The sequence below is a fragment of the uncultured Jatrophihabitans sp. genome (assembly GCF_964252635.1).
Taxonomy (GTDB): Bacteria; Actinomycetota; Actinomycetes; order Mycobacteriales; family Jatrophihabitantaceae; genus Jatrophihabitans.
In genome coordinates this window covers 1-50,886 of the sequence record NZ_CAXUNP010000021.1, presented here as the reverse complement: position 1 = coordinate 50,886, position 50,886 = coordinate 1, and the positions used below count along the sequence as shown (strand labels likewise).

At 69.8% G+C, this 50,886-nt stretch carries 54 protein-coding genes, 1 tRNA gene and 1 pseudogene; 27 read left to right on the top strand and 29 right to left on the bottom strand.

Features of this window, described 5'->3' with window-relative positions; genetic code table 11:
- Nucleotides 1-24 precede the first annotated feature (24 nt).
- From ACFFCA_RS11430 to ACFFCA_RS11420, 3 genes are all read right to left on the bottom strand, one after another.
- A complete protein-coding gene (locus ACFFCA_RS11430; RefSeq protein ID WP_375484837.1) occupies nt 25-411 on the bottom strand; it encodes a hypothetical protein in 387 nt (128 codons plus the stop codon).
- A 61-nt stretch (nt 412-472) separates the two neighbouring features.
- Complete coding sequence (locus tag ACFFCA_RS11425) at nt 473-1,681, bottom strand: fatty acid desaturase family protein (protein ID WP_375484835.1); 1,209 nt, start codon at nt 1,679-1,681, stop codon at nt 473-475.
- Nucleotides 1,682-1,708: 27 nt separating this feature from the next.
- Nucleotides 1,709-2,806, bottom strand: a complete 1,098-nt coding sequence (locus tag ACFFCA_RS11420) for a ferredoxin reductase (protein ID WP_375484833.1) — start codon at nt 2,804-2,806, stop codon at nt 1,709-1,711.
- A gap of 160 nt (nt 2,807-2,966) precedes the next feature.
- Between ACFFCA_RS11420 and ppdK the strand changes: the two genes are divergently transcribed.
- A complete protein-coding gene (gene ppdK, locus ACFFCA_RS11415) occupies nt 2,967-5,723 on the top strand; it encodes a pyruvate, phosphate dikinase (protein WP_375484831.1) in 2,757 nt (918 codons plus the stop codon).
- Between the two features lie 9 nt (nt 5,724-5,732).
- On the opposite strand, the gene ACFFCA_RS11410 is transcribed toward ppdK, so the two are convergent.
- Nucleotides 5,733-6,665, bottom strand: a complete 933-nt coding sequence (locus ACFFCA_RS11410) for an NAD(P)-dependent oxidoreductase (protein ID WP_375484829.1) — start codon at nt 6,663-6,665, stop codon at nt 5,733-5,735.
- 16 nt (nt 6,666-6,681) lie between these two features.
- Here ACFFCA_RS11410 and ACFFCA_RS11405 point away from each other — a divergent pair, with 16 nt between their 5' ends.
- The gene (locus ACFFCA_RS11405) at nt 6,682-7,173 is read left to right on the top strand and encodes a YbjN domain-containing protein (RefSeq protein WP_375484827.1); all 492 of its coding nucleotides are present in this window, start codon (nt 6,682-6,684) and stop codon (nt 7,171-7,173) included.
- Between the two features lie 72 nt (nt 7,174-7,245).
- Nucleotides 7,246-8,490, top strand: coding sequence for a deoxyguanosinetriphosphate triphosphohydrolase (locus ACFFCA_RS11400; protein WP_375484825.1), 1,245 nt, complete (start codon nt 7,246-7,248; stop codon nt 8,488-8,490).
- Between the two features lie 69 nt (nt 8,491-8,559).
- Here the strand turns inward: ACFFCA_RS11400 and ACFFCA_RS11395 are convergent, their stop codons facing one another.
- The 3 genes from ACFFCA_RS11395 to ACFFCA_RS11385 all read right to left on the bottom strand — a co-directional run bounded on the left by ACFFCA_RS11395 (nt 8,560) and on the right by ACFFCA_RS11385 (nt 12,780).
- Nucleotides 8,560-10,851 (bottom strand): glycoside hydrolase family 3 N-terminal domain-containing protein, encoded by a 2,292-nt coding sequence (locus ACFFCA_RS11395; protein ID WP_375484823.1) that lies wholly within the window; start codon nt 10,849-10,851, stop codon nt 8,560-8,562.
- Between the two features lie 154 nt (nt 10,852-11,005).
- On the bottom strand, nt 11,006-11,815 hold the full coding sequence (locus ACFFCA_RS11390) for an ABC transporter permease (protein WP_375484821.1): 810 nt from the start codon (nt 11,813-11,815) through the stop codon (nt 11,006-11,008).
- A complete protein-coding gene (locus ACFFCA_RS11385; RefSeq protein WP_375484819.1) occupies nt 11,812-12,780 on the bottom strand; it encodes an ABC transporter ATP-binding protein in 969 nt (322 codons plus the stop codon). Before ACFFCA_RS11385 ends, ACFFCA_RS11390 begins: the two co-directional genes overlap by 4 nt.
- Before the next feature lie 114 nt (nt 12,781-12,894).
- Between ACFFCA_RS11385 and dnaG the strand changes: the two genes are divergently transcribed.
- Both dnaG and ACFFCA_RS11375 read left to right on the top strand, forming a co-directional pair.
- Complete coding sequence (gene dnaG / locus ACFFCA_RS11380; RefSeq protein WP_375484817.1) at nt 12,895-14,772, top strand: DNA primase; 1,878 nt, start codon at nt 12,895-12,897, stop codon at nt 14,770-14,772.
- Nucleotides 14,772-15,299 (top strand): hypothetical protein, encoded by a 528-nt coding sequence (locus tag ACFFCA_RS11375; protein WP_375484815.1) that lies wholly within the window; start codon nt 14,772-14,774, stop codon nt 15,297-15,299. Before dnaG ends, ACFFCA_RS11375 begins: the two co-directional genes overlap by 1 nt.
- A gap of 84 nt (nt 15,300-15,383) precedes the next feature.
- Here the strand turns inward: ACFFCA_RS11375 and ACFFCA_RS11370 are convergent, their stop codons facing one another.
- Nucleotides 15,384-15,584 carry a hypothetical protein gene (locus ACFFCA_RS11370; protein ID WP_375484813.1) on the bottom strand — a complete coding sequence of 67 codons (201 nt, stop codon included), beginning with the start codon at nt 15,582-15,584 and terminating at the stop codon, nt 15,384-15,386.
- Between the two features lie 126 nt (nt 15,585-15,710).
- Here ACFFCA_RS11370 and ACFFCA_RS11365 point away from each other — a divergent pair.
- From ACFFCA_RS11365 to ACFFCA_RS11350, 4 genes are all read left to right on the top strand, one after another.
- A tRNA-Asn gene (locus ACFFCA_RS11365) sits at nt 15,711-15,783 on the top strand.
- A gap of 191 nt (nt 15,784-15,974) precedes the next feature.
- Nucleotides 15,975-17,408: an efflux RND transporter periplasmic adaptor subunit gene (locus ACFFCA_RS11360; protein ID WP_375484811.1), complete on the top strand. Its 1,434-nt coding sequence runs from the start codon at nt 15,975-15,977 to the stop codon at nt 17,406-17,408.
- Entirely contained in the window at nt 17,405-18,109 is a 705-nt protein-coding gene (locus tag ACFFCA_RS11355) for an ABC transporter ATP-binding protein (RefSeq protein WP_375484809.1), read from the top strand. Before ACFFCA_RS11360 ends, ACFFCA_RS11355 begins: the two co-directional genes overlap by 4 nt.
- Nucleotides 18,106-19,341 (top strand): ABC transporter permease, encoded by a 1,236-nt coding sequence (locus ACFFCA_RS11350; RefSeq protein WP_375484807.1) that lies wholly within the window; start codon nt 18,106-18,108, stop codon nt 19,339-19,341. Before ACFFCA_RS11355 ends, ACFFCA_RS11350 begins: the two co-directional genes overlap by 4 nt.
- Here the strand turns inward: ACFFCA_RS11350 and ACFFCA_RS11345 are convergent.
- A complete protein-coding gene (locus tag ACFFCA_RS11345; protein ID WP_375484805.1) occupies nt 19,284-20,234 on the bottom strand; it encodes a hypothetical protein in 951 nt (316 codons plus the stop codon). The genes ACFFCA_RS11350 and ACFFCA_RS11345 overlap by 58 nt on opposite strands.
- An 84-nt stretch (nt 20,235-20,318) precedes the next feature.
- Here ACFFCA_RS11345 and ACFFCA_RS11340 point away from each other — a divergent pair.
- Nucleotides 20,319-20,618, top strand: a pseudogene (locus tag ACFFCA_RS11340) (RND transporter); the annotation flags it as partial.
- A 578-nt stretch (nt 20,619-21,196) separates the two neighbouring features.
- On the opposite strand, the gene ACFFCA_RS11335 reads toward ACFFCA_RS11340, so the two are convergent.
- Nucleotides 21,197-21,775, bottom strand: a complete 579-nt coding sequence (locus tag ACFFCA_RS11335) for a hypothetical protein (RefSeq protein WP_375484880.1) — start codon at nt 21,773-21,775, stop codon at nt 21,197-21,199.
- Here ACFFCA_RS11335 and ACFFCA_RS11330 point away from each other — a divergent pair.
- Entirely contained in the window at nt 21,663-22,313 is a 651-nt protein-coding gene (locus ACFFCA_RS11330; RefSeq protein ID WP_375484876.1) for an efflux RND transporter periplasmic adaptor subunit, read from the top strand. The genes ACFFCA_RS11335 and ACFFCA_RS11330 overlap by 113 nt on opposite strands.
- Before the next feature lie 173 nt (nt 22,314-22,486).
- Here the strand turns inward: ACFFCA_RS11330 and ACFFCA_RS11325 are convergent, their stop codons facing one another.
- The gene (locus tag ACFFCA_RS11325; RefSeq protein ID WP_375484803.1) at nt 22,487-23,044 is read right to left on the bottom strand and encodes a helix-turn-helix domain-containing protein; all 558 of its coding nucleotides are present in this window, start codon (nt 23,042-23,044) and stop codon (nt 22,487-22,489) included.
- A gap of 38 nt (nt 23,045-23,082) precedes the next feature.
- On the opposite strand from ACFFCA_RS11325, the gene ACFFCA_RS11320 reads away from it, so the two are divergent.
- Complete coding sequence (locus ACFFCA_RS11320; RefSeq protein ID WP_375484801.1) at nt 23,083-23,604, top strand: GNAT family N-acetyltransferase; 522 nt, start codon at nt 23,083-23,085, stop codon at nt 23,602-23,604.
- Between the two features lie 225 nt (nt 23,605-23,829).
- On the opposite strand, the gene ACFFCA_RS11315 is transcribed toward ACFFCA_RS11320, so the two are convergent.
- Both ACFFCA_RS11315 and ACFFCA_RS11310 read right to left on the bottom strand, forming a co-directional pair.
- Complete coding sequence (locus tag ACFFCA_RS11315) at nt 23,830-24,054, bottom strand: hypothetical protein (protein ID WP_375484799.1); 225 nt, start codon at nt 24,052-24,054, stop codon at nt 23,830-23,832.
- 125 nt (nt 24,055-24,179) lie between these two features.
- Nucleotides 24,180-24,587, bottom strand: coding sequence for a RidA family protein (locus ACFFCA_RS11310; protein WP_375484797.1), 408 nt, complete (start codon nt 24,585-24,587; stop codon nt 24,180-24,182).
- A gap of 193 nt (nt 24,588-24,780) precedes the next feature.
- Here ACFFCA_RS11310 and ACFFCA_RS11305 point away from each other — a divergent pair, with 193 nt between their 5' ends.
- Nucleotides 24,781-25,149, top strand: a complete 369-nt coding sequence (locus ACFFCA_RS11305; protein ID WP_375484795.1) for a cupin domain-containing protein — start codon at nt 24,781-24,783, stop codon at nt 25,147-25,149.
- Nucleotides 25,150-25,724: 575 nt separating this feature from the next.
- On the opposite strand, the gene ACFFCA_RS11300 is transcribed toward ACFFCA_RS11305, so the two are convergent.
- From ACFFCA_RS11300 to ACFFCA_RS11290, 3 genes are all read right to left on the bottom strand, one after another.
- Nucleotides 25,725-26,906, bottom strand: a complete 1,182-nt coding sequence (locus tag ACFFCA_RS11300) for a PrsW family intramembrane metalloprotease (RefSeq protein WP_375484793.1) — start codon at nt 26,904-26,906, stop codon at nt 25,725-25,727.
- Complete coding sequence (locus ACFFCA_RS11295; protein ID WP_375484791.1) at nt 26,903-27,574, bottom strand: hypothetical protein; 672 nt, start codon at nt 27,572-27,574, stop codon at nt 26,903-26,905. The genes ACFFCA_RS11300 and ACFFCA_RS11295 overlap by 4 nt, the downstream gene beginning before the upstream one ends.
- 221 nt (nt 27,575-27,795) lie before the next feature.
- Entirely contained in the window at nt 27,796-28,269 is a 474-nt protein-coding gene (locus ACFFCA_RS11290) for a DUF4188 domain-containing protein (protein WP_375484789.1), read from the bottom strand.
- A gap of 229 nt (nt 28,270-28,498) precedes the next feature.
- Between ACFFCA_RS11290 and ACFFCA_RS11285 the strand changes: the two genes are divergently transcribed.
- Entirely contained in the window at nt 28,499-30,166 is a 1,668-nt protein-coding gene (locus tag ACFFCA_RS11285; RefSeq protein ID WP_375484787.1) for a GAF domain-containing SpoIIE family protein phosphatase, read from the top strand.
- Between the two features lie 66 nt (nt 30,167-30,232).
- On the opposite strand, the gene ACFFCA_RS11280 is transcribed toward ACFFCA_RS11285, so the two are convergent.
- The 4 genes from ACFFCA_RS11280 to ACFFCA_RS11265 all read right to left on the bottom strand — a co-directional run bounded on the left by ACFFCA_RS11280 (nt 30,233) and on the right by ACFFCA_RS11265 (nt 32,887).
- A complete protein-coding gene (locus ACFFCA_RS11280) occupies nt 30,233-31,015 on the bottom strand; it encodes an alpha/beta fold hydrolase (RefSeq protein WP_375484785.1) in 783 nt (260 codons plus the stop codon).
- Nucleotides 31,016-31,085: 70 nt separating this feature from the next.
- Entirely contained in the window at nt 31,086-31,679 is a 594-nt protein-coding gene (locus tag ACFFCA_RS11275; protein ID WP_375484783.1) for a dihydrofolate reductase family protein, read from the bottom strand.
- A gap of 46 nt (nt 31,680-31,725) precedes the next feature.
- Complete coding sequence (locus tag ACFFCA_RS11270; RefSeq protein ID WP_375484781.1) at nt 31,726-32,364, bottom strand: carboxymuconolactone decarboxylase family protein; 639 nt, start codon at nt 32,362-32,364, stop codon at nt 31,726-31,728.
- A 73-nt stretch (nt 32,365-32,437) separates the two neighbouring features.
- Nucleotides 32,438-32,887, bottom strand: a complete 450-nt coding sequence (locus ACFFCA_RS11265; protein ID WP_375484779.1) for a cupin domain-containing protein — start codon at nt 32,885-32,887, stop codon at nt 32,438-32,440.
- A gap of 35 nt (nt 32,888-32,922) precedes the next feature.
- Between ACFFCA_RS11265 and ACFFCA_RS11260 the strand changes: the two genes are divergently transcribed.
- From ACFFCA_RS11260 to wrbA, 3 genes are all read left to right on the top strand, one after another.
- Entirely contained in the window at nt 32,923-34,143 is a 1,221-nt protein-coding gene (locus ACFFCA_RS11260; protein ID WP_375484777.1) for a winged helix DNA-binding domain-containing protein, read from the top strand.
- A 208-nt stretch (nt 34,144-34,351) separates the two neighbouring features.
- Nucleotides 34,352-35,089, top strand: coding sequence for an SDR family oxidoreductase (locus ACFFCA_RS11255; RefSeq protein ID WP_375484775.1), 738 nt, complete (start codon nt 34,352-34,354; stop codon nt 35,087-35,089).
- 33 nt (nt 35,090-35,122) lie between these two features.
- A complete protein-coding gene (wrbA, locus tag ACFFCA_RS11250) occupies nt 35,123-35,728 on the top strand; it encodes an NAD(P)H:quinone oxidoreductase (RefSeq protein ID WP_375484874.1) in 606 nt (201 codons plus the stop codon).
- Between the two features lie 66 nt (nt 35,729-35,794).
- Here wrbA and ACFFCA_RS11245 read toward each other — a convergent pair whose 3' ends face one another.
- Nucleotides 35,795-36,625, bottom strand: a complete 831-nt coding sequence (locus ACFFCA_RS11245; RefSeq protein ID WP_375484773.1) for a TetR/AcrR family transcriptional regulator — start codon at nt 36,623-36,625, stop codon at nt 35,795-35,797.
- A 298-nt stretch (nt 36,626-36,923) separates the two neighbouring features.
- Between ACFFCA_RS11245 and ACFFCA_RS11240 the strand changes: the two genes are divergently transcribed.
- The 5 genes from ACFFCA_RS11240 to ACFFCA_RS11220 all read left to right on the top strand — a co-directional run bounded on the left by ACFFCA_RS11240 (nt 36,924) and on the right by ACFFCA_RS11220 (nt 40,743).
- Nucleotides 36,924-37,769 (top strand): DUF2382 domain-containing protein, encoded by an 846-nt coding sequence (locus ACFFCA_RS11240; RefSeq protein ID WP_375484771.1) that lies wholly within the window; start codon nt 36,924-36,926, stop codon nt 37,767-37,769.
- A gap of 91 nt (nt 37,770-37,860) precedes the next feature.
- A complete protein-coding gene (locus ACFFCA_RS11235; RefSeq protein WP_375484769.1) occupies nt 37,861-38,538 on the top strand; it encodes a hypothetical protein in 678 nt (225 codons plus the stop codon).
- The gene (locus ACFFCA_RS11230) at nt 38,535-38,966 is read left to right on the top strand and encodes a phage holin family protein (protein ID WP_375484767.1); all 432 of its coding nucleotides are present in this window, start codon (nt 38,535-38,537) and stop codon (nt 38,964-38,966) included. Before ACFFCA_RS11235 ends, ACFFCA_RS11230 begins: the two co-directional genes overlap by 4 nt.
- A 10-nt stretch (nt 38,967-38,976) precedes the next feature.
- A complete protein-coding gene (locus tag ACFFCA_RS11225) occupies nt 38,977-39,633 on the top strand; it encodes a DUF3618 domain-containing protein (RefSeq protein ID WP_375484765.1) in 657 nt (218 codons plus the stop codon).
- An 18-nt stretch (nt 39,634-39,651) separates the two neighbouring features.
- Nucleotides 39,652-40,743 (top strand): YihY/virulence factor BrkB family protein, encoded by a 1,092-nt coding sequence (locus ACFFCA_RS11220; RefSeq protein ID WP_375484763.1) that lies wholly within the window; start codon nt 39,652-39,654, stop codon nt 40,741-40,743.
- Nucleotides 40,744-41,094: 351 nt separating this feature from the next.
- On the opposite strand, the gene ACFFCA_RS11215 is transcribed toward ACFFCA_RS11220, so the two are convergent.
- A complete protein-coding gene (locus ACFFCA_RS11215; protein WP_375484761.1) occupies nt 41,095-41,661 on the bottom strand; it encodes a hypothetical protein in 567 nt (188 codons plus the stop codon).
- Nucleotides 41,662-41,890: 229 nt separating this feature from the next.
- Here ACFFCA_RS11215 and ACFFCA_RS11210 point away from each other — a divergent pair, with 229 nt between their 5' ends.
- Nucleotides 41,891-42,724: an oxygenase MpaB family protein gene (locus ACFFCA_RS11210; protein ID WP_375484759.1), complete on the top strand. Its 834-nt coding sequence runs from the start codon at nt 41,891-41,893 to the stop codon at nt 42,722-42,724.
- 18 nt (nt 42,725-42,742) lie between these two features.
- Here the strand turns inward: ACFFCA_RS11210 and ACFFCA_RS11205 are convergent, their stop codons facing one another.
- Complete coding sequence (locus ACFFCA_RS11205; protein WP_375484757.1) at nt 42,743-43,243, bottom strand: hemerythrin domain-containing protein; 501 nt, start codon at nt 43,241-43,243, stop codon at nt 42,743-42,745.
- Nucleotides 43,244-43,327: 84 nt separating this feature from the next.
- Here ACFFCA_RS11205 and ACFFCA_RS11200 point away from each other — a divergent pair, with 84 nt between their 5' ends.
- Nucleotides 43,328-43,693, top strand: a complete 366-nt coding sequence (locus ACFFCA_RS11200) for a PaaI family thioesterase (protein ID WP_375484755.1) — start codon at nt 43,328-43,330, stop codon at nt 43,691-43,693.
- A 13-nt stretch (nt 43,694-43,706) separates the two neighbouring features.
- Here ACFFCA_RS11200 and ACFFCA_RS11195 read toward each other — a convergent pair whose 3' ends face one another.
- Nucleotides 43,707-44,294, bottom strand: a complete 588-nt coding sequence (locus tag ACFFCA_RS11195; RefSeq protein ID WP_375484753.1) for a hypothetical protein — start codon at nt 44,292-44,294, stop codon at nt 43,707-43,709.
- Nucleotides 44,295-44,354: 60 nt separating this feature from the next.
- A complete protein-coding gene (locus ACFFCA_RS11190) occupies nt 44,355-45,311 on the bottom strand; it encodes a zinc-binding alcohol dehydrogenase family protein (protein WP_375484872.1) in 957 nt (318 codons plus the stop codon).
- 83 nt (nt 45,312-45,394) lie between these two features.
- Here ACFFCA_RS11190 and ACFFCA_RS11185 point away from each other — a divergent pair, with 83 nt between their 5' ends.
- Nucleotides 45,395-45,919, top strand: coding sequence for a MarR family winged helix-turn-helix transcriptional regulator (locus ACFFCA_RS11185; RefSeq protein WP_375484751.1), 525 nt, complete (start codon nt 45,395-45,397; stop codon nt 45,917-45,919).
- Between the two features lie 15 nt (nt 45,920-45,934).
- Here ACFFCA_RS11185 and ACFFCA_RS11180 read toward each other — a convergent pair whose 3' ends face one another.
- Nucleotides 45,935-46,141, bottom strand: a complete 207-nt coding sequence (locus ACFFCA_RS11180; RefSeq protein ID WP_375484749.1) for a hypothetical protein — start codon at nt 46,139-46,141, stop codon at nt 45,935-45,937.
- A gap of 28 nt (nt 46,142-46,169) precedes the next feature.
- Nucleotides 46,170-47,060 carry an alpha/beta fold hydrolase gene (locus tag ACFFCA_RS11175; RefSeq protein ID WP_375484747.1) on the bottom strand — a complete coding sequence of 297 codons (891 nt, stop codon included), beginning with the start codon at nt 47,058-47,060 and terminating at the stop codon, nt 46,170-46,172.
- A gap of 180 nt (nt 47,061-47,240) precedes the next feature.
- Between ACFFCA_RS11175 and ACFFCA_RS11170 the strand changes: the two genes are divergently transcribed.
- Nucleotides 47,241-47,948, top strand: coding sequence for a response regulator transcription factor (locus tag ACFFCA_RS11170; RefSeq protein ID WP_375484745.1), 708 nt, complete (start codon nt 47,241-47,243; stop codon nt 47,946-47,948).
- Nucleotides 47,945-49,396 carry an ATP-binding protein gene (locus tag ACFFCA_RS11165; protein WP_375484743.1) on the top strand — a complete coding sequence of 484 codons (1,452 nt, stop codon included), beginning with the start codon at nt 47,945-47,947 and terminating at the stop codon, nt 49,394-49,396. The genes ACFFCA_RS11170 and ACFFCA_RS11165 overlap by 4 nt, the downstream gene beginning before the upstream one ends.
- Nucleotides 49,397-49,418: 22 nt before the next feature.
- Here the strand turns inward: ACFFCA_RS11165 and ACFFCA_RS11160 are convergent, their stop codons facing one another.
- Both ACFFCA_RS11160 and ACFFCA_RS11155 read right to left on the bottom strand, forming a co-directional pair.
- Nucleotides 49,419-49,682, bottom strand: a complete 264-nt coding sequence (locus tag ACFFCA_RS11160) for a DUF3040 domain-containing protein (protein ID WP_375484741.1) — start codon at nt 49,680-49,682, stop codon at nt 49,419-49,421.
- A 5-nt stretch (nt 49,683-49,687) separates the two neighbouring features.
- Nucleotides 49,688-50,886 (bottom strand): glycosyltransferase 87 family protein (locus tag ACFFCA_RS11155; RefSeq protein WP_375484739.1); only part of this gene is annotated, 1,199 nt, incomplete at its 5' end.

Genomic DNA, 50,886 nt, shown 5'->3' with positions numbered 1-50,886 from the left:
GCCCCCGGGCCGGCCGACGGCGGGTCAGCTCGTGGACTCGGCGGCCGCCTCGGTGTCGTCGGCGGCGTTGCCCGACTGCGCCTCGGTCTCGTTCTCGGCGTTCCCGGCCTTGGGCTCGGCGTGCTCGCCCTCGGGCGACTTCTTCTGCTCGCCGGCCTGGTCGCGCTGCGCCTTGTTCTTCGGGTCGCCCTTGACCTCGTCGACGTCGTCCGCATGCTCCTTGGCCAGGCTGCCGTCAGCGCGCAGCCCGACCTCGGAACCCGAGGTCGCCGCAGACGCGCCCATGCCCAGCAGCGACACCTGAGTGACCCAGAACGTGACCCGGCGGACCTTGCCGAACGTGGTCAGCTCGGCCCACGTCGTCCGCTTGGGCAGATGCAGCTCCCCGATGAGCGGGAGGCTCCTGCTCACGACCTCACCCCGTTCGGCTCGCCCGACACGCAGGGTGTGCGGTTCGCTCCGCGAGCGTTGCTCACGGGAACGCCGGGACGCGCTCGGCCTGCTGGATGCGCTCGGCCTTCACCTCGGCCGGCTCGACGTACGGCACGCCCTTCCTGCGACGCTGCCCGCCCGGGAACGCCAGGCGCAGGATCGTGCGCTGCACGCCGCCCCACTGCTTGCGCATCGGCCCGGTGTTGTACGGCAGGTTGTAGCGCTCGCAGATCTCGCGGACGCGCGGTGCGATCTGCTGGTACCGCGAGCTCGGCATGTCCGGGTACAGGTGGTGCTCGACCTGGTAGGACAGGTTGCCGCTGAGAATGTGGAACGTCGGGCCGCCGTCGATGTTCGCGGCGCCGATCAGCTGGCGGACGTACCACCCGCCGCGGGTCTCGTTCTCGACCTCGTCCTCGGTGAACACGAACGTCTGGTCCGGGAAGTGGCCGCAAAAGATGATCGCGTTGGACCAGACGTTGCGGACGATGTTGGCGGTGAAGTCGGCCCAGAACGCCGACTTGAAGCCCGCCTTGGCGTGCGTCGGGCCGGACGCCGCAGCGGACAGGCCCGGGTACACGAGGTAGTCCTTGACGATCTGGCGCAGGCCCTTGATGCCGATGGACTTGGCCTCGTCGTTGAACTGCTTGCGCGACTTCTGCCCCTTGTTGACGGCGCTGAAGTCGAGGTCGTGGACGGCGACGCCCCACTCGAAGAACGCCATCAGCAGCAGGTTGTAGAACGGCTGCAGCAGGAACGAGGGCTTCCACGGCTGGCGCGGGTCGATCCGCATGATCTCGTAGCCGACGTCCTTGTCCTTGCCGATGACGTTGGTGAAGGTGTGGTGCACGTAGTTATGGGAGTGCTTCCACGCCGCGGCCGGCGACGCCGTGTCCCAGTCCCAGGTGGAGGAGTGGATGTTCGGGTCGTTCATCCAGTCCCACTGGCCGTGCATGACGTTGTGGCCGATCTCCATGTTCTCGAGGATCTTGGCCAGCGACAGCCCGGCGGTGCCGACCACCCACGCCGGCTTGAACCGGGAGAACAGCAGCACGCCGCGCGACGCGGCGATGAGGCGCCGCTGGAAGGTGATCATGTTGCGGATGTAGCGGGCGTCGCTGTCACCCAAGGAGTTGAAGATCTCGTCGTGCAGCTCGTCGAACTCCTTGCCGAGCTCTTCGAGCTGCTCGTCGGTGAGCTTGTACAGCGGGTTCTCGGGGTTGTACGGAAGGTCGAACTTCGCAGGCATGCGGGTCCTCTCGTCTGCGCGGATGGATCAGAGGTCTATCTCGATCTCGCCCTCGGGGGCGTTGATGCAGGTGCGCACCATCTGGCCGTTGGCCTCGGTGATGGAGCCGGTACGTAGGTCGCGGACCGCGCCGTCGCGAAGGCGCCCGACGCAGGTGTGGCAGATGCCCATCCGGCAACCGAAGGGCAGCGTGGCCCCGGCGTTCTCGCCGCCGACCAGGATGGACACGCCGGCGTCGCACTCGGCGTCGAGGTCGGTGACGCGGAACCGGACGCTGCCGCCGTCGCCGGACCCGCCGCCCACGCCGATGACGGGCTGGAAGCGCTCCAGGTGCAGGTGCTCGGCCAGGCCGTCGTCGGCGAACCGCTTCTCGACGTCGTCGATGAGCTCGCGCGGGCCGGACAGGAACGTCTCGCGCTCGCGCCAGTCGGGGCACAGCTCGTCGAGGTCGTCGGGCGTCATGCGCGGGCGCTCGCTGGTGTAGAGCTCGATCAGGCGGTAGCCGTCCTCACGGTCGGCCATCGAGCGCAGCGGGGTGCCGAGGATGACGTCGTCCTTGGTGCGGGCGCTGTGCAGGTGGATGACGTCGTCGAGGGCGTCGCGCCGCTCGAGCTCGCGCAGCATGGCCATGATCGGCGTCACGCCGCTGCCGGCCGAGATGAACAACGCCTTGCGCGGCAGCGGGTCGGGCAGGACGAACTCGCCCTCCACCTCGCCGAGGTAGACGCGCTGGCCGGCCTGGACCCGCTGGTTGAAGACCGGCGACATCCGCCCGCCCTCGGTGTGCTTGACCGTGATGCTGACCAGGCCCTCGGGGTGCCCCGGGTCGGAGGTGATGGAGTAGGCCCGCCAGTGGCGGATGCCGTTGATCTCCATGCCGATGCGCAGGTACTGGCCGGGCTTGTGGGACGGCCACGCGAAGTCGGGCTTGATGACGACCGAGACCGCGTTGCCGTGGTGGCTGATCGTGCGTACGACTGTTCCGGTCGCCTCGCGGGTGGACCAGGTTGGACGAACCAGGGCGAAATAGTCGTCCGGGAGCAGCGGCGTGGTCATGGCCCGCCCGATCCGGGAGACCTGGCGGCGTAGGAAGGACACCTTGGGTGTGGCGCCCATTTCGACCATGGAGTCTCCTTCGTCGCTGACGACCTCGGCCCACCGTGTCAGTTTGAGTGTACGAGTGTCAACTCAAACCGCCAGGTCCGTGCCGCGTGTGATACCCGCCTCGCCGACGGCTTAAGCTCTCCGAACGACCCGACTCAGCGCAGACGGACGGAGACCTCCAGTGCCCGAATCGACCAAGTTCGTCTACAACTTCGCCGAGGGCAACAGGGAGTTGAAGGACCTGCTGGGCGGCAAGGGCGCCAACCTGGCGGAGATGACGAACCTCAAGCTGCCGGTGCCGCCGGGGTTCACGATCACGACCGAGGCCTGCCGGGCCTACCTGAAGAGCGGCCGGGTCCCGGAGGGGTTGGACGAGGAGGTCAGTGAGCATCTGACCGCCCTGGAGTCCGAGATGGGCAAGAAGCTCGGGCAGTCCGACGACCCGTTGCTGGTGTCGGTCCGCTCGGGGGCGGCGTTCTCGATGCCGGGGATGATGGAGACCGTCCTGAACGTGGGGCTCAACGACCAGTCGGTGCGCGGGCTGGCGGCCCAGGCCGGCGACGAGCGGTTCGCCTTCGACTCCTACCGCCGGTTGATCCAGATGTTCGGCAAGACCGTGCTGGGCATCGACGGCGAGCACTTCGAGCAGGCTATCGACGCGGTCAAGGCCGAGAAGTCGGGCGGCGACGGCGCGGGCGGGGACTCGGTGAGCGACCTGGACCTCGACGCCGAGGACCTGCGCAAGCTGGTCGAGACGTTCAAGGACGTGGTCATCGAGCGGGCGGGTCGTCCGTTCCCGCAGGAGCCGCGCGAGCAGCTGGACCTCGCGGTGCGGGCGGTGTTCGAGTCCTGGAACACCAAGCGGGCGGTCATCTACCGGCGCCAGGAACGCATCCCGGGGGATCTGGGCACGGCGGTGAGCATCTGTTCCATGGTGTTCGGGAACCTGGACATGGCCTCGGGTACCGGGGTGGCGTTCACCCGCGACCCGGCCTCCGGTGCGCAGGGTGTCTACGGCGACTACCTGCAGAACGCCCAGGGCGAGGACGTCGTCGCGGGTATCCGCAACACGGTGGGTCTGGCGGAGCTGGAGCAGCTGGACAAGCGCTCCTACGACGAGCTGATGCAGATCATGCAGACCCTCGAGGAGCACTACCGCGACCTGTGCGACATCGAGTTCACCATCGAGCGCGGCAAGCTGTGGATGCTGCAGACCCGCGTCGGCAAGCGCACCGCCGCGGCCGCGTTCCGCATCGCGGTGCAGCTCGTCGACCAGGGCCTGATCGAGATGGACGAGGCCATCGAACGGGTGTCCGGGGCGCAACTGGCCCAGCTGATGTTCCCCCGCTTCGACGCCAAGGCCGGTGCCGGCGGGGCCGACGGCAAGGGCGTCAAGCCGGTCGCGCGCGGGATGAATGCCTCGCCCGGCGCCGCCGTCGGCAAGGTCGTCTTCGACTCCTACACCGCGGTGAAGTGGGCCCGGTCGGGCGAGTCGGTCATCCTGGTGCGCCGCGAGACCAACCCCGACGACCTGGACGGGATGATCGCCGCGGCCGGCATCCTGACCTCGCGCGGCGGCAAGACGAGCCACGCCGCGGTGGTGGCCCGGGGGATGGGCAAGACCTGCGTCTGCGGCGCGGAGGCGCTCAAGGTCGACACCAAGCAGCGCACCGTCACGGTCCCGGGTGGCCGCATCGTCCGCGAGGGTGACGTCATCTCCATCGACGGCACCAGCGGCGACGTGTTCCTCGGCGAGGTGCCGGTGGTCGACTCGCCGGTGGTCCGCTACTTCGAGCAGGGCCTGGACGCCCTGCGCGCAGAAGCCGGCGAGGAGGTCGACGCCGTTGACGATCTGGTGCTGGCCGTCGACCGCATCATGTCCCACGCCGACGGGGTGCGGCGCATGGTGGTCCGCACCAACGCCGACACCCCGGAGGACGCGGCCCGGGCCCGGCGCTTCGGCGCCCAGGGCATCGGGTTGTGCCGCACCGAGCACATGTTCCTGGGCGAACGACGCCACCTGGTGGAACGGCTGATCCTGGCCGACACCGACACCGAGCGTGACCGCGAGCTGGCCGAGTTGTTACCGATGCAGCGCGAGGACTTCGTCGGCATCCTCGAGGCCATGGACGGGCTGCCGGTCACCATTCGCCTGCTGGACCCACCCCTGCACGAGTTCCTGCCGAACATCACCGAGCTGTCGGTACGCGTCGCGGTCGCCGAGGCGCGCGGCGAGGAACGCGAGAACGACCTGCGCATGTTGCAGGCCGTGCACCGGCTGCACGAGCAGAACCCGATGCTCGGGCTGCGCGGCGTACGCCTCGGCGTGGTCATCCCCGGCCTGTTCGAGATGCAGGCCCGCGCGATCCTCGAGGCAGCCGCCGAACGCATCCGCGCCGGCGGCGTGCCGCGCGTCGAGATCATGGTGCCGCTGGTGGCCAACGTGCAGGAGTTCGAGACCATCAAGCACGCCATCATCGAGGTCGCGCGCGAGGTGCGCGCCGAGACCGGCGTGCACCTGGAGTTCCTGGTCGGCACCATGATCGAGCTGCCGCGGGCCGCGCTGACCGCCGAGCAGATCGCCGAAGCCGCCGAGTTCTTCTCCTTCGGCACCAACGACCTCACCCAGACCACCTGGGGCTTCTCTCGCGACGACGTCGAGGCCGCCTTCTTCTCCGCCTACCTCGAGAAGGGCATCTTCGGGGTCAGCCCCTTCGAGTCCATCGACGTCGAGGGCGTCGGCGCACTGATCAACATCGCCGTCGACAAGGGCCGCTCCCGCCGGCCCGGCCTCAAGCTCGGCATCTGCGGCGAGCACGGCGGTGACCCCGACTCCGTCCACTTCTTCGAACGGGCCGGCCTCGACTACGTCTCCTGCTCACCGTTCCGCGTCCCCGTCGCCCGCCTGGAAGCCGGACGGGCGAAGGTCGGCGGCTGACCCGCCGGCTCAGAAGGCGGTGAACACCGCCGCCAGGTCGTCGTCGCCGTGCCCGGCCTCCGACGCCCCGTCGAACAGTGCTCGGACCGCCTCGATCAGCGTCGGGTCGACGTCACCGGCGCGGGCCGCGTCGTCGATCAGACCGAGGTCCTTGCGCCCGCCGTCGAGGCCGAACGAGGGCGTGAAGTCGCCCTTGATCATCGCGCCGCCCTTGAGCTGGGCGTAGGGGCTGTCGGACGCTCCGCCCTCGATGGCCTGCAGGAACAGCGCGGGGTCGACCCCCAGCCCCTTCGCGATGGCCACCGACTGTGCGGTCGCGGCCGTGATCGACAGGATCCACGCGTTGCAGGCCAGCTTCAGGGCGCTGGCCCGGCCGAGGTCGTCACCGGCGACGATCGTCTTGGCGCCGACCGCGTCGAGGACCGGCTGCGCCCGTTCGATCAACGCCGAGGGGCCGGACACGAGCGGTACGAGCTTGCCCTGCTCGGCCGGCTGCTTGGTGCCGAGCATGGGCGCGTCGAGCAGCTGTTGGGAGCCGGCGGCCTGGGCGATGCGGGCGATCCCCTCGGGCCCCACGGTGGCCGACTGCAGCCACACGGCGTCCGGGCCGAGCGCGCCGGTCAGCTCGCGGGTCACGTCGAGCACCGCGTCGGCGTCGAAGAGCATGGTCATGACCACGTCCGCCCCGTCGACGGCTGCGGCCACGGAGTCGGCGACGCCGATGCCGTCGTCGGCCAGCGGCTCGGCCTTGGACCGCGTGCGGTTCCAGGCGGTGACCTCGTGCCCGGCCCGCTGTGCGGAACGGGCCATGCCGGCCCCCATCGTCCCGGTGCCCAGTAGCGCGACTCTCATCTGGTGGTGCCTCTCTGTCGGTGGTGCTGGTCGTGGTGCCGGTCGTAGTAACGGGTCGGTGTTCGGGCCACGACGGCCCGTTCGGGTCAACCGGTACGGTCGGGGAGTGTTCCGCCGCCGGCCCCGCTCCTCCGACACCGGTGCCGTGGCCGCGTTCCCGACGCTCGCCCGTCGCGGGCTGCCGCATGGTGGTACCCACGTCCTGCCCAGCATCGGCCTCGTCCAGCAACTGCTCGACGAATTCGGGCTCCGGCACGCGATCGACTCCGACGGCGACCTGATCGTCCGGTGGGAGAAGTGCTCGGTGTACTTCTTCTTCTACGGCGACCAAAATGAGGTGCTGCAGGCGCGGCTGTACCTCAACCGCAGGTTCAGTGTCGACGACCGTGGTGCGTTGACCGTGCTGCTCGACGAGTGGAACCGCACCCGCCTGTTCGCGAAGGCGTACACGATCCTGCCCGACGACGGCATGGTCAGCGTGTGCGCCGAGCAGTGCCACGACTTCGAGGCCTCGACGCGGGCGCAGATCAAGTACGCCGTCGCGATGTGGATCGACATCCTGTTGCGGTTCAGTGACTGGATCGACGAGCAGATCTGACCCCTCAGCAGTGAGCGACGCTCGCGGAGCGAACCAAAGGATGACGGCTTGGCCGACCCGAACGAAGTGAGGGTGACCGGTTACGACGCCCACGCGCGGGCGCGCTGGGTGGACGAGCCGCCCAAGCGGGCCGGCGCCGAGGCCGGTGCGCGGGGTCGTGAGGACTTCGCCCGTGACCGCGCCCGGGTGCTGCACTCCTACGCGTTCCGCCGGCTCGCCGACAAGACCCAGGTCGTCGTGCCGGGCGAGGACGACTTCCCCCGCACCCGCCTGACCCATTCGCTCGAGGTCGCCCAGATCGGTCGCGAGATCGCCGACTCCCTCGGCTGCTCCGCCGACCTGGTCGACGCCGCCGGCCTCGCCCACGACATCGGGCACCCGCCGTTCGGCCACAACGGCGAGGCGGCGCTGGACGCCGTGTCCGGGTCCTGCGGCGGCTTCGAGGGCAACGCCCAGACGCTGCGGGTGCTGACCCGGCTGGAGGCCAAGGTGCTGCGCGACGGTGGCGCCGCCGGGCTGAACCTCACCCGCGCAGCGCTCGACGCCACGTGCAAGTACCCATGGCCGCGCCGCGAGGGCACCGCGAAGTACGGCGTGTACGCCGCCGACCGCGCCGCCTTCGACTGGCTGCGCGACGGTGCGCCGCCCGGGCGCCGCTGCCTCGAGGCACAGATCATGGACTGGGCCGACGACGTCGCCTACTCGGTGCACGACGTCGAGGACGGCGTGCACGCTGGGCACATCCGGCTCGCAGACCTCGACGCCGACGCCCGGGCGTCGCTGTGTGAGGTTGCCGCGGCGCAGTACTCGCCGCAGGCCGCGGCCGACCTCGCGCCGGTGCTCGACGAGCTGTTGCTGCTGCCGACCCTGCGCGACCTCGCCACCTACGACAGTTCCTACGCCGCGCAGGCCGCGGCCAAGCGGGCCACGAGCGAGCTGACCGGCCGTTTCGTCGGTGCGGCCGTCACCGCGACGCAGGAGGCGTACGGCGTCGCTCCACTGTCGCGCTACGACGCCGACCTAATCGTCCCCGACCGCGTCGCGGCCGAGTGCGCGTTGCTGAAAGCCGTGGCGGTCCTGTTCGTGATGCGCCGGCCCGGCACGCCAGACCTGCAAGCCGGCCAGCGACGGCTGCTCACCGAACTCGTCGAGGCCCTGTCCGACGGTGCCCCGCACACGCTGGACCGCGGGCTGGTGCCCGCTTGGCACGCCGCCGGTTCTGATGCCGATCGACTGCGCGTCGTCGTGGACCAGGTCGCCCAGCTCACCGACTCCTCCGCGGTCCTGCGGCACGCGCGGCTCTTACGCCCCGACTGAACCCCCGCGAACAACAGCGCCGGACCGTCGGCGAGCGACGATCCGGCGCTGGTGACCACCCGGGTGGGATCAGAGGTCGATCGAGTTCGCCGCCCCCGGGGTCACGGCGTCCGTCGCCGTGCCGGTCGAGAACACGTACGTGCCGTGCTCGAGCGTGCGCGGCCCGGAGGCGTTCATGTCGCCCTGGACGACGCCTAGCGTGGTGGTCGGGAAGCTGACCCGCACCGTCCGGGTCTGCCCCGCAGCCAGCGTCACCCGGGTGAACCCGGCCAGCCGCTTCGCCGGCACCAGCACCGCACTCTGCGGTTGCGAGGCGTAGACCGGCACCACGAGGTCACCGGCCTGCGACCCGGTGTTGGCGACGGACACCGTCACCGACACCGTGTTGCCCGACCGCCGGACCTTCGACACCGACGCGGTCGTCGTCGTGTACGACAGCCCGAAGCCGAAGGGGTACGCCGGCTGGTACACCGAGCCGGTGCCGTTGTAGGTGTTCGGCAGCGTGTTGTACAGGTAGTCCGACGGCTGGTCGGTGGCGAGCTTGGGCCAGCTCACCGGCAGCTTGGCGCTCGGGTTCACCTTGCCGTACACCAGATCGGCGACCCCGTTGCCACCCTGCGAGCCCGGCCGCCACGCGGCCAGGATCCCGTCGGCGTCGCCCGCGCTGCCCAGCACGTCCGGGCGGTCGTCGATGAGCACGACGATCACCGGCTTGCCGGTGGCCCGCAGCGCGCTGACCATGGCCTGCTGGTCGCTCGGCAACGTGGGGTCACGCTGGTCGTTCGGACCTTCCGCGCCCGGGCCCCGGCCGAGCACGACAACGGCAGCGTCGGCGCTCTTGGTCTTGCTGACCGCATCGGCCTGCGTTGCGGCGTAGGTGACGTTCGACCCGCCGGCCGTCTCCATACCCTGACGTACGGTGACCGCGGATTCCTTGCTGCCGTCCGGCACGCCCTGCCAGCCGACGCTCCAGCCACCGAGGGTGTCGGCGACAGAATCCGCAGCCGGACCGGTGACGACGACCTTGGCCGACGGCTTGAGCGGCAACGCGCTGTTCTGGTTGCGCAGCAGCACGGTGCTCTCGGCGGCGGCCCGACGGGCCAGTGCCGTGTCCGCGCCCAGGATCGCGTTCGCCTTCGCCGCGTTCACGTAGGGGTTGTCGAACAGGCCCAGCTTGAACTTCATGGTCAGCACCCGCGTCACGGCCTGCAGGATGCGGGATCGCTTGATCAGCTTGTCGCTGATGGCCGCGTGCAGGTTGGTGACGAACGCGTTGGCGTCCAGCGGCTCCATCGTCACGTCCACGCCGGAGTTGATGGCCAGCGCGATGGCGTGCTCGTAGTCGCCGACGACGTGGTACTTCTGCCACAGTGCGGCAACGTCGTTCCAGTCGCTGATGGCCACACCGGTGAAGCCCAGCTGCTTGCGCAGCACCGTCGTCAACAGGTACTTCGACCCGGTGGCCGGCACCCCGTTGATCGACGCCGAGTTGACCATGATCGACAGCGGGTCGGCGTCGATGGCCCGCTCGTAGGACGGCAGCTGGTAGGTCTGGAAGCCACGCAGCGAGGTGTCCAGCGCCGACCGGTCCAGGCCGCTGTTCGAGGCCGCGTAGCCGGCGAAGTGTTTGACACTGGCCGCGACGCGCGGCGATGTCTGCAGGCCCTTCACCGATGCGGCCGCCATGGTGCCCGCGAGTACCGGGTCCTCGCCGAAGGACTCGTAGTAGCGACCCCACCGCGAGTTGGTGTCGACGTCGGCGACCGGCGAGAACGCCCAGCGCACGTTGGTCGCCGCCGCGGCGCGCCCGGCCGACTTCTGCGCCGCCGTCACCAGCGACGGGTCGAAGCTCGAGCCCATCCCGATCTGCTGCGGGAACAGCGTGGTGCCCACGACGTCGTTGTGACCGTGGACGACGTCGGCGCCGTAGACGATGGGGATGTGGTGCGGGGAGTGGTCGATGGAGTACTTCTCGAGGGCGTTGATCTGAGTGGCCCACGTCTGCGGGGTGTTCGGGTAGGCGCCCTCACCCGGGACGTCGCCGCCGCCGGACAGGATCGACCCGACCTTGTCGGTGCTGAGGATCTGCTGGGCCTTGGCGGCGTTCAGGGGCCCGGCGTTGTACCCCGTCCCGTCGCCGTAGAGCTGGCCGACCTGGATCTGCACGAGTTGGCCGATCTGCTCGTCCAGCGACAGCCGATGGGCAAGATCCCGGGCGCGGGCGGCCGGCGTGGCGTTGGGCTGCTTGTAGACCGCGGTGCTCGCGTCGGAGCTGGCCGCGGTGACGAGCCCGGCGGCGACCACCCCCGTGACCGCGAGTCCGGCGAGCGCGATTTTCGGTCGGGACCGTCGATGGTTCATGGGCACCTGTGCCTCCGGTGGGGGATGAGCGTGGCCCGGCCGACCGGCAGTGTGAGCTGGGCCACTACGGCAAACAGGACGAAGCTGACACCCAACCTGTGAGCTAGTCAAGCATTTCCGGCATTTCGGACGCCGGGGTGTCGGAGCGGGTTGCTCAGTCGACCGCACGCCGGCGGAACCCGATCATGCCGAGCACCACGAACAGCGCCGTCGCGGCCAGCATCACCGGCACCGTGATCGCCGCCTGCAGGTGCGGCGAGTCGGGCACGATCGCGCCGCGCATGGTCTCGCTGACGTAGGTGAGCGGGTTGACGAGCGTCAGCACCTGGAACCAGCGCAGGTGCGACAGCGACGGCCACGGGTACTGGGTGCAGCCGGTGAAGATCAGCGGCGTCAGGACCAGCGCGAACATGATGTTGATGCGGGTGGGCGGCACGAAGGTGCCCAGTGTCATGCCGACGGCCGAGCCCAGCACCGACCCGACGACGATGGTGACGACGAGCAGCGGCACGCCGTCGGGGTGGATCGACAGCGACCCCAGGATCCAGTAGCCGAGCGGGAACATGACCGCGGCCGCGACGACGGCCCGGATCGTCGCGAAGGCCATCTTCTCGACCGCGACGGCCATGATCGGCAGCGGCGCGAGCAGCCGGTCCTCGATCTCGCGGCTGAAGGAGAAGTCGAGCACCAACGGCAGGGCGGTCGCCTGCAGGCCGGTCAGGACGGTGGTCAGGGCGATGATGCCCGGGAACAGGAGTCGCGAGTAGCCCGCGTTCGCGGCGCCGATCTCGGTGAGGATCTTGCCGAAGACGAACAGCAGGAACAGCGGCTGCAGCAGTACCTGGGCGAGGAAGACCGGCAGCTCGCGGCCGGTGACGAACAGGTCGCGCCCGAGCACGGCGAGGAACGCCCGCCCGGCCCGGGGCGCGGCGTCGGTGCGGGTCGGTCCGTCGACGGCGGTCACCGCAGGCCCCTTCCGGTCAGTGAGATGAATACGTCCTCGAGGCTGGCGCGGCCGAAGGACAGGTCGTTCACCGTCGCGCCCCGGGCGTTGACGAGCCCGGCCACGTCGGCGACGAGGTGGGCCGGGTCGCCGGCGACGTACAGGCGGGCGGTGTTCGGTTCGCCCGTCTCAACCCGCTCGACGGTGTCGAGCTCGCGCAGCCCGTCCAGCAGGCCGGGGGTGCTCTCGACCGGGTCGGCCAGGGTCACGTCGACGGTGGCGCTGCCGGGCAGGGCGCGGGTCAACCCGTCCGGGGTGTCGAGGGCGAGCAGCGTGCCGTGGTCGACGATGCCGACGCGGTCGCAGAGCTCGGTCGCCTCGTCCATGTCGTGCGTGGTGAGGATGACGGTGACGCCGTCGCGTTGCAGGTCTCGCACGCGATCCCAGACGAACAGCCGGGCCTGCGGGTCGAGACCGGTCGACGGCTCGTCGAGGAAGAGCACGTCCGGGCGGTGCATGAGGGCCCGGGCGATCATCAGCCGCTGCGACTGGCCGCCGGAGAAGCGGTCGACCTTGTCGCCGCCGCGGTCGGCGAGCCCGAACTGCTCGAGCACGTCGTCGGCCCGCTGCGCGCGGGCCCGCTTGGCGACGCCGTGGTAGGCGGCGTGGAAGATCAGGTTCTGCCGGGCCGTCAGCTGGCGGTCGAGGTTGACCCGCTGCGGCACCACGGCCAGCCGGGCACGCGCCGCCACCGGCTGGTGGACGACGTCGATGCCGCTGACCGTCGCGGAGCCGGAGGTCGCCACCACCCGCGTCGTCAGGATGCCGATGGCGGTCGACTTGCCCGCGCCGTTCGGGCCGAGCAGGCCGAACACCTCCCCGGGCGGCACCGCGAAGGACAGCCCGTCCACGGCGTTGACCGTGCTCTTCGGGTAGCGCTTGACGAGATCCCGGACCTCGACGGCGGTCGCCGCCTCACTGTGCACAGTCCCGATTGTGCCCGCACGGCGTCGTCGGACCCGCGGCCTAGACTTCGTGGTGAGCGACGCTTGCGGAGCGAACAATGGGCTCAGCGTCACGAGCCCGAACGGAGTGAGGGCGTGGCAGGTCGGATCCGGGACGAGGACATCGCCGCCGTCCGTGAGCGGTCCCCGATCGACGACGTCATCGGCGAGCACGTGCAGCTGCGCAACGCCGGCGGCGGCAACCTGAAGGGCATCTGCCCCTTCCACGACGAGAAGTCGGCGTCGTTCAACGTCACGCCGGCCAAGGGCCTGTTCCACTGTTTCGGCTGCCAGGCGGGCGGCGACGTCATCAAGTTCGTCCAGGACATCGAGCACATCGACTTCAGCGAGGCCATCGAGAAGCTGGCCGCCCGCGCCGGCGTGCAGCTGCGCTACGTCGAGGGTTCGGGGCCCGGCCCGGGGCGGTCGCACGGCCAGCGCACACGTCTGCTGGAGGCGCACGCCGCGGCCGCCGACTTCTACCGCGAGCAGCTGACCAGCCCCGAGGCCGAGCCGGCCCGCGAGTTCCTGAAGAGCCGCGGTTTCGACGCGATGGCGGCGGCCCGGTTCGGCTGCGGGTACGCGCCGTCCGGGTGGGACGCGCTGACCCGGCACCTGCTGGCCCGCAAGTTCTCCGCCCAGGAGCTGACCCTCGCCGGGTTGTCGCGAGAGGGCGGCCGCAGCGGGCTGATCGACCGGTTCCACCGCCGCCTGCTGTGGCCGATCCGCGAGATCGGCGGCGACGTCGTCGGCTTCGGTGCGCGGCGGATCTTCGACGACGACCGCATCGAGGCGAAGTACCTCAACACCCCCGAGACGCCGATCTACAAGAAGAGCCAGCTGCTCTACAGCGCCGACCTCGCCAAGAAGGACATCGCCCGCAAGCACCAGGCCGTCATCGTCGAGGGCTACACCGACGTCATGGCCTGCCACCTGGCGGGCGTGGGCACCGCGGTCGCCACCTGCGGCACCGCCTTCGGTACCGAGCACGTGTCGGTGCTGCGTCGCCTGCTCATGGACTCCGACTCCACCGGTGAGGTGATCTTCACCTTCGACGGCGACTCGGCAGGCATGAAGGCCGCCGAGCGGGCCTTCGTCGACGACCAGAAGTTCGTGGCCCAGACCTTCGTGGCCATCGAGGACACGGGCATGGACCCGTGCGAGCTGCGGATCGCCAACGGCGACACCGCGGTGCGCGACCTCGTCGCCCGCCGCGTGCCCCTCGTCGAGTTCATGCTCCGCGCGACGACCCGGCGCTTCGATCTCGACACCGCCGAGGGGCAGACGGCCGCCCTGGACCGCGCGATCCCGATGGTGGCCCAGATCAAGGACCATGCGCTGCGCGACGAGTACGCGCGGCGGCTCGCCGGGCTGGTCGGCTTCGACGACCCGATGCGGGTGGTCACGCGCGTCCGCGGCCTGATCCGGTCGACCGACAAGCGGGGCGCGCCTGTGGCCGCGGCGCCTGCGCCGGCCGCCGAGTCCGAGCGCGTCAAGGTCGACGAGTCGGTCGCGGCGGTCGAGCGCGAGGTGCTCAAGATCGCCCTGCAGCTGCCGGCCGTGGCCGGGCCGGAGTTCGACGCGCTGACCCCTGAGGCGTTCCTCGTCGACGCGCACCGGCAGGTCTCGAAGGCCGTCATCGCGGCGGGCGGCACGGCCGCCGGGCTCAGCGGGCCGGCCTGGACGGAGGCCATCGAGGCGCACCTGCCCGACGAGCGCGTCCGCAGCGGCATCCGCGCGCTGACCGTGCAGCCGCTGCGGTCGGGCACCGAGGCCCAGGTGCGGTACGCCGCGTCGATGCTTGCCCGCCTGCACGAGATCGTCGCCGTCCGCCAGATCGCGGCCGTGAAATCCAAGCTGCAGCGCATCAACCCGCAGGAACAGCCGGACCGGCACGCCCAGCTGTTCGGCGAGCTCATCGCCCTGGAGTCCTACCGCCGCAATCTGCTCGAGCGCGCGATCGGAGACAGCTGATGGCGCTGCTGTCCCGCCTGTCCCGTCGCGAGAAGCCACCGGCGTCGGTGCTGTCGACGCTCGACGAGGACGAGCGGGTGCTGGCCTGGGCCGACACCGACCAGGGCTCCGTCGTCGTGGCCACGAACGTCGGGTTGCGCTGGCCGTTCCGCGACGGGCCCCGCCGCGTGCCGTGGCAGCAGGTCGACAAGGTCGTGTGGCGCGACAACGTCCTGGCGCTCACCGAGGCCGACGTCGTCGACGACGACCTGCTCGTCGACCGGCCCACCGTCTACGCCACCATCACCGTGCCGCGCGACCTGCCGCCGACCATCCGCAAGCGGGTCGAGGCCAACATCGTCCGCACCGAGCTGCTGGCCGTGTCCGGGGGAGCAGTGCGCTTCGTGTCGCGCCGTCGTCCGGGGCAGGACGGCGCGTTCTGGTTCGCGCGTCTCGAGCCGGGGACGCGCGCCACCGACGAGGTGCTGGCCGCGGTGCGCGCCCGGTTGGCGCGCCTGCGCGAGGCCGACGCCGAACAGGGCCGCTGAGGCGACCCTTCGTGCGCTCGACGGTATGTCGACGGGCGGGCCAGGGCCCGCGCGTCTGCATACCGTTGGAGGCCGGGCGCGGGGCTAGGAGCCGCGAGGCCCGTTCCGCCGTCCGTGCATGTTCTGCCGGGCGTGCTCCAGCTGTCCCTCGACGACGCCGGCCGTGGCCTGCACCGTCTGGCTGCCGGCGACGCGGCGGGCGATGCGCACGATGTCGTCGTAGCGCTCGCGGCCGGCACGGGCCCCCAGCATGTAGCCGATCGCGGCGTATACGAGGTTGGACATTCTCACCGCGGTTCCTCCTGCCGGCCGGTCATCACACCCTAGCCGGGGCCCGGTATCCCGGCGGCAGCGAGGCGCTGCCGTGCGTTATTCTCGAGCGGTTGCCCGACGCCGGGTGACGAGCGGTGATCCCCCGTAGCTCAATTGGCAGAGCATTCGACTGTTAATCGAAGGGTTACTGGTTCGAGTCCAGTCGGGGGAGCTGAAGGGCCCGGGTTCCGGGCCCTTCATGCTTTCCCGGACCTCGCGAGACATGCCTGGTCATCTATGCGCTTGGCCTGTTCCTAACTGGGCTTAAGTGATCTTTGAGATTCACATGACCCGCGCCTGAGCTGCTCGGGGCGAGGCTGTCTCTGACCGGACCTCCATACCGGCCCAGAACACAGGGGTTCCATGAGCAGCGCCACGCCCGTGCATGGGCAGATGTCGACGTCCGCATCCGACGACCAGGCCGACGAACTGCTGAAACCCGACCCCGCGGCGCACCGTGCGGCCCGGTGGACCAAGCGAGTGGTCGTGGCCCGGCCGTTGGTCAGCGTCGTCGTCCTGGTTGTCGTTGCCGCAGTTGTGTCGGCGTTCGTGTTCACGGGTGGTTCCAGCAGCCCCGCAGCAGGAGGCGCGCGGACTACTACCAGCCTGTCCACGGTGGGCACGGGCACGGTCAAGGCGTCGGTGTCGACGTCCGGCACCTTCGCCGCCGCCGACACCGATGACGTCAGCTTCGGCTCCGACGCGAAGGTCACCTCGGTGAAGGTGGCAATTGGGGACAAGGTCACGAAGGGTGAGGTCCTAGGCACGATCGCGACGGTCACGCTGAAGTCGACGCTGGCGCAAGCCAAGGCGGGGCTGGCCACCGCGAAGTCGACACTGGCGACAGCAGAGGACAGCTCGACGACGACCGCTGCTCAGCTGGCGGCCGACAGAGCGTCGGTGACCAGCGCCAAGAGCGCGGTCACCGACGCCGGGACCGCGCTCGACAATGCCATTCTCACCTCGCCCATCGCGGGAACGGTCGCAGCGGTCAACGTCGAGACAGGGGACGTAGCCTCCGGGTCCAGCTCGTCGGCCACGGACAGCTCGGGCAGCTCCAACACCGGCTCCGGCGGCAGCGGCTCGTCCGGCGGATCCGGCGGCTCGGGCTCCACGGGCGGAACAGGCGGCAGCGGGTCGACCACGGGGGAGGCGGGTGGCACGACAAGCTCATCGACGACGTCCGGTGACTTCGTCATCGTCGGCGGCAGATCCTGGACGGTGTCGGCCAGCGTGGACGACACCGAGGTCGGGCTCATCGCCAAGGGTGACCAGGCCCAGATCACCACCGACAACGTCACCGGCACCGTCTTCGGCACCGTGTCCTCGGTGGCGGTGCTGTCCTCGGGTTCGTCCACCTCATCATCGGCGAGCTACCCGGTGACCATCGCGGTCACGGGGTCGCCCACCGGGTTGCACGACGGCGCCTCGGCGACGGCGTCGATCATCTACAAACAGGTCGTCAACGTGCCGACCGTCCCCACCACCGCAGTCCACACCGCGGGAACGACGAGCTTCGTCTACCTCGACAAGTCGGGTACGAAGACCAAGCAGACCGTGAAGACGGGACTGAGCTCCGGCGGCACGACCCAGATCGTGTCGGGCCTGAGCTCCGGGCAGCGGGTCTACGTCACCACCGTCAGGCGGACCACTGGCGCGGGAACCGGCAACAGGTCGACTACGCGGTTCGGCAGGACGGGCGGCTACTTCGGTGGCGGCACCGGTGGGTTCCCGGGTGGCGGCACCGGGGGATTCCCGGCCGGCGGCGCCGGTGGTGCACCCGGGGGCGGACGGTGACGGGCGAGGCGATCATCTCGCTGCGCGAGGTGTGCAAGCTCTACCGCACCGGCGTCATCGAGTTCGAGGCGCTGCGCGGGGTCTCGCTGGACGTCGAGGCGGGGGAGTACGTCGCCATCGTCGGCCCGTCCGGCTCCGGCAAATCGACGCTGATGAACATCCTGGGCTGCCTCGACGTCGCGTCCAGCGGCTCCTACCGGCTGGCCGGCGACGACGTCGCCGAGATGGACGAGGAGGAGCTCGCCGACATCCGCAACCAGCGCATCGGGTTCGTGTTCCAGCAGTTCAACCTGTTGCCGTCGCTGAGCGCCGTGCGCAACGTCGAGCTCCCGCTCGTCTACGCCGGTGTCGGTCGGGACGAGCGGCGCGAGCGTGCTGCCGCAGCCCTGGCCCGCGTCGGGCTCGCCGATCGCGTCGACCACCGCCCCGGTGAGCTGTCCGGTGGACAGCAGCAGCGCGTCGCGGTGGCCCGGGCGCTGGTGACCGAGCCGGCGATGATCCTGGCCGACGAGCCGACCGGCAACCTGGACTCCCACTCCACCGCCGACGTGCTCGACCTGCTCGACGAGCTGTGCGCCACCGGACGCACGATCGTGCTGATCACGCACGAGAACGCGGTCGCCGACCGGGCCCGGCGCACCGTGCGGGTCTTCGACGGCGCACTCGAGGAAGGCACGCTGTCCGGCGCGGTGACGGCATGAACTGGTCCGACACGGCACGCACCGGGCTGCAGGCCCTGCGCGCGCACCGGCTGCGCTCGGCGCTGACCGTGCTGGGCATCCTCATCGGCATCGCCACCGTCGTGTTGTCGGTCGGGCTCGGGCAAGGCTCCCGATCGTCGGTCAACGCCTCGATCAGCGCGCTGGGCAGCAACCTGCTGGTCGTCTCGCCCGGCAGCACCACCAGCTCGAGCGGCGTCCGCGGTGGGCAAGGATCGGCGTCGACGCTGACCGTCGCCGACGCCGACGCCCTCGAGTCCACGACGGCGGCGCCGGACATCAAGGCCATCGCACCGACCGTGTCGAGCTCGCTCGAGCTGGAGAACGGCAGCACGAACTGGACGACCACCGTGGTCGGATCCACAACGGCCTGGCGCTCGGTGCGGGCGCGGTCACTGTCCAGCGGCACGTTCTTCACCCGCGCCGACGAGTCAGCGGCAGCGACAAAGGTCGTTCTGGGCTCGGAGACCGCGTCGGAGCTGTTCGGAAACCCAAACTTCGCGCTCGGGCAGACCCTGACGATCGACGACACCACCTTCACGGTCCTCGGCGTGCTGAAGTCGGCCGGCTCGGACTCCTCCAGCAACCTCGACGACACCGCCGTCGTGCCGCTCAGTACCTATTCCCAACGGCTGTCGTCCGGAGCCACCCGCAGCATGCTGTCGACGGTCTACGTCAGCGCACGCTCGAACTCGACGATCTCCGCGGCCTACCAAGAGATCGACGCCATCCTCCTGGCGCGACACTCGATCAGCACCCCCAGTAGCGCGGACTTCACCATCGCGACGCAGGCCTCGCTGCTGTCGACCGCCAGCAGCGTCAACGACACCCTCGACGTCCTGCTCATCGGCGTCGCCATCCTGTCGCTGCTCGTCGGCGGCATCGGTGTCATGAACATCATGCTCGTGTCGGTGTCCGAACGGACCCGTGAGATCGGCCTGCGCAAGGCGTTGGGCGCCACGCCGATCCTCATCCGCCGGCAGTTCCTCGTCGAGGCCTCCGTGCTCGGCCTGCTCGGCGGAGTGCTGGGCGCCGCGCTCGGCATCGGCGGCGCCAGAATCATTCCGCACTTCATCTCCAACACCATCACCATCTCCGGCACCGCGGTCGTCGGCTCCATCGCAATCGCCGTGGCCATCGGATTGATCTTCGGCGTCTACCCGGCCACCCGCGCCGCCCGGCTCGCACCGATCGACGCCCTGCGCAGCGACTGACCCGCGCACCGCGCCGATCTCACCTCGTCCGCGCACCTGCTCTGCACCACCAGCGAAATGGGAATCTCGATGAAGCACCTCACCTCGCCCGCCCGCGTAGTCCTGGCCGGAACCGCGGTACTCGCCGCCGCCGCCCTCGCTGCGTGCGGCAGCTCCGGCAGCTCCGGCAGCACGGCAAGCTCTGCCGCCCCCGCCGCCGGGTCTTCGGCCGGAACCGGTGCCGCAGGTGCGCCGACGGGACGCGGGGCAGGATCCGCCGCGTCCGGCGAGATCGCCGCCCGTAGCGGATCCACTCTGCAGGTGCAGAACACCTCGGAACAGACCGCTGTCATGTACGCGGCATCGACGAAGTTCACCCTGACCGCGGCGACCAACGCCGCGGCCGTCAAGGTCGGCTCGTGCGTCTCCGTGACCAGCTCGGCCGCTGGGTCGACACCGGCTTCGGCCTCGGGGTCGGGCGCATCCACCTCGACCACGGCTCCGGTCGCGGCTTCGACCGTTCGGGTGAGCGCGACGAAGAACGGCACCTGTTCTGCCGGGTTCAGCGGCGGTGGACCCCGCACCGGCGGCATCCGACGGAGCGGAGCACCGTCGGGCATGTCGACCAACCGCCCGTCGGGCGCGCCGGGCGGGGCTCGCGGGAACCGGGGTGCCTTCGGAGGATTTGTCTTCGGCAAGGTCACGAAGGTCAGCGGCACCACGGTGACCGTGCAACAGTCGCGCCGCGCCGCCGCAGGCGCGGCGGCCAGTACGGTCTTACGGACCGTCACCTTGAGCTCGAGCACGATGTACACCACTGAGGTGAGCTCAACCAGCTCGGCAGCGAAGGTCGGGCTCTGTGCCGTCGTGCAGGGCAAGACCGCGACCAGCGGCGCCGTGACCGCCACGTCCATCGCGCTCAGTCAGAAGACGAACGGTGCCTGCACGGTCGGTGGCTTCGGCGGCCGTCCGGGTGGGGCGAACCCGGGCGGATCCAAATGACGACGACCCGCGAGGCCGTCCGTGCCCGGCGGCGGCAGCGTCGCCGACGCAAGGCGATCGCGACCGGCGCCGCCGTCGTGGTCGTTGCCGGTGGAGCAGGAACCGCCTACGCCATGAGCGGCTCACACGGGCCCCGTTACCGCCTGGCCACAGTCACCACCGGATCCGTCAGTCAGGTCGTCGGTGCCGACGGAACGCTGGCCGCCTCACGCGTCGCTGACGCATCCTTCGCCGTCTCCGGAACGGTGGGCTCCGTTGCCGTTGCCGTGGGCGACCGGGTGCGGGCAGGCCAGACTCTCGCCACGATGGACAAGACCTCACTGAGCTCCGCAGTGGCGAGTGCCCAGAACGCGCTGGCGCAGGCCAAGGAGACGTTGACGGACGACGAGGACGGCACAAGCACCTCGAACGCATCCGGCACCCCGACCACGACTGGAATCGGATCGGCAACAGGCGGCACGACGAGCACCGGAAGCACGACGGTCACGACGAGGTCCGCGGTGACTCGCGCCGGCGATGCCACCGCCGCGGTATTCACCGCGGCACGCTCGTCGACCACCCCATCGCCCGGGCCGAAGGCCGGCACGGCTGCACCGGCCGGCGGCAGCTCCACGATGTCGTCTGCAGCAGCCAAGGTCACCGCCGCAGCAAAGGCGCTCGCCGGCGCTCTCAACAGCGAGCTGGACACCGTCGCGACCCAGTGCGCAGCCACGACAAGCTCCAGCACCAGCACGGTGAACGCAGCTGCCGATGCCGACGGCACCATCAGTGGCTCGACCGGGGCGGACACCACCTCGGTGTCTGCAGGCGGCCAGCAGGTCACACCTGGGCCGAGTGGCTCGTGGACGCTCACGGGGCTCACCCAGGGCAAGACCTACACCGTGACCATCGCCGCGCAGCGGTCTGCGGTCGACCCCACCACATGCTCGGCTGCCGTCGACGACGCTCGCGACAGCTCCAGCGATGTCGCGGCAGCACTGACCGCGTTCAACTCGGCAGTGACTGCCCTGCAAGAAGCCGCGAGGGCCAGCGGCTCCGGCACGGGCGCCACGGGCACCGGCTCCGGCACCGGCGGCACGGGCACCGGCTCCGGCACGGGCGGCTCGAGGACCGGCTCGGGTTCGAAGACCGGCTCGGGCACCGGTTCCGGGTCCACCTCGGGTGGATCCGGCACCTCCCGGTCGACGCAGCGCGGCACGACGGCGGGATCGGGATCGGCCAGATCCAGCAGCAGCGGCAACTCCGCAACAGGCGCGAGCGGCTCGACCACGGTTGCTGTCACGAGCGAGAAACTTGCGGCAGACGTCGCGGCCGTCGCGGCCGCCAAGGCCGCAGTCGCCGTGGCGCAAAACCAATTGACGAGCGCCGCGCTGACCTCGCCGGTCACCGGCACGGTGGCGTCGGTCGGCTTGAGCAAGGGCTCGACTGTCAGCGCCGGCTCGAGCAACGACACGATCCAGGTCGTGGGTGACGGCCCGCTGTCGGTGCAGCTCGCCATTCCGCTGTCCGCCATTAACCTGATCAAGGTCGGGCAGAGCGCTCACATCACCGTCGACGGGCGCACCTCCGCCCTACCGGCCCGTGTCACGTACGTGGGGCTGCTCAACTCCTCGAGCAGCACCGGCTCGTCGTCGACGTACACCGTCACCGTCGAGCTGGCCAACGCGACGACCGGTCTATACGACGGCGAGGGCGCGCAGGTGTCCGTCGATGTGGGCACAGCCTCCAACGCGCTCGTCGTCCCGCTGTCGGCCCTGCACACGACCGGCACCCGGCACACGGTCAATCTGTACCGTGGCGGCACCTCCGCCCAGACCGCTGTCACGGTCGGCGTTGTCGGCGCGACGAGCGTGCAGGTCAAGACGGGCCTCGCGTCGGGTCAGCAGGTCGTGCTGGCAGATACGTCGGAAGCCACCCCGACCAGCACCACGACCTCGAACCGAGGCGCGTTCGAGGGCGGCAGCTTCGGCACAGGTCCAAGGGGTCGCTGACACGACCGGCCGCATCGCTTGCCCCGGCACCTCCCAACGGTCGCTTCGCAAAGTCGTTCTCGACTACACACGCGACCCGAGGACCTCTGCGTAGGACACAAGAATCTGGCGCTTTTACCGCGGCGAAAGCTTCGAGCGATTGGCGCGAACATGAAAGCGGCGGGTAGTAATGGCTAGCGGCGGGCGAGCACGACCAGGTATCGGCACGGCGCGTCACTGCGGTTGAGGTAGGCGCCGGGTCGCGGCGTGCTGAGTTCCAAGCAGTCGCCGGCCGCCAGCTCGTGCTCAGTGTCGTCGTCGCGAAACACAAGATGTCCGTCCAGCACCCAGATCTGGTGGTGCGCGTGGAGGTAGGACTCCACTGGGAATGCGACCTCGGCGCCGGCGGGCAGTTCGACTTCGACCAGCTCGAGCGGTCCGCCGGTGTTGGGTGACACCGCGCGGCGGACGTAGCCGGTGCCGGGGTCGGTCCAGACGGCCTGGGCGGCGCGCCGCGCGACCCGTCCCGTGTCGCCTTCGGCTCGCGCCAACAGCTGCGACAGCGACCAGCCCAGCGCACCGGACAACCGGCCGAGCAGCACCGCGGTGGGCTGCGCCTCACCCCGTTCGATCTTGCCGATCATGGCTCGCGAGACGCCGGCTCGCTCGGCCAGCGTAGCCACTGACCACCCTTGTGAAGCGCGAGCGTGGTGCAGGGTGGCGGCGATCGCCGAGCCAAGGGTGTCGTCCACGCCTGTCACTATAGTGCTCTTGTGCCTATGATAATGACGTGACGTCGATCCGATCCGCCGTTGAGACGGACGCGGCCGCATGCGCCGCGATCTACGCACCCTACGTCCGCGAGACCGCCATCACCTTCGAGCTGACGCCGCCGGACGCCGCCGAGTTCGCAGAGCGCATCGCAACCGCGCAGCGCACCCACGCCTGGCTCGTGGCCGAGCGCGACGACACTGTGGTCGGTTATGCCTACGGCGGGCCGTACAAGAGCCGCGCGGCGTACCGCTGGGCGTGCGAGGTCAGCGTCTATCTCGAGCCCGGCTTGCGTCGCAGCGGCGTCGGACGTGCGCTGTACCAGGCGCTGTTCGAGCGGCTTGTCGCACGGGGTTATCGAACCGCGGCAGCCGGCATGACGCTGCCCAACCCGGCGAGCGAGGGGCTGCATCGATCGATGGGCTTCGAGCCGGTTGGGGTCTTCCGCGAGATCGGGTGGAAACACGACCGCTGGCACGACGTCGCCTGGACGCAGCGTCGGTTAATGGGCGTACCAGGGACGCCGGCGGAGCCAATCTAGTGCCCATCTATACCAATAGCTGTCGGTTGATGGCCGACCCGCTGCAGGGCGGCCTCGAGCCCTCGACCAGCGCAAGCATTCGGTCCTGCCCACGTCGCCTGCCGTCCCGCAGGGGACACGCTTTCGGCCCGCGGTGATCATCTTGGCCGCCTACGTCAGGTGAGCGCCCATGGCCCCGGGCCTGTCGCCAACACGGCGAGCCAGGAGTTTGCAGCCGGGGGCAGATCAGCCAGTGAGCTTGAGGAGGCGGTCGACGTCAATGGCGGCGCGTCGTCCATTCGCGGTCTCGACCCGGGCCAGAAACGGGTTGAACAGTCCGACGAAAGTGCCCCGTCGCTGGCTGCGCCGCAGCGTCGGCGTCAAAATCTCGACCGTGTCGCCAGGCTCGAAATCGTCCGGCCTCCAAGTCACCCCCTGAGTCTGGGCCAGCTCGCCCAACTGAGCCGTCATGTCCGGCGCGTGTCGCTGGTCTGACCCGCAGATAATGCGGTTCAGCGGCTCGCTAGTCGTTCAGAGTGCTCGCTCTAGACTTCGACCAGACGCAACCACATGCGCAAGATCGGCCCGACATCCGGTTAGCCGACGATCGCGATAGCCTCGATCTCGACCAGGAGTTGGGGGTTGAACAGCGCCTGCACGCCGATGATCGTGATGGGTGGCATGGGTTTGGCAACACCCTCGCACTCCTGGGCCCGACCGACGCCGTCGAGCACGGCATCCCACTTGTCCAGCCGCCAGTCAGGTATGTAGCAGGTGAGTCGCGCGATGTCTTTGGCCTCGCCGCCGCCACCTTGAATGCCGATGACGACGTAGCGAAGTGCGGCGTACACCTGCCCGGCCAGGTCATCAGCCTCCACGATGCCCTCAGGTGACGTGGCGGTCTGCCCGGCAAGGAACAGCAGGCGCGACCCCGTGCCAATCGCGAGCGGCGCATAGTCGGTCTGGCGAAGCAGACCTTCGGGGTGACTGAGCTCGACGGCCATGACTTCTCTTTCCTCGGCGGGCTGACGCGCCAAGTCTGGTCCGGTCGCGTCCCGGATGTCGATAGCAGTGGTTGGGAGGCGCGCAGCCAGGTCAGTCCCGCGAGGCGGTCGACTTGCGGCAACTGAGGGCTCGGATGTCGCGCTGCTGCACCAACCAGTGACGATCGTGGCGCGATTGTGCGAGCATCGAGTCATGGCAAACGAGCCCGTGGACCTCGCCGAGAAGCTGTCGATGTTCTCTGAGCACTGGTCACCCAAGGTGGTAGCCCGGCTCAACGACTACGAGGTCAAGGTGGTCAAAGTCCGGGGTGAGTTCGTGTGGCACACCCATGACGACACCGACGAGCTCTTTCTCGTGATCGGCGGCGAGCTTACGATTCAACTGCGCGACGGCGACGTGAGGCTTTGTCCGGGCCAGTTATTTGTCGTCCCACGTGGGGTCGAGCACTGTCCGATCGCGGACGGCGAGGTGCAGGCGTTGCTGATCGAACCCATCGGAGTCGTGAACACCGGCGATTCCGGCGGCGCTCTCACCGCCGCCTACGACGACTCGCTGGCCTAGCTGTACTGACCGGGGACGATGGTCGAGGTCCGTGGTGGCCGCATTGGGGGTGACTCAGTACTGCTGCTGGGGGAGAACGGCGAGGCCTCGTGCAACGAGTGGTCGCCCAGGACGACGGACGCGGCGTCCGAGTCGGGCTGATCCCCGCCGGGCATCTTTTCGCGACCGCAACGTCCCTCAAGGTCGCCGAGAGCCTCCCGGGCCTCACCGCACCGCTCAACGGCACGCAACGCAATGCACTGCGCATCATCATGGAGGCGATGCTGGCGAGACAACCCAAACCGACGTCGAGTCGAATCTTGATGCCGGCGAGTTACCTGCGGCCCATTAGCCGACCCGTTGACGAGACGTCGACGCCCTAATCCCCGGATTGACGTGCGCCTGTCCCGGCTGGAGTCCCTCAATTCCGTAAGACACGCCCGGGTCGTCGCCGGTCAGGGTCACCCCAATGCGACACCTAGGGAACGATCCGCGCGCCGCATGGGCGTAAGCCAAAGACGCGCCTACCGACGGGTATGGCGCGGATGCCTGAGTCAGGAAGTCCTTGGGGCTGTGTCCGCTCGTCTGTGTCGGCGTCAGCCGCCGCGGATCCGGGCGATCTCGGCGCGAGCGAAGCGGACGCGGCTTGTGTCCTCGTCACCGTCGTGGGCGAGGGCGGCAGCCAGTTCCTCGCCCGCGGCCACCAGGTGCTTTCCCGCGTGCTTGGCGCGGTGACCGTGGAAAGTCTTCCGGTAGGCCTTTCGGTCCTTCCGCCGCCAGGCGGCGATGCCGTCGACTTCGGTGGGGCTGAGGGTGCCGTTGTCGATCTCGGGGCGCAGCACCGCTTCGATCCAGCCGCTGGCCTCACGTTCGACGCTGACGAGCACCCAACGGACGGTGAGCAGCGACAGAGCGATCGAGACGGCGTAGTTGATGAACAGTGCTGCCGCGGCGGGCATGACGGGGTAGAGGTAGGAACCGCCGAGGTCCCACGTGCCGTGAAACACCATGGCCAGCACCATCAGGCTCACGCCGCGCAGGCGGTGGTGCGAGCCGTCCCGATCGAGCAGCCAGATCAGCCCGGCGCAATAGATCGCGCTGTACATGGCGTGGGAGAAGAATCCCGACCCGGCTCGCAGCACGATGATGTGCAGGGCCTGCCCGACCTGGTTGGTGCCGAACTGCGCGGACCCGCTCTGGAACGCGTAGAGGATGTCCTCGCTGATCTGAAAGCCCAGGCCGATGAATGCGCCGAGGATGAAGCCGTCGAAGGGGGTGCGCACGATGTGCGGGGCCAGGCCGATGAGCAGGATCAGGCCCAGCATCTTCGCCGTTTCCTCGGTGAACGGGGCGGCCAGGCCGGGTCCGTAGTTCCTCACGAACGACTGTCCGAACAGCTTCCCGTAGATGCTCAGCAGCGCGTCGTTGGCGCGGATCGCGATCCAGAACGTGGCGGCGGCGAACCCCCAGACGAACGCGGTGAGCGCAGCGCGGTGCGGCACGATCGCCAGCCGGTTCAGGTGGTTCAGGTAGAGCCACCACGGGATCCCGTACAGGGCGCAGCCGACGATGCCGATCGTCAACGCCGTGGAGTACACCGCCGCGGTCGGCTGGATGAAACTGAGGGCCACGCCGACGCCGCCCACCCAACCCAGCAGGAGCACGTACCAGCAGAGGTTGCGTGGCTGCGTGAGGCGGAACGGCATTCCCCACCCCGAGTGGGTCAGCGCCTTGTCGCGTTCACGACGAGCGTCCACCGCCGGGGCCGCCGAGCTCACGACGACGACGTCGCGACGGACCGCAGCATGGTCTGCACGTCGGCGCGTACCGACGACAGCCCGTTGTTCGGGCCGGTGATCTTGAAGGTGAGCCCGATCCGGGTTCTGACATTCATGAGGTCGCCGCTGGGGATGACGAACGCGGCCAGCTGCCCGTCATGCGCCGAGTTCGTGTATTGCTCGGTCACCCCGGTACGCCCGTCGGCGGTCGTGATCGACGCCGGGTCGCCGGTCACCCGGAAACCGGACCCGTCACTCTTGCGCAGGTTGTCGTTCAACCGATCGACCAACGCGTCGGCCGACCCGTCGAACTCACCGGACTGGACCACGATCTGAGCGCCATTGTTCGCGAGGACGGCGTTGCCTTCGGTCGCTGATGGCGGGACACCGGGCCGGTCGCTCGTACGGAAGCCCTGGGTGAGAGCCCAGCCGGTCGGTGGGACGAAGGTGAGCCCGTCGCCCAGGTTGATGACGTCGCCGGCCTTCGTCTCGTCGGTCCACGAGATCGAGTTGTCGATCGCGGGAAGGACGCCGGCCAACAGCACGACAACGGCGAGCACGAACAGCGCCGGCCGCAGCGCGCGCTTGTCCAGCCCCAGCCATCGCGCATCGACCGGCACGCGGTACGGATCCGGTTTCGCGGCCACCAGCGAGGAATCGGTCGTCATCGACAGGCCTTTCGGGTTCGCCCCCGGAATGGGTCGAACTCTAGGGGACTCATACGCCGGCGGCCAGGGTGCTCAACCGGTGTGATCTTCAGGCCACCCGTCCCTGAGTCGGTATCGACGGCGATGGAGAGCTCGTCAGACTGGTCATCGTTTTCGTGGCAGGCAGTCACGGACAACATCGATCACCGCGAAGCGAGACGCAGACGCAGCGGCGCGGCTGGTCAGCCCAGCACGCGCTTGATGCGCCCACGCGACGTGCTGTCCTCGCCGAGCGGGACGAGTTCGGTTGCCTTGCCCAGCCCGAACGGCGGCATGTTGGCGTAGATCGATTCGTACTCCCCGGCGCGAACCAGGTAGGTCTCGTGCCAGATGCCGGTACGGCCGCTCTTCTGCACGCGCCGCCAATACGTCCGCCACGGCGCGAGATGTGGATCGTCCTGGTCGCGGGCGAACACCTCGAGCTGCTCGTAGCTGCGCCAGTACTGCACGATCACCGGCAGCCCCATCTGGAAGCCGAGCAGTCCCTTCTCGGGATGCTCGGTCAGATACGTCAGCATGTGGCCCATGCCGCGCCGGCCGCCGACGTCCCGGGCCGACCGGATCGGATGCCGCCACGAGGGGCGAAACCCGATCAGGAACACCACGAAGTCACCCTCGATCCTTGCGGTGTGCCGTCCCTGCCGAACTGATGTCATGGCGCCAGCGTCCCACTCCAGCCTTGTGAGAGGGTGAGATTCAGTTGATCGTGACGGCGGTGCCGGTGGTCTCGTGCGCGGCCGCGCGGGTTCTCTGGGCTCGAAACAAGAGCCCGTACGCTCTTATGCAACATTGGCGTTCGGACCATCGAGGTTATGAATGGTGCCATCACCGCCCAGCGGGGGCCTGCCGGCGAGCACACCGCTGGGCGCCGTCGCTGACGAGGCCTTGGACCGGATTGCGGCCCTTGTCCGGAAAGTGCTCCACGTTCCGGTAGGGCTGGTCAGCTTGGTGGATCGCGACGGACAGGTGTTTCCCGGCCAAGCTGGTCTGCCGTCGCCGTGGCGCGACACCCGCTGTACTCCCTTGACGCACTCGTTCTGCCAGTACGTCGTGCGAAGCGGTGAGCCGCTGGTGGTCGCCGACGCCAGGCTGGATTCCCGTCTCCGGACGAATCTCGCGATCGTGGACATCAACGTCGTCGCCTATGCCGGCGTCCCGTTGGTGGACCAGAACGACGTGGTCGTCGGCTCGTTGTGCGCGATCGACACGCAACCGCGCGAATGGACCCAGGTCGAGGTGGACCTGCTCAGCGATCTGGCGGCGGCATGCTCGGCCGAGCTGCAGTTGCGCACCGCAGCCGTCATCGCGGCCGAGGCCGAGGTCTTGTCGGGTGCGCTGCTCGAACTGTCGGACACGCTGTCGGACACCCTGACCGTCGCGGAGATCTCGGTCGCGGTGTCGAAGCTGTCGACGGGGCGGTTGGGTGCCGCGTTCGGCGGAATCACCGTGTTCGACCCGTTGCGCAAGACGCTCACCTACGTCGATCTCGGTGCCCTGCCGCCGTCGGCGCATCAGCGGTACGCCGTGCTCGAGCTGACGGACGAGATGCCCTCAGCCGTAGCCGCGCGTACACGGACACCCCTGTTCTTCGAGAGCGCTGCACAGATGGAGCCGCAGTTCCCCGATCCCGCCCGAGCCCTGCGCGATGCGGGCGCTGAAGCAGCTGTCTACCTGCCGCTGGTGGTCGGCGACCGGGTCGTCGGCACGGTCGGGATCCTCTGGTCCGAGGCGCGGACCTTCGGCGACGCCGATCGGTCGTTGTTGCTGGGGCTGACCAGATACACCGCACAGGCCGTCGACAGGGCAATGCTGCTGCGAGACCGTCGCGACGTCGCGGCAACCCTCCAGGCGGCGATGCTGTCCGACCTGCCGGTCGCCCCTGGCGCGACCCTGGCGGCGCGTTATTTGCCGGCCCGCCGCGCTGACGCGGTCGGCGGAGATTGGTACGACGCGTTCGCGCTCGCGGGTCGACCGCTGGTTGTGTCCGTTGGTGACGTCGAAGGGCACGACACCGAAGCGGCGGCTGTCATGGGTCAGATCCGATCGATGCTGCGCGCCCTGACCAGCACCAGCCCGACCGATCCTGCCGCGGTGTTCGAGGCCCTCGATGACGTCATGACGGCTCTACCCCTCGGGCGTCTTGCCACCGGCATTCTCGCCGCCGTGTCGCGTCAAGACAGCGGAGCCGTGCTGTCGTGGACGTCCGCCGGCCACCCTCCACCGCTGATCATCACCCCCGATCGACCAGCCCAGTACTTGTTCGACCCACCTGACCGCCCGCTGGGAGTGGGCCTCAGACCTGTCGGTCGTCACGTCCACGAGCATCTGCTGACGCACGGGTCCACGATGTTGCTCTACACCGACGGCCTGATCGAGCGTCGCGACGCCGATCTGCAGTTCGACGCGCTCCTCGAAGCCGCCGAGCGGCACGCAGACCTCGAACTCGGCGAGATGATCGACGCCGTCATCGCCGACCTGCTTGTCGACGCCAGTGACGACGACGTGGTGCTGTTCGCGCTGCGCGTTTCGACCCGTCACGACCACCCGTCCTAGAGCGTCGCGGCCGGCGACGGGTCCCGTCCTGCGCCGGATGCGGCGTCGACCGGCTGTGCCCAACCCTCAGTTCGTGTTGTCGAGGATCAGTCGAGTCGCTTCGTCCGGCGCGTCCCACTGCGGGAAGTGACCGCACCGCTCGAACCAGTGCAGCACGGCGTCGGGGAACAGCTCCGTTGCGCGTGCGGCCTGTCTCGGCACGGTCACCAGGTCACGACGGCCCCAACCGATCGTGACCCGGCCGGGTGCTGTGCCGGCCGGGGCTCCCTCCTGCTTGGGTCCCTTGGTCAGGGCGTCCATGGCCGCGCCGGTTGCGGGGGAGTCGGCCAGCCCACGAACGTCCGGCAGCACGGTCTCGCCCGACAGCGCCCAGGGCCGTGCCGAGAACTGCGCGAGCAGCGCGGTTCTTCCCACGCGGCTGCCGAGCAGCGCCGGCAGCCTGCCTCGCAGCGCGCGGACCAGAGCGATCGACGGCCGCAGCGTGGCGCCGAAGACGGCGACCTCGAGGTCGGTCCAGAACCCGCCCGGGTCCAACGCCACGGTGTCGCCGCCGATGCCCCGCCGCGCGAGCTCGAGCACGATGCGACCGCCCATGGACTGGCCGGCGGTCGAGACCCTCTCCCAACCCTGTTCGCGGATGAAGTCCTGGACGGAGTCGGTCAGGGTGGCGATGGAGACCTCGCGGGTCAACTTCGGCGTCTCGCCGAATCCCGGCAGGTCGACGGCCCACACCTCACGGTGCTCGGCCAGGGCATCGAGGACCGGGGACCACGACTGCCACCCAGCGCCCAGACCGTGTACGAGCAACAGCGGGCTGCCGCTCCCCCGTCTTACGTAGTTCAACGTCATAGCGGCAGAAGTACCCCGATCGCCACGCGCGCATCCTGCTCCGGACGTCCGAGACGGCGGTAGTGCCTGGTCAGCGGCGCACCGAATAGCGCAGGTGCAGCACGCGGTCACCCTGGATCACGACGTCGGGGTCATCGAGCAGGCGCTGCCTCCGGGCCGGGCCGAAGTAGGGCTTGCCCCCACCGAGGACCACGGGCACGACGTCCATGGCAACCTGGTCGACGAGACCGAGATCGAAGGCCTGGCCGCCGACGTCTCCTGCACAGAGTGCGACCACCCCGTCCTGAGCGCGGCGTCTCGCTTCCTCGATCGCCGCGGCCACGTCGTCGAAGAACGGCACGTCCGCCTCGGGGTGCCAGCCCTCCGGCTTGGGCCTGTGCGATACCACCAGCAGGTGCTCACCGGCGGGCGGGTGGGCGTCCCATCCGTTGGTCAGGTCGAACAGGTGTCGTCCTTGCACCGTGGCCCTGATGCTGGCCCAGAACGGCTGTACGTAGAGAAGTGATGCCGACGAGACCCGGAAGTCGGGATGCTGCCCCGCCGAAGCGGCAACCAGGGGCTGATCGCCGTTGAAGTACCAGTCGAACAGCGGCCCGACGTCGTCGTTCGGGCCGGCGATGTAGCCGTCCAGCGACATCACCGCCTGCATGACCACGATGCTCATGTGTCCTCCCGCTTCAGCCTCCGCCGCACGTCCGTTGTGAACAGTCCTACGTGGACGGGACTGTCGACGGAGGACGACCGTAGGTCACCGCGTCACGGATTGCTGCAGGGACGTTCGCGGCGAGCTGTGCGTCCGGCTGGGCGCCCAGCGCGTCGTTGACCGTCGAGAAGGCAAGACGGAACCCGACGAACATCGTCGCCTCGGCAATCGCTCGGTCGTCCAACCCGGCGGCGCGTAATCGCTCGGCATCGGCCGCAGTCGTCGTGTTCGGGTCGCGCACCACCTTGCTCGCCCAGGCACTCAGGGCACGTGACCGCTCGTCCAACTGCTCGTCGCTTCCGAGAATCAGGTCAGCGACGGTTGTGTCGTCGAGCAGTTCGGCGAGCCGGGCACCCCAGGCCAGGGAACAGTAGGAGTCACCGCGGGCCGCGGCGGTGCTCACGACCAGCACGGCGCGGTCGAGAGCGGTCAGGGACCACCTCTCCTGGAGCTGATCGCGGAGCACGGTGAACCCACTGAACACATCCGGTCGCCAACTCCACACCCGCGTGAGGTTGTCGACGTAACCGCTCTCGTGCCGGTCCGCGTCGTAGACGCGCTCCCGCTCGTCGCTGCGCGGAGCTTCCCGTACGAGCACGACTACCTCCAGACGCCCGAGGCGGTTGCCGGCCTGGGCAGCAGCCATCGTCCACCCGCCGGCATCCGGTTAGCTACCCCCTCGCCCGGCGTCTCCAGGTCCGCCGAACAGACGAACAACGTCACGCGGGTGGCGGCACGGTGATGCCCACGGCGGCGTTCTCCTCCGGCGACGCGAGCCAGTGCCCGTGCCGTTCGGCCTCGGCGACGAAGGCGGCCACGACCTCGGGGGCCGGAGGTGCGAGTGGCTGCTCCCAGGTATCGATCGGACGGCCGGTGTCCTCGAAGAAGCGCAGGAGGTGCAGGGACGTGATGATCAACGTGGTGACCGGCTCGGCGCCGGCGTTGCGCAGTGCATGGCGGGCGTTGGGCGGCACGTGCCATACGTCGCCCTGTTCCGCGGTCCGCCAGACGGGCCGGCCGCTGACGTCGAAGGCCAGGCCCTCGAGAGCACCGTCGAGGACGTAGAACGTCTCCGGATCGTCGTGGCTGTGCATGGGCACGAACTCACCCGGACCGATGACGCCGCGCAACAGTCCCGGTGCGCTGGGTGGGGCTGCTCGCTCGGTCATGACTTCATCGATAGGGAGAAACTGGTGGATGCGAGGTGACGAACCGGAGATCCAAGGGGGACGTGGTGCGAGCGATCACGCTGCATCAGCGACGCAGAAGACTTGTCGCGCGGCACCGGCTGGCGGGCGACGCCGCGGATCCGGGCCAGGTGGTCCGCGCGCTGGTGGCTCTGCACGCCACCGATCCTGCGTCGGTCTACCTGTCCGTGCTGGCGCGCAGCCGGAGCTCGACGCTGGACGATGTGGCACGCGCCATGTACGAATCGCGCACGCTCGTGCGGTGGATGGCGATGCGTCGGACGCTGTTCGTCGTTGCCCGCGACGACGTGCCCGTCGTGCACGCAGCAGCCGGCATCACGGTGGCCCGCGCCCTGCGCACCCAACTGATGAACCGGGTGAACCGGGCAGGCACCGAACCGGCGATCACTCAGGACGCCGCGCTGTGGCTCTCCGATGTCGGCGACGCCGCAGTGGAGGCGTTACGGGTGCGGGGGAGCGCGACGGGCACGCAGCTCGGCGCCGACGAACCACGGCTGCGCACCACCATCAGACCTCGAACACCGTCCGAGACAGCACAGAACCTGACCACCAGCCTGCTCACCGTGCTCGGCGCCGAGGGCCGCATCGTCCGCGGCGACCCCGTCGGCGCCTGGACCAGTCGGCTGCACCGGTGGGAACCGATCGAGTCGCGGTGGCCGGTCGGGTTGCCGTTCGTCGACCAGGACGACGCCCGCCGCACGCTGGCGCGACGTTGGCTCGAGCGTTTCGGCCCGGCCACCATCGACGACCTGCAGTGGTGGACGGGCTGGAGCAAGACCGTGACCGCCCAGGCGTTGACCGGTCTGGCCGTGGAAGAGGTCGACCTGCACGGCCGTCCCGGTATCGCGCTCGCCGACGACGATGTGGGTGACCCGGACGACGCCCCGCCGGTCGCTGCGCTGCTGCCGGCACTCGACCCGACCCCGATGGGCTGGAAGCACCGGGACTGGTTGTTCGACATGGATCCACGCCAGGTCTTCGACAGGTCGGGCAACATCGGCCCGACCGTGTGGTGGGACGGGCGCATCATCGGCTCCTGGGCCGTCGTACCCAGCGGCGAGATCCGCACGGCGCTCGTTGCGGATCACGGCGCGGCCGCTCAGCACGCGGTACGCACGGCGGCAGCGTCCCTGCACACCCGACTGGACGGCAGCGTCGTCACCCCAGCCGTCCGCACCCCGCTCGAACGAACCCTCAGCCGCGGTAGCTCGAACTGAAGGTGGCGCCGTGGGGCAGGGGTGCGGCCCGGACGGTCGGCCGACGTGTCGACGCCGTACAGCGCAGCTGTGCACAGCTCGCATCTCTCGGTCGTGCCCCCGACCATTCGCGCGGTCCCCACTTGCGTGTGCGATACCCAGGCGGACCCGTGGGTAGGTCTGCGGGGGTGCCGAACTCAGGCACGATCCGCCTACTAGAGGACATGCGTTGCCAGCAGAAGCAAGAGACCTGACCGGAACAGTCGTCGCGATCACCGGTGCGAGCGCCGGTATCGGTGAGGCGTCGGCCCGACTGCTCGTCGAGTCCGGTGCACGCGTCGTGCTGCAGGCCCGCCGTGCGGAACGGCTCGAGGCCCTGGTGGCCGAACTCGGCGCCGACAACGTGGCGACGGTCACCGGCGACGTCCGCGACCCTGCTGCGGCCACCGCGCTGGTGCGGCTCGCTAACGACACCTTCGGACGCCTGGACAGCGTTGTCCTCAACGCGGGGATCGGCATGTACGGCGGCATCCTCGACCGCTCGGACGACGACCTGACGACCATGATGCGCACGAACGTCGAGGGCACCGTGTGGGGTGCCCGGTCGGCCGTGCAGGCGTTCCGTGAGTCGGCCACCGGCGGGGACGTCGTCATCGTCGCGTCCGTGGCCGGACTTCGGGGCGGCGCCGACGAGGCGGTCTACGCGGCGACGAAGTTCGCGCAGGTCGGCTTCGCCGGTGCGCTGGACCGCGAGGTGCGCACCGACGGCATCCGCGTGACGGCGATCTGCCCGGCGGGGGTGGAGACCGAATTCGCGATCGGTGCGGGCCGCACCGAGGGCGACCCGAGCCTGGCCGACTACCTGCGCCCGGAAGACGTGGCACACGCGGTCGTCACCGTGCTGGCGCAGCCGCGACGACTGCGCACGACGCAGTGGCAGATGTGGAGCATGGGCCAGGGCAGCTGAGTTGCTCACGTCATCGCACGATCGGAAGGAACAATCATGAGTGTCAAACTGGCCGTCATCTACTACTCCGCCACCGGCACCATCCACGGCATGGCGAAGCGCATCGTGGCTGCGGGCGAGGCCGCCGGCGCCGAGGTGCGCCTGCGACAGGTCGAGGAGATCGCGCCGCCGCAGGCCGTGGCGTCCAACAACACGTGGAGCCAGCACGTCGAGGACACGAAGGACGAGCCGAAGGCCACCGCGGACGACATCCTCTGGGCCGACGCTGTGCTGTTCGGCACGCCCACCCGGTTCGGCAACGTGACCAGCCAGCTCAAGCAGTTCATGGACGGTCTCGGCCCGCAGTGGGGTCAGGGTCAGCTGGCCGACAAGGTGTACGCGGGGTTCACCGCGACGCAGACCGCGCACGGCGGCCAGGAGTCGACGTTGCTCGCGCTCTACAACTCGATCTACCACTTCGGCGGCATCATCGTCCCGCCCGGGTACACCGACCCGCTCAAGTTCGCCGACGGCAACCCCTACGGCGTCTCGCACGTGACCGGGGCCGACAACGACGCCCCGCTGACCGACGTCGAATTCGCGGCGCTGGACCACCTGGCGAATCGCGTGATCACGATTGCCGGCCGACTGACCGCCTGATCCGGCGGACCGTGACGGCCGCGTGAGCGGCTACCGGTGATCTCGGCGTGCCGGTAACCGTCGGGGTCAGCCGGATTCGATGTCAGCCTGGATGCGGTCGAGCAGCAGGTCGAGACCGGCCGCGAACTCCGCTTCGAACCTGTCCTCCGTCAGGCCCGCGCGGAGACGATGGATGACCGGGTAGACCTCTGCGTCGACATCGCCGGACACGTCGATGACCTCGACGGGGGTGTCGGCGTCGGCCAACGCCTCACGGGATTCGGTGGTCCGGGTCGGAGTGAACGACCCGGGCACCGGGTCCGCCGGATCGACGGCGTCGTGGGATTCACTTCCGTCGCCAGACTGGAACGAGCCGTCACCGGGCTTGGGGTCGGCGATGGCCATCGCGCTGGTCTCGAGCAACAAGTAGCCGAGCAGGAAGCTGTTGAAACTGCGGTAGGTGAAAAGGATCTGCTCGTCCTTGAAGCCGGCCGCAGCGAGACTGTCGAGCATGGCCTCGATCCAACGCAGGGAGCGCAGCGGGGGATTGACCCACGGTGCCGCTGTCGGCCTGGTCGCGACGAGCGGGAAGGCGTGCGGGTGCGCGCGTCCGTAGCGGCGAACGCCCCAGGCCAGGCTCGTCAGGTAGGCGCGCCAGCCGACCTCGGACGCGGAGGCCAGGACCTGCGGGTCGTTGCCGAGCTCGTTGACGACGCGTTCGACGACCTCGTCGAACAGTTGCTCACGGCTCTCGACGTGCCGGTAGAGCGACATCGCCTGCACGCCGAGACGCTGGGCCACGGTCCGCATGGAGGCGGCAGCGATGCCCTGTTCGTCGATCAGCCCGAGCGTCTCGGTGACGATGCGTTCCAGAGTGAGGACCGGGCGACGTCGGCCGCCGGCTGAACCACTGCTCAACCGGTGCACCTCCGTCGCGACTCTGTCCGATGGTAGCCCGCGGCCAGGGCACCGTGCTCTCGCATCCGTCCGGCTTTCTCGGGTTACTCCCGATGAAGCCCGGGTATACGCCGTACGCAGGCCGGGAAGGGTTCGTAGCCATCGAACGTCGTTTCGGACCGGCAGTGACATGACTGGCATGGGGAGGCCAGCGACTGCCTCGCCTGACCCTCGGTCAACCAGTACCGGACGCCTCGCACGAGGCCTGTTCGTGCTGCCCACGACTCATCCCGCTCCACCCTCCAGACAGGAATCACGTATGACGAACGCCCAGAACCTGCAAGAGCTCATCGGTTCGACCGCTATCGACTCCGACGGCGACAAGATCGGCAAGATCGGGGGCGTCTACCTCGACGACCAGAGCGGCGAGCCGGTGTGGGTCACCGTGTCCACCGGCCTGTTCGGTAGCAAGGAGAGCTTCGCACCCCTGTACGGGTCGCAGCGTGACGGTGAGAACCTGCGCCTCGCGGTGGACAAGGCCAAGGTGAAGGACGCCCCCAACGTCGACGTGGACGGGCACCTCGAGGAGTCCGACAACGACGCGCTGTACGAGTACTACGGCAACGACAGCGGCCGCTCGGGCTACGTCAGCAACGGCGACGCGCAGGACCACGATGTCCAGGACCGGAACGTTCAGGATCGCAACGTGGGCAGCCAGAACGACACCTTCGCCTCCGACCCGAACGTCAAGGCACGGGGACACGACACGTCCGGCCCGAACACCGACGACGCGATGACCCGCTCCGAGGAGCGCCTGCACGTCGGCACCGAGAACGTCGAGACCGGCCGGGCTCGCCTGCGCAAGTACATCGTCACCGAGGACGTCACCAAGACGGTCCCCGTGAGCCACGAGGAGCTGCGGGTCGAGCGCGAGCCGATCACCGACGGCAACGTCGGCAACGCCACCTCAGGTGCGGACCTCAGCGAGGAGGAGCACGAGGTGACCCTGCACGCCGAGCAGGCCGTGGTCAGCAAGGAGACCGTCCCGGTCGAGCGCGTCCGCCTCGGCAGCGAGACCGTCACCGAGGAGCAGACCGTGACCGAGCAGGTCAGCAAGGAACAGATCGACGAGCCCACCGCCGACGGCGGCCCGGCTACACGCTGATCGAACGGCGCCACCGGCAGTACTGCCGGTGGCGCCTTCGTGCGTTCCCACCGGCTGATCCACAGCCACCCGAACCTGTATTGGAGCAACGATGACCGCATCCTCAGCGCCTGGGTCGATCGACCCGAACGAGGCGAAAGAGACCGCGAAACAGACCAAGGACGCCGCAGCCGGCGTCGCGCAACACGGCAAACAGGCCGCACAGGACGTCGCCCAGACCGGCAAGCAGGCGGCCCAGGACGTTGCCGCGCAGACGAAGGACCAGGCCGGCGATTTGCTGGGCAAGACCCGCGAGCAGCTGACCGAGCAGGCTCAGGTCCAGCAGAGCACGCTCGTCGACACGCTGCGCTCGCTCGCCGACCAGCTCGGCTCGATGACCCAGCACACCGACGAGTCCGGCGCAGCCGTGGATTTCGTGAAGCAGGCCGGAGACCGTGCCCGCAACTCAGCCGACTGGCTGAACCAGCGCGAGCCCAACGAGGTCCTCGACGAGGCCCGTCGCTTCGGACGTGAGCGTCCGGGCGCCTTCCTGCTGGCCTCTGCACTGGCCGGCGTGGCCGCCGGTCGCTTGACCCGTGGCGTCGTCGCCGAACACACCGACGGCGGTTCGATCAAGGACGCGGTCGCCGACGCGACCGGTCCCGCGGATGACGCGACGCGCGCTACGCCGCCGCCCGTCGGCTCCCGTCCGGCGCCCGCTCCGCTCGGGGGCACCCCGCGTCACGAGGCCGCTGCCAACCACCGCGTCGACGGGCGGTACACCTCATGACCGCCGTGCGCGAGGAGGTCCAGAACCTCGGCTCGGATCTCGCCCCGTCCCAGCAGGAGAAGGACGCCGTGCGCGGTTTCGTCTCGGACGTGACCCGCGACCTGAAGACCCTCGTGCAGCAGGAGGTGGCCCTGGCCAAGGCCGAGGTCACCGGTGAGGTCAGCAAGGTCGGCAAGGGTGCCGGCATGATGGCCGGGGCCGCGTTCGCCGCGCTGATGATGATCATCTTTCTGTCCCTGGCGTTGTGGTGGGGTCTGGCCAACGTCATGGACCAGAGCTGGGCCGCGCTGATCGTTGCCGGCGTCTGGGCCCTGTTGGCCGCCGTGCTGGCCGTGATCGGCCGTGGCGTCCTGAAGTCGATCAGCCTGAAACCCGAACGAACCATCAATTCGCTGAAGCAGATTCCCAGTGCCCTCCAGGGCCGATGAGGAGACCGACATGACCAATCCCGACCAGCTCGAAGCAGATGTCGCCCGGACCCGAGAGTCCTTGAGCAAGGATGTGAACCGCCTTAACGACCGTGTCTCACCCGGCCGTTTCGTCGGGACCCGGAGCGACCGCATCAAGCAGAGCGCGTCCTCCATGAAGGACAAGTTGATGGGCTCGAAGGACAACGCCGGTCAGGTCGCCGGGGACAAGCTCGGCTCCGCTGCGGGCTCGGTGCAGGACGCGACGAACAACGCCGCGGGCAAGCTGTCCGACGCCGCCGGCGGAGCACCGCAGGCGGTCCGTGATCAGGCACAGGGCAACCCGGTTGCCGCAGGCCTGATCGCGTTCGGTGTCGGATGGCTCGTGTCCTCCCTCATCCCGGTCAGCGACGCGGAACAGAAGGCCGCCCGCAAGATCGAGGCGAACTCCGACGCCCTCGTCGACCCGCTGACCGAGTCGGCCAAGCAGGTCGCCGGCAACTTGCAGCAGCCGTTGCAGGACTCCGCGCAGGCGCTCAAGGAGACCGCGACCGACGCTGCGAACAAGACCACCGAGCACGCGAAGTCCGCCACCCAGGACGTCAAGTCCGACGCCCAGAGCACCGCCGAGGACGTCAAGGGTGACGTGCAGAGCACCACCAACAGCCAGACCAACCGGTCCCGCTGAGACCAGGCAGGAGACTCCATGGCTTCCTCTTCGGCCGACAGGCCACGCAGCGCCGAATCATCACGGGAACGGCCGTCACGGACCGACCCGTCACGGGCGCCCTCCGGCATCCCGTCGCGCGACCACGGCGACCGTCCCGACAAGCCGGGCGAGATGCCGAAGGCCGGCTGGGCCACGATCCTCAAGCGGGCCCTGAAGCAGTTCAAGCACGATGACGTGACCGACCGCGCTGCGGCCCTGACCTACTACGGCGTTCTCGCGATCTTCCCCGGGGTGCTGGCACTCGTGTCCGTGCTGGGGCTGCTGGGCAAGAGCACCACCGACAAGGTGCTCTCGAACATCAAGCAGATCGCCCCCGGCGGCGTCGCGAGCTTCCTGAACACGGTCATCACCCAGGTGCAGGGCAAGGCGGGTGCTGCCGGCATCGCCTTCATCGTCGGCCTCGCGCTGGCCCTGTGGTCGGCCTCCGGGTACGTCGCCGGGTTCATGCGGGCGGCGAACGCCATCTACGACGTCGACGAGGGTCGGCCGATCTGGAAGACCGCTCCCGTGCGTCTGCTGGTCACGCTGGCGTTGGTGATCATGCTCGCTGCCAGCGCGCTGATGGTGGTGCTGACCGGCACCATCGCCAAGCAGGTCGGAAAGGCTTTCGGCATCGGTAACACCGCGGTGCTGATCTGGGACATTGCCAAGTGGCCGGTGTTGTTCATCCTGGTGAGCCTGATGTTCGCACTGCTCTACCGGGCCTGCCCGAACGTCAAGCAGCCCGGCATGCGGTGGATCACGCTCGGCGGGCTGATCGCGGTCGTGGTGTGGCTCGTCGCCTCGGCCCTGTTCGCCGTCTACGTGTCGTTCTCCGGCTCGTACAACAAGACCTACGGCTCGCTGGCCACCGTCATCGTGTTCCTGGTCTGGTTGTGGATCACCAACATCGCCATCCTGCTCGGGGCAGAGTTCAACGCCGAGACCCAACGGGAGCGGGCCATCCGGGCCGGGTTGCCCGAGGACGTTAACCAGTTCGCCGAGCTCCGCGACACCCGCAAGCTGGACGAGCCGCAGCAGCGGGAGGCCGAGGAGGCCCAGCGGATCCGCGATCGCACGATGAACTGACCCGTCGTATGACGGACTGGTTCTACCGGATGGCCCGCGACAGTGTCGCGGGCCATCCGCACGTCCGCACGGACAAGTGGTCACGACCATGTGCGCCCGCCTCGAGCCGGTCCATCTCGGCACCGGCCGCTGTGCGCGATCTCCCGGTCGTCCAGGATCAGACCGGCCCAGTGGTCGAACAGGCCGAGCCCGTGATCGAAGGCGGTGCGGGTGCGCGACCTGGGCATCACGCCGTGGCGTACGGATCGATCCACCATCGTCAGCGGGTCACGCAGCACCGCGTAGGGAACTGCCAGCAGCGCCCTGGGGCTTCTCACGGCGCCGGCGACGTGTGCAGGTCAGGGCACGGCACTAGGCAGTATTGGTGCGATGACGCAGAGCGTCGGCCGCTCCGGCCAGGCGGCGACCGGGTCGCTGCTGCTCGCCCTGCTGCGCCCCGAGCACGATGATCGCTCCGGTGAGCGCCGGCAGCACCCACTGGAACACGCGTTGTTGCTTCTGCGCCGACGCGACGGTCGCAGGCGTGGCGTCGCTGGGCTTCGCGCCACCGGCCGACGGGACGCGGCCCGCCGCGGCGATCCTGGCGCCGAGCACGCCGGTGTAGGCGGTCGTGGCCAGGGCGGCGCCGGTCAGCGCCGTCTTCGCCACGGTGTTGGCCCGCACTCCGGTGTGGGTGGCGGCACGGCCGCGGTTCGCGAGCAGCAGCGCCCCACCACCGATCAGGTGCGCGCCGATGGCCGCGGCGTTAACGGGGGCCCAGCGGGCCCATCCGGCGGCAGCGACCCGCGAGCGGTCCAACGGGTCGGCGATGTCGTTGGCGCCACCGTTGAGGCCCACGGCGCCCATGAGGGAACCCCCGAACCAGGCGGCGACTCCGACATCGTGCAGGGCGCGGACGGCAGTGTTCTGGGTGGGCACGGGTACTCATCTCTGTTTACGTGCGGGAGGTAGGTGACTGCGAGCCTGGGCCGGCACAGTCGGGTGTCGACAGGGCCGGCGGCTTGTCCGGGGCTGATTTCCGGAGGCGCTCGAGGCCGGACCGCTGGTTCTGAACGGCTGGCATCGAGTAGGTGCCCACGAGGACGGATCGGCAACCTGCATCGCGACGTGCTGACTGCTACGGCGGCGGCATGGGGACACCCGACGTATGGCTGACTCCACGACACAGGACGCGGGACTGTTCGGACCGGATTCGGTGACGTGGCGCATCCACGGCGACCCGTCGATGCTGCTCGGCGGCTTCCGCGCGTTGATGCTGCAGGCCGTCCACCCGTTGGTCATGGCGGGCTTCGACGACAACTCCTTCTTCCGCGGCGACCCGTGGGGCCGGCTGCGCCGCACCGGCGAATGGGTCGCGACCGTCACCTACGGCTCGACGCCGGAGGCGACAGCAGCCGGAGACGGATTGCGTCGTCGGCACGCGCGCCTGGCAACCGGAGTGGAGCCGGAGACCGGCCGGTCCTACCGGGTCGACGACCCGCAGCTGTTGCTGTGGGTGCACTGCACCGAGGTCGAGTCGTTCCTGTCGACGTACCGCCGCAGTGGCGGGACGTTGAACCGGGGTGACGGCGACCGCTACGTCGAGGAGATGCGCGCCAGTGCCGAGCAGGTGGGGCTGGCCCGCGCCGACGTGCCGCGCACCGAGGCCGAGATCGCGGACTACTACGACCAGGTGCGCCCGCAGCTGCAGGTCACTCGAGTGGCGCGTCGCAACGTGTTGTGGGGATTCGCCCCACCCATGCCCCGGTGGGTCGAACTCGCGACGCCGGCGCGTCCCGCCTGGGCGTCCATGGTGGCCATCGCCGCGGCGATGTTGCCGCCCTGGGCCCGTCGCCTCTACGGCCTCCCGGCCTTCCCCACCACGGACCTCGGCGCCAGCCTGGCCGGGCGTGCCGTCCGGCGAACCGCCCTGTCGCTGCCCGGTCGGCTCGCGCACAGCCCCGCCCACCGGGAGGCACTCGCCCGGCTCGCCGCTGCGTGACCGCCGACCGCTGCAGGCTCAGACGGGGGCGTCGGTGTCGACCACGGTCTGCGGGTCGGCGTCGTCGCCCGTCAGGCCCGCCGCGTGTTCGTGCTCGTCGTGCAGCTTGAGCCATTCCAGGCCCAGCTCGTCGCGACGCTCGGAATCCACCGCCTCCTTGAACTCGGGGATGAACTCCCGTTCCTCCTCGGCCATGTGGTCGCCGTTGACCTGTTGGGCCTGTCCGACCGCCGCCCACCAGGAGTCCGCACCCGGCTCGTGGTCGGCCACCGCGCGCACGGCCTGGCGGATGTCGTTGTGTTCGCGCACCGCAGCCTTGCCGTCCGCCACCCCGTCGTCGGCCTCGTCGGCCAGCACCGGGTAGAACAGGCGCTCCTCGGCGACCGCATGCACCTCGAGGCGATCGGCGAGCTCACCCCAGGCCTTCTCGAGGTCGTCCGCCTCACCCAGATCGGCGAAGGCGCGGCGGAAGGAGTCGTGCTCGGTCATGACCAGCGAGGTGATCTCGTATTCACTCATCCGTCCATCATGCGTGCGGCTGGTTAGCGCGCCCGGCGGTCGCGCCGCCGGCTGCTCCGGCCGCCCCGCGGGTAGGACCCGGCCATGAACCCTTTCGCGGACGACACCGTCGGAGTGCAGGACGTGACCGCGTCGGACGGTCACGCGCAAGCGCACCTGCTGGCCACCGATCGCCACCTCAACTCGGCGGGCACGGTGCACGGCGGGGTGCTGGCGACACTCGTCGACACCGCGATGGGCGCCGCCGTGCGCAGCACCATCCACGGCGACGACGGAGCAGCGACGACACAGTTGACGGTCGCCTACCTGCGACCCGGTCGACCTGGCGAGCTCACCGTCGCCGCGCACGTCGGCAAGCAGGGCGAGCACATCCTGGTCTGCCAGGCCCAGGTCGAACAGGACGGTGAGGCGCTGGTGGAGGCGCTCGCCACCTTCGCGGTCACGAACTAGGCGGTGAACCCGACTACCGGCAGTAGTTCGCGACCAGGCGCCTGCTCGCGACCGAGGCGGGGCCGGTGCAGGGGACGGCAGCGGTGCGAGGCCGGCCGAACGTCCGGAAGCTGCCCGTCGAAACCGACTGCCCGCACGCTGCTCGGAAGTTCCCGGTGTAGACGGTGACGGCGCGATAAGCGACGAAGATCCGGTTGTGGTTCGGCGAGGTGTTGCGGACGGTGCCGGTGTAGACGGCGGGGTCGTCCCCGGTGCGCATCCCGGCGTCTGCGACCTGGGCGCCGACACGGCGCTCGAGCGCCGACTGCAACGTCCCGCCGACGCTGGGGTCGGACACCGACGCCCTGACAATCGCGACCGAGGGAAGCACGGCGTTCGTCTGGGTTCCGTCGGGGCCGATGCCGAGCTGTTGGGCATTGGTGACCGCGACACGGGAGCGCAACGCGGTGATCCGCACGGCCGTCGTGCAGCCGGCATCGCTCGGTCGGTTCGCTGTCGCGACCGGCCCGCGGGAGGGCACGCCGTCGACCGCCCCACCGGTGCATCCGCAGATCGTGAGGACCGCAGCCAGCACGGCAGCAGGGCGGCCTCGTCGCACCATTGCCGCATGCTACTCACGTCGCACTCGGCGTCGGGCAACCGAGCGTGCGTGGGTGCCCGTTCACCGCGACGGCTGAAACACCACGCGCTCGCCCGGGTGCTCGGCTTCGTCCCACACACGTTCGACGTCGGTGAGCGGTACCGGGCGCGCTGTGATCGGAAGCAGGCCGCCGGCGATCTCGGCGACCAGCGAGGGGAGCTCGGCGGCGTAGCCGGCAGGCGACACCGCGCCCTGGCCGTTGCCGAGCAACCGCAGGTTGGCCGAGCGCAGCAGGACGGAGGCCAGCTCGAGGGTGGGGCCGGCGACGGCGCCGATCTGCACCCAGTCGAGCGCGCGGGAGCGGTCCGGCCTGGCCGTGAGGATCGCAGTCATGGCGCGTTGCGCGGGCAGGCCCCACAGGTAGTCGAGCACGATGTCGACCTCGGCTGCTGCTGCGGCCAGAGCGGCGGCGGTCTCGTCGGCGTCGGACGTGAGCTGCACATGCACGTCGACGTCCGCAGCGACCAGTCGTGATTCGTCACGGCCGGCGGCCACCACCTCGCCGGCACCCAGGCGACGGGCGATACGGCAGGCGGCGGTACCGGCGTTGCCGGTTGCCCCGAGCACGAGGACACGCGCTCCATCGATGAGTGGGACGCGTCGCCGCAGCGCCACCCAGGACGACATGGCCGGGTTCATGGCGGCGGCGATCACGAGGGGGTCGACCCCGGCCGGCAGCTCGACGGTGCGACGGGCGTCGACGATCACCCGTTGGGCCAGCGAACCGCGCGCGTCGTCGTCCGTGACGAAGTACACGAGGCGGCCGTCGGCGCGACGGCCGACCCCGTCGATGCCGGGGACGAGCGGGAGGACGCCCTCGCTCGTGTAGTGCTTGCCCGCGGCGCCGCTGCGTACCCGGGGGTGCAGGCCCACGGCGACGACCTCCAGCGCGAGCTGCCCGGGGCCGGCCGGGCCCGGCGCGGGAACGGAGCAGGCGTGTGGTGGCTCGTCGAAGGACGTGACGAGGGCGGCGAGCATGTCGGGCATCTGAGCCTCCTTGAAAGTACGTGGCACGTACTAAAGTAGTACGTGCCGCGTACTGAATCAAGTACGATGCCGGAATGACCACGAACCGGAGCCTCGGGATCGTCGACGGCCTGGCCCAGCTCTCCTTCGCCGTCATCGGACTCCTCGAGGCGCGAGCCCGGCACGCGGACCTGTCTCTGGTGCAGATGCGGATGCTCGGCGTGTTGCGCGACCGCCGGCCGACCATCAACGAGCTGGCGACGCTGCTTCAGCTCGACAAGTCCAGCACCTCGGGTCTGGTCGACCGTGCATCCCGGCGAGACCTCGTGCGCCGCGTGCCTGCCGACCACGACCGCCGAGCGGTGCGGGTGGAGCTCACCGGTTCCGGCCGCGAGCTCGCCACGAACGTCGCGGACGGGTTCGGCAACGATGTGATCGCCTTGCTCCGTCCGCTCACCGCCGCGGACCGGCGGGCGCTGTCCGCGCTGGTCGACGGGGTCCTGGTCGCCGCGGCCGAGACGCGCGGGATCGACCTGTTCGCCGCACACCAGGACAACGCACTCAAGGACGACGCCCTCAAGGACGACGCCCTCAGGGACGACGCACGCGACAGGGCTTAGGGCGGGTTCGCGGTGTCAGGGGCCGACACGGGCGCGCCGGCAGCCGTCGTCCACGGCGTCGAACAGCTCACCGTCGGGCGCCGGGTCCGCGTGTTCGAGACGGATCGTGGACTTCCGGTTGGAACGCAGGCCGAGGATCAGGCCCGGGCTGCGTTCGACGACGAGTACGACGTCACCGCACCCGGTGCAGGGCGCCGAGCGCGGGTGATGGGTGGTCGGCACCCTTCCACCATAGGAAGCGCGCGGCCCGTCAAGCGATCGGCTCCGACGGCATCCGTTCCCGCAACCAGCCGATGATCTCTGCGACCACCTCGTTGCGGTTGGTCTCGTTGAGCACCTCGTGCCGCGCGCCGGGCCAGACCCGCAACGTCACGTCGCTCAACCCGGCGCGGTCGTAGCGGGACACGAGTTCCTCGACCAGGGCGAGCCCGGCGTTGACGGGATCCAGTTCCCCGACCGCGATGTAGACGGGCAGGTCCGAGCGCATGTTCGCGACCCGGCTCGGGTCGGCCAGCTGGCGGGCCGCCTCGAACATGGCCCTGGTGGAGGGCCGGTCGAGGCCGAACCCGCACCGGAGGTCGGCGATGTAGGCGTCGACCTGCGCGTCGTCGCGACTGAGCCAGTCGAACTCGGTGCGAGCCGGTGAGAAGGGCGCGTTGAAGCCACTGAGGTCCATCGGCGCGTCGAGGTCCATCGCCGGTTCGAGCAGGTCGATGACCGCCGTGCCGGTGAGCACGACGGCGGTGACGTCGGCGCTGTGGTCGAGCAGCCACTGCTGGGCCGCGAAGGAGCCCAGGCTGTGCGCGATCATCGCGAGCGGCAGTCCGGGGTTCCGCTGGGTGGCCAGCTCGCCGACCCGGCCGAGGTCGCCGACCAGTCGGTTCCAGCCGTCGTCACCCAGCACGCCGAACTCCGACTCGGACGGTGCGGTGTTGCCGTGGCCGCGGTGGTCGTGGCCGTAGACGACGTACCCCGCGGCCAGCAGGTCGTCGACCAACGGCCGGTAGCGCAGCGCGTACTCGCCGACGCCGTGCACGATCTGCGCGATCGCGTGCGGCGGCGCGTCGGGCCGCCACTCGTACACGGCCAGGGTGACGCCGCCGGCGCTCTCGACGTCGACGCGGGTCGGTTCATCGGTCATGGCAGTGCCTCTCGCCCACGGCCCGGAACGCGATCCGCGGCCGATGCACACGCTAGTTCCCCTGAACCTCTCTCGTCAGGTCACGCCTGCCGGGCGGAGCGGTGACCGAACCGTGGTAGGTCTGTGACGAGGCCAGGACAAACGTCGGCGAAGATCGTCGATGTCGAGTGGAAGGTCCCCATGCCCCGAGTACTGGTCGTCGAGGACGACGCGGCGATCGCCGAGGCCCTCCAGCTCGCCCTGACCACGCTCGGCCACGACGTGCGCACCGCCGGTTCCGCCGAGGCCGGCCTGGAGGCGCTGCGGAGCCCTGACCCGGTGGACCTCGCGGTGGTCGACGTCATGCTGCCGGGCATGGACGGGTTCGAGTTCTGTCGCCGGGTCAGTGCGAACGACGCGCTCCCACTGGTCCTGCTGACGGCCCGCAGCGACCCGATCGACATCGTCGTCGGCCTCGAGTGCGGCGCCGACGACTACGTGGTCAAACCCGTCGAACCACGCGTGCTGGACGCTCGCATCAAGGCCGTGCTGCGCCGCGGTTCGGCGGCGGCCGAGGAGGTGGGTGCTGAACCAACCGTCGCCGCGTCGCAGCGCACCGTCGGATCGCTCGTCGTCGACGAGCTGGCCATGCGGGTCACCCGCGGCGGCGTCGAGGTGCACCTCACCCCGACCGAGCTGCGCCTGCTGATGGAACTCGCGCAGCACGCCGGGCACGCGTTGACGCGGCGCGCGCTGCTCGAACGGGTGTGGGACTACGGCTACCTCGGGGACTCACGACTGGTCGACGCGTGCGTGCAGCGGCTGCGGGCGAAGGTCGAGGACGACCCCGCGAACCCGGTGCTGATCACCACCGTGCGCGGCGTCGGGTACCGGCTGGAACGTTCGTGAGACGCCTGCGTCGGCTCAACACCGTGCGGACACGCATTGCGCTGACGGTGGCGGTCGCGGTGCTGGGCAGCACCATCGCCGCGACTCTCGTCGCGTACCACGTCGAGAGCAACGACACGCGGGACCTCTTCCGCTACCAGGCCATCGGGGACAGCCAGGCCGACGTCGCGCGGGCGAACGAGCTGGCCGGGGCCGAGGCGACGAATGCCGCCGCGGTGACGTCGATACGGACGTTCCTGGCGCAGCGGCGACTCGACCGGAATCTCAACCTCAACGTCGACCTGGCCGGGTACGCCATCCTGGCCCCGGACGTCGCCGAGACGAGCGTCTGCCTCAAGACGCGATGCCGGTTCCCGGTCCCGTCGCTCGTGCGGAACGCGGTCGGCGAACGCGACATCGACGGCTTCTTCTGGGCCGACGGTCGTCGCCTGCTCGTCGTCGCGGACTCGATCGATCGCACCTCGACGCAACACCTCATGCTGGTCGGGTACTACCGGTACAGCGACTCCGAAGGGCAGCTGCCGCGCCTGCGCAACTACCTGCTCTGGATCGACGCCGGAGGGCTGGTGGCCGCGGTGCTGCTCGGACTCGCCGTGGCCGTGGGCATCAGCCGGCCGGTGCGACGCACGGCACGGGCCGCGCACCAGTTCGGGGCCGGCGACCTCGACACGCGCATCCCGGTACGGGGGAGTGGCGACCTCGCCGAGCTGGCGCAGAACTTCAACGCGATGGCGCAGCGCCTGTCGGACACCCTGACCGACCTGCGCCTGTCGCAGTCGTTGCAGCAGCGGTTCGTCGCCGACGTCTCGCACGAGCTGCGTACGCCGCTCGCCGCGATGGTGGCGGTCGGTGAGGGACTGGACAGCACCGACCCGGCGGTGCGCGTACGGGCCACCGCGCTCGTCCGCGAGCAGACGCGACGCATGGCGGCGATGGTCGACGACCTGCTCGAGATGTCCCGCTTCGACGCCGGGCAGACGTCACTCAACCTGGAACGGGTCGACCTGGGCGAGCTGGCCCGGGACGTGGTCCGCACGGTGGCACCCCAGGACGACGTCAGCGTCACGGTCCACGGCGACGTGCTGGTCGACGTGGACGCTTCACGGATCCACACCATCCTGCGCAACCTGATCGTGAACGCCTGCCGGCACGGCGCACCCCCGGTCGAGGTCGTTGTCGACGGTCGTGCCGACCCCGTCGTGGTGACCGTCGCCGACGCCGGGCCGGGCGTGCCGGCCGACCTCCGCGACAGCGTCTTCGACCGTTTCGTACGTGCCGATGCGTCCCGCACGAGCGCCGGCGACCCGGGCGGCACCAGCACCGGGCTGGGCCTGGCCATCGCCGCCGAGAACGCGCACCTGCACGGCGCGGTACTGAAGATTGCGGGCGGCACCCGCAGTGCCTTCCACCTGCGCCTGCCGAGATCGCAGGCCGGCCCGCACGACTGACCCCGCGCCGCCCGGGCCCGGCTCACCGGCCGTCGTACATCCCGCGCAGCGTGGCCAGGCCGACGGCCGCCGTCCACCCGAACGCGCACAGCAGGGGCGACCGCACCAGGATCCCGGTCACGATGACGGCGCTGACGACGACTGTGACGGCCAGCGTCGCGTGCACCACGATGCGCCGGTGTCGCCGCGCCCCTTGCGTCAGGCGCCGGGCCAGACGGGGGTCGTCCCGCTCCGCCATGTCGGAGATCGACCGGAGCCGGCGCTCCTCCTCCGGCGTGAGCGGCACGGCGTTCACCGCACCTGGCTCGGCGACGGTCGCCTGGCATCGCCGACCGGGTTCACGGCACGCGCGCTGCGGACGGTCCTGCGCCGGCTTGCGAACCGGCCACGCATGCACACCGCAGCGGCGACCGTCGCGACACCGACGAAGGCGTTCAGCGTGACGAAGTGCAGAGGCGGGCAGTGACGGGACCACGTGCCGGGCACGTAGTCGCGGCCGAAGAAGACCGCCCCGGCGAGCAGGACCCCCGTGCGTGCGCGTGCGGTCAGCGGCTGCCGTTCGGTGGCGAGGCCGATCAGCCAGGGGATGCACCAGATCCAGTGGTGGTCCCACGAGACCGGCGAGACGACGCAGCCGGTGATCCCGACGATTCCCAGGGCCGTGACCGGGGCCTGCGCCCGGGCAAGGCGCACCGCGGAGGCCAGGCCGACCGTGACGGCGACGGCAGCGAGCACCACCCACAGTGCCGACGCCTGGGCGGAACCCAACGGGCTGCGGTGCAGCAGGCCGGAGATCGAGTTGTTGTTGCCGCTCGCGAAGTTGCCGATCCCGCTCCCGGCCGGCAGCTGTTGCGTCCAGTAACGCCACGAGGCGCCCGGGCAGAGCACCGCGGCCGCGACCGAGACGGCGACGAAAGCGGCGACCGCGTGTCCGGCTTCGCGGTAGCGGCCCCTGAGCAGCAGGAACACCACGAAGATCCCCGGTGTCAGCTTGACCGCGGCAGCGATACCGACGCCCGCCCCACGGAAGGACCTGGCCCGCGTACTCAACAGATCGGCCAGGACGAGCGCGGTCAGCAGGATGTCCACCTGACCGAACCGCAACGTCGCGCGGACCGGTTCACTCGCCGCGAGCAGCGCGATCGCCGCGGTCGCGGGGATGCCGGGTGACGTGCGCAGGGTGCGCCACCAGGTCGGCGCCGAGTACCGCAGGACGACGGCCAGCGCGACCAGCGACGACATCGTGAGCAGCACGACCGACAGCAGGCGCGGCAGTGCAGCCAGGCCGGTGCACAGCACGCCGGCGAACGGCGGATAGGTGAACCCCAGCCCGTGCAGGTCCACGCCGTACAGCGGCCGGCCGGTCAGCACGGCCTGGCCGCCGGCCCGGTAGACGTCGAGGTCGCCCGGGTCGTGCATGTGCACGAGCCCGAAGCAGGCCAGCGTCACCGAGGCGACGGCGAGGGCCCGGCAGGTGGTGAGGGGCGGGA

Coding starts and splice junctions, on each gene's coding strand:
- ACFFCA_RS11425 (WP_375484835.1), bottom strand. CDS start 1,681: ATGCCTGCGAAGTTCGACCTTCCGTACAACCCCGAGAACCCGCTGTAC.
- ACFFCA_RS11420 (WP_375484833.1), bottom strand. CDS start 2,806: ATGGTCGAAATGGGCGCCACACCCAAGGTGTCCTTCCTACGCCGCCAG.
- ACFFCA_RS11395 (WP_375484823.1), bottom strand. CDS start 10,851: ATGAACCATCGACGGTCCCGACCGAAAATCGCGCTCGCCGGACTCGCG.
- ACFFCA_RS11375 (WP_375484815.1), top strand. CDS start 14,772: ATGGCGCTGCTGTCCCGCCTGTCCCGTCGCGAGAAGCCACCGGCGTCG.
- ACFFCA_RS11370 (WP_375484813.1), bottom strand. CDS start 15,584: ATGTCCAACCTCGTATACGCCGCGATCGGCTACATGCTGGGGGCCCGT.
- ACFFCA_RS11360 (WP_375484811.1), top strand. CDS start 15,975: ATGAGCAGCGCCACGCCCGTGCATGGGCAGATGTCGACGTCCGCATCC.
- ACFFCA_RS11350 (WP_375484807.1), top strand. CDS start 18,106: ATGAACTGGTCCGACACGGCACGCACCGGGCTGCAGGCCCTGCGCGCG.
- ACFFCA_RS11345 (WP_375484805.1), bottom strand. CDS start 20,234: ATGGACGTGGCGGTCACGGCGCCGCTGGTCGCGGTCTTGCCCTGCACG.
- ACFFCA_RS11315 (WP_375484799.1), bottom strand. CDS start 24,054: ATGACGGCTCAGTTGGGCGAGCTGGCCCAGACTCAGGGGGTGACTTGG.
- ACFFCA_RS11310 (WP_375484797.1), bottom strand. CDS start 24,587: ATGGCCGTCGAGCTCAGTCACCCCGAAGGTCTGCTTCGCCAGACCGAC.
- ACFFCA_RS11305 (WP_375484795.1), top strand. CDS start 24,781: ATGGCAAACGAGCCCGTGGACCTCGCCGAGAAGCTGTCGATGTTCTCT.
- ACFFCA_RS11295 (WP_375484791.1), bottom strand. CDS start 27,574: ATGACGACCGATTCCTCGCTGGTGGCCGCGAAACCGGATCCGTACCGC.
- ACFFCA_RS11290 (WP_375484789.1), bottom strand. CDS start 28,269: ATGACATCAGTTCGGCAGGGACGGCACACCGCAAGGATCGAGGGTGAC.
- ACFFCA_RS11280 (WP_375484785.1), bottom strand. CDS start 31,015: ATGACGTTGAACTACGTAAGACGGGGGAGCGGCAGCCCGCTGTTGCTC.
- ACFFCA_RS11275 (WP_375484783.1), bottom strand. CDS start 31,679: ATGAGCATCGTGGTCATGCAGGCGGTGATGTCGCTGGACGGCTACATC.
- ACFFCA_RS11270 (WP_375484781.1), bottom strand. CDS start 32,364: ATGGCTGCTGCCCAGGCCGGCAACCGCCTCGGGCGTCTGGAGGTAGTC.
- ACFFCA_RS11265 (WP_375484779.1), bottom strand. CDS start 32,887: ATGACCGAGCGAGCAGCCCCACCCAGCGCACCGGGACTGTTGCGCGGC.
- ACFFCA_RS11240 (WP_375484771.1), top strand. CDS start 36,924: ATGACGAACGCCCAGAACCTGCAAGAGCTCATCGGTTCGACCGCTATC.
- ACFFCA_RS11235 (WP_375484769.1), top strand. CDS start 37,861: ATGACCGCATCCTCAGCGCCTGGGTCGATCGACCCGAACGAGGCGAAA.
- ACFFCA_RS11230 (WP_375484767.1), top strand. CDS start 38,535: ATGACCGCCGTGCGCGAGGAGGTCCAGAACCTCGGCTCGGATCTCGCC.
- ACFFCA_RS11225 (WP_375484765.1), top strand. CDS start 38,977: ATGACCAATCCCGACCAGCTCGAAGCAGATGTCGCCCGGACCCGAGAG.
- ACFFCA_RS11220 (WP_375484763.1), top strand. CDS start 39,652: ATGGCTTCCTCTTCGGCCGACAGGCCACGCAGCGCCGAATCATCACGG.
- ACFFCA_RS11210 (WP_375484759.1), top strand. CDS start 41,891: ATGGCTGACTCCACGACACAGGACGCGGGACTGTTCGGACCGGATTCG.
- ACFFCA_RS11205 (WP_375484757.1), bottom strand. CDS start 43,243: ATGAGTGAATACGAGATCACCTCGCTGGTCATGACCGAGCACGACTCC.
- ACFFCA_RS11200 (WP_375484755.1), top strand. CDS start 43,328: ATGAACCCTTTCGCGGACGACACCGTCGGAGTGCAGGACGTGACCGCG.
- ACFFCA_RS11195 (WP_375484753.1), bottom strand. CDS start 44,294: ATGGTGCGACGAGGCCGCCCTGCTGCCGTGCTGGCTGCGGTCCTCACG.
- ACFFCA_RS11190 (WP_375484872.1), bottom strand. CDS start 45,311: ATGCTCGCCGCCCTCGTCACGTCCTTCGACGAGCCACCACACGCCTGC.
- ACFFCA_RS11185 (WP_375484751.1), top strand. CDS start 45,395: ATGACCACGAACCGGAGCCTCGGGATCGTCGACGGCCTGGCCCAGCTC.
- ACFFCA_RS11175 (WP_375484747.1), bottom strand. CDS start 47,060: ATGACCGATGAACCGACCCGCGTCGACGTCGAGAGCGCCGGCGGCGTC.
- ACFFCA_RS11170 (WP_375484745.1), top strand. CDS start 47,241: ATGCCCCGAGTACTGGTCGTCGAGGACGACGCGGCGATCGCCGAGGCC.